A 56205-nucleotide genomic window follows, 5' to 3' on the forward strand; every position below is an offset into this window, starting at 1 on the left:
ACCGCAGCTACGTCTACGAACCCGGCACCTTCCGCCCACTGGCCCTGCTCGACGGCAAAGGCCCGAAAAAAGCCTGCCCGTTCTACTACCAACTCGACCACCTCGGCACCCCGCAGGAACTCACCGATTACAGCGGCGAAATCGTCTGGTCCGCGCAATACGACGCCTACGGCAAAGTCGCAGCGATCACCCTCGCCGGCGAGGACTACCTGGACCAGCCGCTGCGGTTTCAGGGGCAGTATTTCGATGCGGAGAGCGGGCTGCATTACAACCGGCATCGGTATTACGACCCGCGGTTGGGACGGTATCTGACGCCTGATCCGGTGAAGCTGGCTGGAGGACTAAACCAATACCAGTACACGCCGAATCCGACGGGGTGGGTGGATCCGTTGGGGTTGAGCTGCAGTTGTCCGCCGCCGAATCCGCGTCGCCCGATGCGGTACGAGGCTGGCCGCGTAGTTGTCGAAGACGGATCTCCTCCGCTGCCAAAGATGACGGCTCAGGAGCGGCGGGCGAGGCTTGATGAGGTGGCAGAAGAAAATGCTCATCGGCGTTTGGATGAAATGGAGAGAGCCACACAAGACGCACACTTCTTAGAGAAACATGGCAAACAGACCACACTAGCTTCTCAGCAGGAACGCTCACTGACGGGAAGAAATCCAACAACTGGAATTATCGAGGTTTATACCAATGGGAGGCGAGCAGGGCAGCCAAAAATACCCAGTGCGGCTACTCACTTTTTTAGTTATCGAGATCAACTTAACGCAATACATCGTGCACAGCTTATTTTCAGACGGAACGGTCAAATCGCGTCTAAAGAACCTATGAATATGGGTAAGGTTGTTGGCGAGGGGTACAAAAGGGGAGGAGTCGTTTATGGACAGCAAACACATGCTGTAGTAGTTCTCAATAGAGCAGCTGAGCCGATAACCTCTTATACGGAGTTTGTGAATTGAAACGTAAGCCTGAATATTTTGTTTTGCGTGGTCTGCTTTTTCTATTTGATATAGAAAATACTCATGATGACGCTCGTGAAAAAATCATCGTCTCGAAGAATGTCAATGACAAGAAAGAGCTTGCTGAGCTATTTGATATTCTTATGAAGCCTGAGTTTATTTTTTATAGCGTTGAGGAACGAGAGTGGTGTATCGACACACTGAAGTACTATTTGGAAGCCGGTGATAGCTTTGATGAGGTATTTACAAGAATAACTACTTATTTTGATGACGACGTAGAGGACCAGCGTCAGTTTATGCAGGTTTTGTTGAGTTGTTTATTGAGGTATCACGCCGATGATTCAGATATGGGGTAAGGCCGAAACAGTTGGGCTAATTCAAATGCCCCCTTCACGAGCAAGCCCGCTCCCACAACAACTTGTACCGTCAGGGGCCTCACCGTTGGCCAATCAGTTGCGGTTGATGAAGATCGGCAGCACTGAGACTATCAATCACATGCACGCTATACCCCGGAACATTCTTCGCATGATGCTTCGCCTGCGAAGCCATTTCCGCCAGTTGGCTTGCATCCAGTTCTGCACAGGCCTGCGGGTGCAGGTGGACGACGCCGATGGACAGTGACAGGAGCGGAAACTCCTGCCGCACACCTTGCCGATTCGGTGCGATGAAGCAGCCAGCTTCAAGATGCTCAGGCCGGTAGAAGCGCCGGCATTGGCTCTGGAAGTCGTCGAGCAGCTGGTTGAGGCGTTTGCGCCAGTCTTCCGGGCCGAGGACGAGGAGGAAGTCGTCGCCGCCGATGTGGCCGACGAAGTCGCGGGACGGGTCGACGCGTTCGTTCAGGCATTGCGCCAGGCACAGTAGGACTTCGTCGCCACGGCCGTAGCCGTAGATGTCGTTGAAGGGTTTGAAGCTGTCGATGTCGACGTAGCAGATAATCGATTCGCGGCCCTGTTGCAGCAGGCGGGTCAGGCATTGTTGGATCGGCACGTTGCCGGGCAGCAGGGTCAACGGGTTGGCGTAGCGGGCCTGCTGGATTTTCAGTTCGGTGATCAGTTTGAGCACATCGATCACCCGGCCCAGGCCGAGATAGCCGCCGTTGAGGGTGATGATGAAGTCTTCTTCGATGCGTTGGCGCGCGCGGCTGGTGATCAGGCGGCTGACCTGTTGCAGCGACTGACTCATCTCCACGGCGAGGAAGTCGTCGTTCATCAGGCGGCTGATCGGTTTGCGCGCGAACAGGTCGGTGGCGAAGGGTTTGAGCAGCGCGTCGGACAGCGAATGGCGGTGGACGATGCCGCACGGTTGGCCTAGTTCGTCGAGTACCGCCAGCGAGTTGAGATTGGCCTGACGGCGGAAGGCTTCCAGTACCGTGGCGGTCGGTGTGTCGCGATGCACCGCCGGTTGATCGTTGAGCAGGGCGCTGAGGTCGCTGCCTTCGTCGTTCAGCGCCACGGCGCTGCTGTCGTGCTTGGGCATCAAGGCCCGGGCATCGCGCGGCGGCTGTTCCTGCGGGCGACCGAGCAAGTAACCCTGCACCAGGTCCACGCCCATCTCGGTCAACACCGCCAGCTCTTCCGGCAGCTCGATACCCTCGGCGATCACCTGTGCCCGCGAAGCCTTGGCAATTTGCAGGATCGAGCCGACGAACTCGCGTTTCAATGCATCCTGATGAATGCCGTCGATGAAATGGCGATCGATTTTCACGTAATCCGGACGCAGTTCGGACCACAGGCGCAGGCTCGAATAGCCGGCCCCCAGGTCATCCAGCGCAATCGAAAAACCCATGGCCCGATAGTGATGCAGGGCGGTTTGCAGCAACTGGAAATCGTCGATCGGCGTCTGTTCGGTGAGTTCGATCACCACCTGGCTCGGCGGAATGCCGAAGTCTTGCAGCAATTGCAGGGTACGCCCCGGCTGATGCGCCGCTTCGAGCAGGGATTCCGGAGAGACGTTGAGGAACAGCTTGCCCGGCAGTTGCTGCTCGTTGAAACGGCGGCAGGCAGATTGGCGGCAGGCGATCTCCAGTTCGCTCAGACGGCCGGCCTGACGCGCCACGGCGAACAAGGCGATAGGCGAATGCAGGGGGCTGTTGGACGGGCCACGGGTGAGGGCTTCGTAGCCGAGGATACGGCGCTCGGAAAGACAGATGATCGGCTGGAACAGGCTGTGCAAACCGCTATGAGTCAGGATCGAGCTCAAGGCACTCAGCTGTTCGGTCGTGGTCATGGCAATCTCTGGCGAAAAAAAAGGACTGGGAGCGCTCTCGATGAAGAGAGTCGCTCCCAGTCCTTTATTTCACGACAGAATGATGACTGTTTGATGACGCTCCGGGGAGCGTCAGCACTAAATTGCCATCATCTTACTTCTTGGCCACCTGATTGCTCAGCTTCAGGTAATCGAGCAGTACGCGCCCGGTTTCGGCCAGGTAGGCGTCGTCTTCTGGCTTGACCTTGTCCGGCTCGGCTGCAGCCATTGCGTCTTCGTCTTCTTTCTTCAGCTCTTTGAGCGGCTCTTCGCCTTTGGCTTTGCGACGGATGTTTTCCATCGTCAGTTGCTTGGCGTCGATGTCAGCGTGCTGGGCACGGCGGTCGGCTTCGTTGAGGCTGACGGTTTTTTCTTCCATCAGCTTCTGCGCCAAGGCCAGCTTGTCGCGGATGAACACGAACTCGGCGTCTTTGGCGCTGCGTGCGTCATGCTCGGACTTGAGCTGTGCCAGGTACGGTTTGAACGGATCGACCGCAGGCTTGATCGCTGCCTTGATGGTGTCCCATGGCATGGCTTCCGGCAGGGCGCTTTCGCCGATTTCCTTGGTGTCGATGATCGACGGGTAATCGATGTCCGGCAGTACGCCCTGATGCTGGGTGCTCTGACCGGAAACCCGGTAGAACTTGGCCAGGGTCAGTTTCAGTTCGCCATGGTTCAGCGGCTGAATGGTCTGCACGGTGCCTTTGCCGAAGGTCTGGCCACCGATGATCAGCGCACGATGGTAGTCCTGCATGGCGCCGGCGAAAATCTCCGAAGCCGAGGCGGACAGGCGGTTGACCAGCAGAGCCATCGGGCCTTTGTAGAACGCACCCGGGTTTTCATCTTCCAGGACATCGACGCGGCCATCGGCGTTACGCACGAGGACGGTCGGGCCCTTGTCGATGAACAGGCTGGTCAGCTCGGTGGCTTCCTGCAGGGAACCGCCGCCGTTGTTGCGCAGGTCGATGACCACGCCGTCGACTTTCTCTTTCTGCAGTTCGGTCAGCAGTTTCTTGACGTCACGGGTGGTGCTCTTGTAATCCGGATCACCGGCACGGAATGCCTTGAAGTCGAGGTAGAAGGCCGGGATCTCGATGATGCCGAGCTTGTAGTCCTTGCCGTCCTGCTTCAGGTTCAGCACGGATTTTTTCACCGCCTGGTCTTCAAGCTTCACCGCTTCACGGGTGATCGGCACGATCTTGCTGGTCTGGTCGTTCGGCGCATTGCTGGCCGGAATGACTTCCAGGCGCACCACGGTGCCTTTCGGGCCGCGGATCAGCTTGACCACTTCGTCCAGGCGCCAGCCCACCACGTCGACCATCTCTTTGTTGCCCTGGGCAACGCCGATGATCTTGTCGGCCGGTGCAACCTGCTTGGTCTTGTCGGCAGGGCCTGCCGGAACCAGACGCACGACTTTCACTTGATCGTTGTCGCTCTGCAACACGGCGCCGATGCCCTCAAGGGACAGGCTCATGTTGATGTCGAAGTTCTCCGCGTTATCCGGCGACAGATAGTTGGTGTGCGGGTCGTAGGACATGGCGAAGGTGTTGATGTACGCTTGGAAGATGTCTTCCGCGCGGGTCTGGTCCAGGCGCGCCAACTGGTTCTTGTAGCGCTTGGTCAGGGTTTCCTGGATCTGCTTGGAATCCTTGCCGGCGATCTTCTGCCGCAGCACTTCGTCCTTGACGCGTTTGCGCCACAGGTCGTCGAGTTCTGCGGTGGATTTGAGCCAAGGGGCATCCTTGCGATCGATCAGCAAGGTCTCCTTGGTGGTGAAGTCCATCTTGTCGACGCCCTTGTTCAGCTCCGCAATGGCGAAGTCCAGACGCGCCTTGACGCGGTCCAGATAGCGCTTGTAGATGGTGAACCCGGCGTTGAGGTCGCCGCTCTTGAGGAAGTCGTCGAACTGGGTCTTCCACTTGTCGAATTCGGCGATGTCGCTGGCCATGAAATAGCTGCGCGACGGATCCAGCAGCTTGATGTAGCTGTCGTAGATGATCACCGAGCGCGCATCGTCGAGCGGCGGCTTGCTGTAGTGGTGACGCTTGAGCAACTCGACGACGTTGAGACTGGCGATTACTTCGTCGCGATCAGGCTGCAAGTTGTCCCAGCTGTTGGCTGCGAATGTTTTGCCCGACATCGGCAACAAACCGATACCGATGAAAAGAGCGAGGGCGGTGCTGGGGAGCAAATGCTTCATGCTGATTCGACGCGGGGACAATTGATAACGCATATTAGGCCGTCTTTGAAGTCGCCGGTTCTACGAGAGCCGGTCGCATAATGCAAAAAGCCCGGCGCTACAGCTTCGGGCTCAGTCCAGACTCACTATGGAGGCACTGTGAAGGCATTGCAAGGCGTTGAAGGTCAAGTGGCATGGGTTGAAGAGCCGAGTCCGGCGTGTGATGTAGGACAAGTGCGCATTCGCGTGGCGGCAGCCGGCCTCAATCGTGCCGATTTATTACAGAAAGCCGGGCTTTATCCGCCACCGCCCGGCGCCAGTCAGGTGCTCGGTCTGGAGTGCTCGGGGGTGATCAGCGAAGTCGGCGCCGGATCTTCCTGGCAGGTGGGTGACCGGGTTTGCGCCCTGCTGGCCGGGGGCGGGATGGCTGAAGAGGTGGTCGTCGACGGACGGCACGTGCTGCCGGTGCCCGAGGGTGTCTCGCTGATCGAGGCCGCGGCATTACCCGAGGTTTATGCAACGGTCTGGCTGAATGTGTTTCAACTGGCGGCGCTGAAACCGGGTGAAAAAGTTCTGCTGCACGCTGGGGCCAGTGGAATTGGTTCAGCGGCCATTCAGCTGTGCAAGGCGTTCGGCAACCCGTGCTGGGTCAGCGTCGGTTCATCCGAGCGCTTGGCTTACTGTGAAGCGCTCGGCGCGCAGGGCGGGGTGGTACGCAGCGATGATCTGGAGAGCCTGCGCGACTTCGGTCCGTTTGACGTGATCCTTGATCCGGTCGGTGGCAACTATGCAGCGCTGAACCTCAAGTTGACGGCGCTCGACGGGCGTTGGGTGTTGATCGGTTTGATGGGCGGGCGCGAGGCCAAACTCGATCTGGCGCAGGTGCTGGCCAAGCGTGTGCAGTTACTCGGTTCGACGTTGCGCAGTCGTGACGATCAGTTCAAGGCTGACCTGTTCAGTGACCTGAGCCAGCATGTGTGGCCGCTGTTTGCCGAAGGACGCTTGAGCCCGCAACTGGCGAAGGCCTTCCCGGTGAAAGATGCCGAGGCGGCGTTTGCCGAGCTGGCGAGCAACAAGGTGGCGGGCAAACTGGTCTTGGTGATTGACGACAGCCTGAGCTGACACCCCAAAACCTGTGGCGAGGGAGCTTGTCGGATCGCTGCACCGTCCCGCTGGGGCGCGAAGCGGCCCCAAATCATTCAACGCGGTGAGTCAGAGCAAACCGGTTGACTGGTTTTTCGACTGCTTCGCAGCCGAGCGGGACGGTGCGGCGATCCGACAAGCTCTCTTGCCACAGTTAAGCATCCACATTTGGGACGTCGATCATTTCCAGAGGTGGATTGGCCAGCCGGCTTTTTCGGCGTGCTCCAGTAGCACCGGATCCGGATTCACCACATGCGGGAAATCTACCTTCAGCAGTAGCGGCAGATCATTGCGTGAGTCGGAGTAAAAGCTCGCGCCCTCAAGGTTCTCTTCCTCGGCATCCAGCCATTCCAGCAAGCGGGTGATCTTACCTTCGCGGTAGGTCAGCGTGCCGACGGTATTGCCGCTGTAAACGCCGTGCGCGACTTCCAGTTCGATCCCGAGAACTTCGTCGATGCCGAGGCGATCGGCGATCGGCTTGACCAGGTGCGTGCCCGAGGCCGAGATCACCAGAATCCGGTCGCCGGCCTTGCGGTGGGCGGCGATGGTTTTGGTTGCGTCGCTGAAGATGATCGGTTCGATGAAGTCTTCGACCCACGGGCCGACCAGGTGCTCGACTTCTTCCGGGGTGCGGCCGATCAGCGGTTCGAGGCTGAATGCCATGTAGTCTTCCATGCGCAATTTGCCATGGCTGTAAGCATCCATCAGCTCGTTGTTCTTGCGCATGAACGATTCGGGATCGACCCAGCCCAGGCGCCCCATCTGTTCGCTCCAGAGGGTGGCGCAGTCGCCGTGGATCAGGGTTTCGTCCAGATCAAAAATTGCCAGGGCCATCAGTTCTCTCCGAGAACAGCTGCGAGCTACAAGCTTCGAGCTGCAAGAATTGGAATCAGCTGCGCCGCAGTCTACAACTTGCAGCTTGTAGCTCGAAGCTTGCAGCTGCTTTTAAGCGACTTCACACAGGGCCGTCGGATCGATGGAAAGTGCCAGGCGCTGACCGTCGGGGTGCAGATCCGCCGCCGAGCGGTTGAGCACGTCCACCACCAGTTCCACGCCGCGCGCCTCGACCCGGTAGCGGATCACGTTGCCGAGCAGGCTGTGGCTGCGGATCTGTGCATCGAGTTCGCCATTGAGGCTCAGTTCGATGGCTTCCGGACGAATCGCGATGCGGTGGTTGATCGGCCGTTGCAACAGCTTCGAGGCACTGTCGGCATCGAGCAGGTTGTAGTTGCCGATGAAGCCGGCGGCGAACAGATCCACCGGTGCGGTGTACAAGGTTTCGGCGTCACCGCTCTGGACGATTTTCCCCTGGTTCATCAGGAAAATCCGGTCAGACATGGTCAGCGCTTCTTCCTGATCGTGGGTGACGAAGATCGTGGTCAGGCCGAGTTCGCGCTGGATCTGGCGGATCTGTTCGCGCAGGTGTTTGCGAATCCGCGCGTCCAGTGCCGACAGCGGTTCGTCCAGCAGCAACAGGCGTGGGCGAGTGACCAGCGAGCGGGCGAGGGCCACGCGCTGGCACTGACCGCCGGAGAGCTGGTGCGGATAGCGGCTGGCGAAGTCGTTGAGCTCGACCAGTTTCAGCACCTCGGCGACACGCTTGTGGCTGTCGTCGGCATTGACCTTCTGCATGCGCAGGCCGAAGGCGACGTTCTGTTCGACGGTCATGTTGGGGAACAGCGCATAGCTCTGGAACACCATGCCGATCCCGCGTTTTTGCGGACTCAGCGGCACGATGTCGACGCTATCAAGCAGGATCTTGCCGCCGTCCACCGGCGTCAGTCCGGCAATGCAGCGCAGCAGCGTGGACTTGCCGCAACCGGACGGGCCGAGCAGGGTGACGAATTCGCCCTTGTTGATTTCGCAGTTGATGTCGCTGAACACCGTGGTGCCCGCGTAGTTTTTCTTCAGGTTCTGGACGCTGACATAGCTCATTCGCTTTTGTCCTTGTTCAAGATGTTGGCGATCCAGGTCAGGACCAGCACGAAAAAGAAGTACGAGATCACCAGCGCACTGGTGAAGTGCCCGCTGCTGTTGCGCATGTTGTTCAGATACACCTGCAGGGTTTCGTAGCGGGTGCCGACGAGGATGTTGGCGAACACGAATTCACCGAACAGGAACGAGAACGACAGCAGCAACGCGACCATCAGGCCTTTGCGCAGATTCGGCAGCACCACCAGGAACGCGGCCTGAAAGGTGCTGGCGCCGAGCAGTTGCGCGGCGTCCATCAGGTCGCGCAGGTTGATCGCCTGCAGGTTGTTGGTGATTGCCCGGTACATGAACGGCAGCGCCACGGTGAAGTAGCAACCGATCAGGATCCACGGTGTGCCGACCATCGCCAGCGGGCCGGAACCGTAGAGCTGCAACAGCCCCACCGAGGACACCACCGGCGGCACTGCGAAGGGCAGCAGGATCAGGATGTTCATCAGCGCATCGAGTTTCGGGAAGTGGTAATGCACCACGAACAGCAGCGGCAGAATCAGCACCACTGACAGCACCAGCGCGCCGACGCACACCAGCAGCGATTGGCCGAAGGCGTGCAGGAAGCGCGGATCGCTCCACAGCTGCACGTACCATTTGAAGGTGAAGCCACTGGGCAGAATGGTTGCCGACCAACTGCTGGCGATCGAGTAGATCAGCGTGCCTACCAGCGGCAGCAGCAGGATCGCGAACAGCAGATAAACCACGACGCGGTGGTAGACGCCGGCCGGGCCGGATTCAGCGCGAGACATGGTAGCTCCTCTTCAACAGCAGTTGATGCACGACGGTGACGATGGTCATCAACGCCACCAGCACCACGGCCAGGGCGCTGGCCAGGTTCGGGTCCAGCGAAATGTCGCCGGAGACCATCGCCGCGATGCGGATCGGCAGCACGTTGAAGTTGCCGGTGGTCAGGGCATACACGGTGGCGTAGGCGCCGAGGGCGTTGGCCAGCAGGATCACGAATGTGCCGAGCAGCGCCGGGGTCAGCACCGGCAGGCCGATGTGGCGCCAGAACTGCCAGCCGTTGGCGCCGAGCAGCGCAGCGGATTCACGCCAGTCTTCACGCAGGGCGTCGAAGGCCGGGTAAAGCAGCAGCACGCCGAGGGGAATCTGGAAGTAGGTGTAGAGGATGATCAGACCCGTCTTCGAGTACAGGTTGAAATCCTCAATGATCCCCGCCTGCTTGAGCATGATGGTGATGCTGCCGTTGAAACCGAGCAGGATGATGAACGCGAACGCCAGGGGCACGCCGGCGAAGTTGCTGGTCATGTTGGCGAAGGCATTCACGAAATTGCGCAGTTTCGAGTCGACCCGGCGCAGGGAATACGCACCGAGTACGGCGATGATGATGCCGAACACGCTCGACCAGAAGCTGATTTCCAGGCTGTACTGGATCGCCTGCAAATAGAACTTCGAACTGAAGATCTTGCTGAAGTTGGCGAAGCCCCAGCCGAACTCTTCCGACTGCAGGCTGTTGATCATCACCCAGACCAGCGGGGCGATTTCGAACACGATAAAAAACAGGGCGAAGGGCACCAGGCACAAGGCTGCCAGCCATTTGCCGCGAGTCATGGCATTCACTTGAGCAGCTCCCGGCATACAGGTTTGTCGTGGGGCACGCCGAGCAGTTCGCAGACGGTGCCGCAGATGTCAGTCTGTTTCGGCGCCGCGTCGGCATTGAAGCTGAAGGCGTCACCAAGGACGAACAGCGGCACCTGGCGTTCTTCCGGCAGCAGGCCGTTGTGCGAGCGGTCGTTGTTCATGCCGTGGTCGGCGGTCACCAGCACCTGATAACCGGCGTCGAGCCAGGTTTGCAGGTAGTCGGCGAGAATGATGTCCGCCGAGCGCGCGCTGTTGCGATATTGCGAGGAATCGAGACCGTGCTTGTGCCCGGCGTCGTCGATGTTCATCGGGTGGACCAGCAGGAAGTTCGGCGCATGGCGCAGGCGCAGGTTTTCCGCGTCGGCGAACAGGTGCGAATCCGGATAGTGGTCATTCCAGTAGAAGTGGCCGTGCTGGATCGGCAGCGACAGATTGTCGGTATGTCGGTCGCGGGCGGCAACGAACGGCGAACGGTTATACAGCTCGCTGACCCAGTGGTAGGCCGCTGCGGCGGTTTTCAGGCCGGCGTCGCGGGCGTAGTGATAGATGCTGCGCTGATTGGACAGGCGCGCAACGTTGTTGTGGACGATGCCGCTGTCGATCGGCGGCACGCCGGTGAGGATGCATTCATAAAGCGGTCGGGACAGGGCCGGCAACTCGCACTCCAACTGATAGAGCACGGCGCGTCCTGCGCCAACGTAAGCCTGCAGATGCCCCATGGCGTGACGCGCGACCTCAAAGTTGAGGCCGTCGAGCACGACAAGGATGACGTTGTGCTTCATAGGGGCAAAAACTCCGAAAACAAAACTGGAACCAACCCATGTAGGAGCTGCCGCAGGCTGCGATCTTTTGATTTTGATTTTAAAAACCAGATCAAAAGATCGTCCGAACGCGGCCCGAGCCTGCGGCAGCTCCTACAGATGAAGGATTACTTCATCTCGACGATGACTTCTTCGTTCCACTTCTGCGGCAGGGCCTTGGAGGTTTTTTCCCACGCGTCGGCGTCCTTGATCGGCGTGACCTTTTTGTACTGCTCGTTTGGCAGCAGTTTGGCTTTCACGTCTTCCGGCAGTTGCAGGTGTTCGGCACGAATCGGACGGGCGTTGCCGCGCGCCAGGTTGGTCTGGCCGGCGTCGCTGAAGATGTATTCGCGGGTCAGCTTGGCGGCGTTCGGGTTTTTCGCGTACTTGTTGATGATGGTGGTGTAGCCGGAAATCACCGAGCCGTCGGACGGGATCAGCACCACGTAGTCATCCGGGTTGGCCATCTTGGCCTTGTAGCTCAGGCCGTTGAAGTCCCAGACCACGCCGACTTCGATCTCGCCTTTTTCCATGGTGGCGATGGTCGGGTTGGCCATCGACAGGCGACCCTGCTTGGCAATGTCTGCAAACAGCAGAAGGGCCGGCTGGATGTTCTTCTCGTCGCCACCGTTGGCCAGGGCCGCGGCCAGTACGCCGTTGGCGGCTTGCGCGGCGGTGCTCACGTCACCGATGGAGACCTTGTATTTGCCGCCCTTGAGGTCAGCCCATTTGGTTGGCACTTCGGAGCCGTGCAGCAGTTTCTTGTTGACGATGAAGGCGATGGTGCCGGTGTAGGCCAGTGCCCAGTTGCCGTCCTTGTCCTTGGCCCAGTCCGGAACCTGATCCCAGGTGCTTGGCTTGTACGGTTGGACCACGCCCTGCTTGACCGCGATCGGGCCGAAGGCGGCACCCACGTCGCCGATGTCGGCGGTGGCGTTGTCTTTTTCGGCGGCGAACTTGGCGATTTCCTGGGCCGAGCTCATGTCGGTGTCGATGTGTTTCAGGCCGTAGGTCTTGGCCAGGTCTTCCCAGGTGCCTTTCCAGTTGGCCCAGTCATCGGGCATGCCGACGCTGTTGACGGCGCCTTCCGCTTTCGCAGCGGCTTCGAGGGTTTTCAGATCGGTGCCGGCCGCCATGGCGGCGGTGCACATTGCAATGGTCGAGCCTAACAGTGTTGCCAGGAAAAGCTGTTTCATTCCGAAGCTCCTTGGTCGTGTTCAACGCTGCGATTGCGGTTTGTGTTGGTCTAGGTCAGCAATACCTGAGCCAATTTAAGGGGAATGGATGACACTTTGATGTCGGCGCTCGCCCGGCAGGGCTTTTATTGGCCCGGTTCTGGTGGTTGCCCGGTAAGCGTAGACCAAGGTCAAAGCCCCGGCTGGCAAGGGACTTGGCCGATGTATTGCAAGTCATGAAGGCGACCGTCGGGCGGGTTTGTCATCTCTCGGTCATCTGCACTGCCTAGGCTTGCCCTACATGGAAACGGCTGGCAGGCCGTCCGGTTTTTGCCCTGAAACAGTGCTGGTCTAGTCCAGATAGGTAACGTTGATGCGTGATGAGGCAACAAAAGCGGTGACAGCCATCGGCCAGGTGCTGCAGGAGCAGCTCGATCACGGCTTGTTGGCGCCGGGCAGCAAACTGCCGGCCGAGCGCAAGCTCAGTGAGTTGTTCGGTACCACACGCATCACGGTGCGCGAGGCGCTGTTGCAGTTGGAAGCGCAGGGGCAGATTTACCGCGAGGAGCGGCGCGGCTGGTTCGTCTCGCCGCCGCGTCTGGCGTACAACCTGATGCAGCGCAGTCACTTTCACGCGATGGTCAGTGCGCAGGGGCGGGTGCCGTCGACCGAGGTGATTTCGGCGCGCCTGCAGCCCGCTTCGGCGGCGGTGTGTGCGTGGTTGCAGTTGCCGGCGTTGTCGAGCGTGATTCAGATTTGCCGGTCGCGGCGGATTGATGGGCGGCTGGTGCTGTATGTGGAGCACTATCTGAATCCGCAGTATTTTCCGGGGATTCTGGGGTTTGATTTGAATCAGTCGATTACTGAGTTGTATGCGCGGCATTACGATTTGCACTATGGGCGGGTGCGGTTCGAGATTGTGCCGACTTCGTTGTCGGTGGATGCGGCGGCGGCGTTGCGTGTTTCTGTCGGGAGTCCGGGGTTAAGGATTGCTCGGGTCAATTATGATCAGCATGAGCGGTTGATTGATTGTGATCTGGAGTTTTGGCGGCATGATGCGATTCACGTTGGGGTTGATGTGGTTTGAGTGTTTGGCCTTGGCGGCCTCTGGGCCGACCAGGCTGTTGGGCTCTGGGTGAATATCCGGTTCTTTGGGTGCTGCCGCTGGCGGTTTCGCTCTTACAGCGACTCACTTTTCCAGACGCCGAAAAGTAAGCAAAAGGCTTGGCCCCGGCGTTCGGCCCTCGCCGTGGCTCGGGTTCCTTCGTTGCGGGGTTCATCCGGGGGGCATCGCCTACGGTTTGCTTCGCTGCACCTCCTCTCGATGTGTTTGGCTTCGCCAAACGGTCGCTGCGCTCCCACCCCCGGATAAACCCCTCCACTCAGCCTGCCGAAGGGGCCTTTCAGATCAAGAGCTGCAGCCGAGCTAACGCTCATCCTGTTGAGTGGTGAAGAGCCTGCGGTCGGCTTTTGCTTTTCTGTAGGAGTGAGCCTGCTCGCGATGGCGGCCTGACAGCCGACCATCTCCAGCTGAATGCATTCAATCCAACTGTGGGAGCGAGCCTGCTCGCGAAGGCGCCCCCACTGTCACTTCATCTTTACTTGCCCGCCCCGGCATTGGCATACAGATAGTCCGTCGCCAACGACGCCATCGTCCTCACGCCTACCACCAGCGCCGACTCATCGACAAAGAACCCCGGATTATGATTTGGCGCAGCCTTGCTCATGTCCTGGTCCCTTGGCGTCACCCCGAGAAACACGAACAACCCTGGCACTTCCTTGGCCAAGAACGAGAAGTCTTCCGCTCCACCCACCAGGGGTGCATTCACCACATCGTCCTTGGCCGCCCACTTCAACGTCGGCAGCATTTTTTCCGTCAGTGCCGGGTTGTTGATCGTGGGGTCGTATTTTTCGATGATGGTCACATCGGCTTTCGCGCCGCCGCTTTCGGCGATTTTTTCGATGGTCTGGCGCACGTCGGCGTGGAGTTTCTGGCGGATGCCGTAGTCGTAGGAGCGGATGGTGCCGCTCATGTCCACGGACTCGGGAATGATGTTGTAGCGGGTGCCGCCGTTGATGGTGCCGATGCTGACCACCGACGGATACGACGAGATGTCGGTGCGCCGGCTGACAACGGTTTGCAGGCCGACGATGGTTTGTGCGCCGACGGTGATCGGGTCGATGCCGTCCCAGGGGCGGCCGGCGTGGGTTTGTTTGCCGAGGATTTTGATGCGCAGGTCGTCGGAGCTGGCCAGGGTGGCGCCTGGGCGGTAGGCGATCTGGCCGGCGGGGACGCCGGCCCAGACGTGCAGGCCGAAGACGGCATCGGGTTTGGGGGATTTCATCACGCCTTCCTCGACCATCATTTTCGCGCCCCAGGTATTTTTGCCGTCGGGGATGAAGTTGCTCGGGCCTTCTTCGGCGGGCTGGAAATAGAACACCACGGTGCCGGGCAGGGTGTCGCGCAGGCCTGTGAGGATTTTCGCCGTGCTCAGCAGGATCGCGGTGTGGGCGTCGTGGCCGCAGGCGTGCATCACGTCGACTTCTTTGTCCAGATAAGTGCCTTTGGCTTTCGAGGCGAACGGCAGGTCGGCGACTTCCTTGACCGGCAATGCGTCCATGTCGGCGCGCAGGGCCACAGTCGGGCCGGGCAGGGCGCCTTTCAGGATGGCGACCACGCCGGTGCGGGCGACGTTGGTTTTGACTTCCAGGCCCAGCGCCTTGAGCTGTTTGGCGACGAGTTCCGCGGTGCGTTTTTCGCTGTTGCCCAGTTCCGGGTGGGCGTGGATGTCGCGGCGGGTTTCCAGCAGTTCCGGTTCAAGGGCCTGGGCCTGCGCGGCGATTTGTTCGCGGGTGCTGTCCAGGGTGGCAGCACCGGCGTGGCCGGCGACAAGGCTGAGCAGAAGGGCTTGGGCAATGCGGGTCAGCTGCATCGGGTTTCTCCATGGTTATTGTTTTTCTGGCTTCCCTGCCTGTGACCCGCACGTCGCGCCCAAGTGCTATTCCTTGGGCTGGCCACCGCCGGCGGTGATCACTTGCACGCTCATGCGCGGCGTTGCCAGGTCGAGGCCAGCCTCGTCGAGGTGGCGTTTGAGCGACAGGTTGAACGCTCGGGAAACTTCCCATTGTTTGATCGGCGCAGTCTTGAAGCGGGCGCGCAGGATCGCGCTGCCGGACTCGAAACTTTCCACCCCCTGAATCTCCAGCGGCGACCAGATGTTGCGCCGTTGCAGGGGATCGGTGCGCATTTTCTGGCCGACTTCGCGCATCAGTTTGATCGCGTCGTCGATTTCCATGTTGTACGGCACTGCCACGCGGAAAATCGCGTAGCCGAATTCCCGCGAGTAGTTCTTGATGCTTTTGATTTCGCTGAACGGGATGGTGTGGACGATGCCGTCGATGTCGCGCAGGCGTACGGTGCGGATGGTCAGGCCTTCGACGGTGCCGAGGTGGCCGCCGACGTCGACGTAGTCGTCAATCGCCAGCGAGTCTTCGATGATGATGAACAGACCGGTGATCAGGTCCGCCACCAGCGACTGCGCACCGAAACCGATGGCCAGACCGATCACACCGGCACCGGCCAGCAGTGGCGTGACGTTCATGCCCATGTTCGCCAGGGCGACGATCAGCGCAATGATGAAGATCGCCACGAACAGCACGTTGCGGATCAGCGGCATCATCGTCTGCGCACGGGCATTCGCCAGGCCTTTGCGCGAGCGGGTGAGGGCGTGGTGCACGGCGGTGTCGGCGAGGATCCAGATCAGCCAGGAGAAAATCAGCGTGCCGATCAGGCTGAACAGTTTGACGCTGACGTCGTGCCCTTCGCCCTCGGCGAAACCGATCAGCGACTTGCCCCACACGCGCAGGCCGAGTTCGATGAAGGTCAGCCACACCAGCAGGTGGGCTAGGGTGTAGAAGAAGCTTTTCAGGCGTTCCGAATACAGCGCATGGCGCTTCGGCCCGCGCTGCGGTTTGAGCGAGTGACGGCGCACGAGGCCGTTGATCACCATGCACATCACCAGCAGCACCGTGCAGATCAGCGATTGGCGCAGGGCGGTGCTGGTGTCGCCGGCGGAGACGAAGGTGGCGAACAGCGAGATGCCGACCAGCACTAGCGCCGGCACGTACCAGAAGGTGCCGAGGATATCGATGGTGTCGCTGAGGGCGCGACGGGTCAGACGGCGTGACAACGGCTGGTTGCGGATCAGGTGCGCGATCGGCCGGCGGAAGCGCAGGATGAACAGGCCGGTGAACAGCGCCGCGAGCACGTTGGTGATCGTCGCGGTGGTGTGCGCCAGGTGCACGCCGAGGCTTTCCACCAGGCGCGGGTCGTTCAGCGCCTCACCAAACGCGGCGAAGCTGCCGATCAGCCACAGTGGGCGAAAGGCCTGATGGCGCAGGATGTACAGCGCCCGGTGCCGATGCGGGCCGTCGAGCAGCGAGAACGCAATCACGCAGATCGCCGAGAAACAGGTGCCGACCACCAGCGCATAGGCCAGCACCATCGCCAGGCTCTTGCCCAATGACGACGGCAGCGCGTAGCTCATGTAGACGGTGATCACCAGGGCAATCAGCCACGGCCCGAGCTTGCGCAGGGCGAAGCGCAGCATGTCGAGGGCCTTGGGGTGCTGCGGCAGTTCTTCGGTCAGACCGAAGCGCATGCGCACCCGGTGACCGAGCCAGATCAGCGCGGCGGCGAGCAGGCTCCAGACCATCAGGATCACGGCGAAGGCGAAGATGATCGGCAGCCATTCACTGGCCGGCAACATCAGGTTATCGAGTTCGTCCTTGGCCAGATCGAATTCGTCAGACCAGCGGGTGAGCGGGCTATCGTCACCGGAGAACTGTTTCTCGAAACTCGCCAGCGTGCCGCCGATCAGGCCGAGAACGCCTTCTTCCGGTGAGGCCTGGGCCTTTTTCGTGGCGTCGCGCAGCTTTTTCAGATCGGTCAGCAACTGCGCGCGTTGCTTGTCGTTTTCCAGCGACTTGATGACTTCATCCAGCGACTGGCCCAGTGGCTCCTGCGCCTCGGGCTGTGTCTTGGTGGTGTTGAGCAGGCCCGGCAAACCGACCGCGTGGGCAGGGGCCAGCGGCAGCAGCGTCATCAGGCAGACAAGGAACAGGCAGGGCAGAGCAAACAGACGAGCGAACACTAGGCGGTCAACCTCGCAAAGGGGCGAATTGAGCGAGTGTACGAGGCAGCCAGAATCAATGCGAGCCGAGCGCCGATTTATTCGTTGAGTTTGGCGAGGATCTTGTAGACCACGGTCGCCAGGATCATCAGCATGCCGACCCACATGGCAAAGACCCCGACGTTCTTGTCGCGGAAGTTGAAGCCAATGGCCAGCAGGATCATTCCGCACAGGATGGGAATGAGCATGGTGTGGAAGGAGGACATCGAAATCATGGTGACTGCCTTGTCGAAATGAATGATGTAAGTCTAGGTCGGTTTTGGCTGACAGGTATTGATCTGTGTAGGAGCTGCCGCAGGCTGCGATCTTTAGATCTTTGTTTTTGTAAATCAAAAGCCAGATCAAAAGATCGCTGCCTGCGGCAGCTCCTACAGGGATTTGCGATCAGCCTGAAGAGATGAGCTTACGGTAACTCGCGGCTGGCGTAGAACGCGCTCAGCACTTTCACCAGATGTGCCAGGTCGTGGCTGCCGCACAATTCGCGAATCGAGTGCATGGCGAAGGTCGGCAGGCCGATGTCGACGGTGCGCACGCCCAGGTGGCTGGCGGTGATCGGGCCGATGGTCGAGCCGCAACCCATGTCGCTGCGCACCACGAAGCTTTGCACCGGCACTTCTTCGGCCATGCACAGGTGGCGGAAGAACCCGGCGGTTTCGCTGTTGGTGGCGTAACGCTGGTTGCTGTTGACCTTGATCACCGGACCGGCGTTGAGTTTCGGGCCGTGGTTGGCGTCGTGCTTCTCGGCGTAGTTGGGGTGTACGCCGTGGGCGTTGTCGGCCGAGACCAGCAGCGATTTCTGAATGGTACGGACGAACTCGTCACCTTCAGGCAGCAGACGGCGCAGGGTCTGCTCGAGCATCGGACCGTCGGCACCGCAGGCCGAGCAGGAACCGACTTCTTCGTGGTCGTTGCACACCAGCACGCAGGTTTCTTCGGTGTCGGCATTGAGCAGGGCCTGCAGGCCGGCGTAGCAGGACAACAGGTTGTCCAGGCGTGCCCCGGCAATGAAGTCACCGTGCAGGCCGATGATCGCCGCGCTTTGCGTGTCGTAGAAGCTCAACTCGTAATCCAGCACCACGTCGGCGTTCAGGCCATGTTCGCGGGCCAGTTGATCGGTAAGTACGGCGCGGAAATCGACGCGTTCGTCACCGGCGAATTGCGCGAGGATCGGCGGCAGCTCGGTCTGCGCGTTGATCGCCCAGCCCTGGTTGGCTTCACGGTTGAGGTGAATCGCCAGGTTGGGAATGATCGCGATCGGTGCCTTGAAGTCGATCAACTGGCTTTCGACCTTGCCATCGCGGCGGAAGGTCACGCGGCCGGCCAGCGACAGGTCGCGGTCGAACCACGGCGCCAGCAGCGCGCCACCGTAGACCTCAACGCCCAGTTGCCAGAAGCCCTGGCGTTGCAGTTCCGGTTGCGGCTTGACCCGCAGGCACGGGCTGTCGGTGTGGGCGCCGACCAGACGGATTCCGTCGTGCAGCGGCGAGTTGCGGCCCATTTTGATCGCGACAATCGAGGAGTCGTTGCGGGTGACGTAATAGCGGCCGTTGGCCTCGGTGTTCCATGGCTCGCGCTCGTCGAGGCGCACATAACCGGCGGCCTCCAGACGCTGAACGAGGCTGGCGGTGGCGTGGAACGGGGTAGGGGAGGCCTTGAGGAAGTCGATCAGGCCTTGGTTCAACTCTTCGCGCATAAGAAGCTCCAGACAGCAATGGGCGGGAGTTTAACGCATCGGCCGGGGAATTGAATCCGAAGCCGATTCCTGTAGGCGCTGCGGCACGCTGCGATCCATTGATCTGGATTTCAACCAACACAATCAAAAGATCGCCGCGTGCCACAGCGCCTGCAGAGAAAAGTGCTGTTCAGCGGGCCGCGGTCACGCGCTTTTTCAGATAGCTCATGATCAGTTTTTCGTCTTCCGGCTTGTCCGGGCGCGGCAACTGTTGCGGCCATGGGCTCTGGCTCAGCAGTTTTTTCTGACGGCTTTCGTCCCAGCGGAGTATTTCCCGCGAGGCACATTCCCACCATTCGTGTCGGCACACGCTGTAGTACGGATCCTCGGGCGCAGCGCTGCCGTACAGCAGATCGCGCCCGACCTTGCGCAGGGCACCTTTCTGATGGCGCAGCTTCCATTTGATTTTCAGGCGGCGCCAGGCGGACGGGAATGGTTTGACCCGCGGCACATCGGTGCACAGGTCCACCAGACGCTGGCTGAACTGCTCGCCGTGCTGGGAGAAGAAATACGTCTGCATCGCGTGGAAGAAACGTTTTTCTGCGAAGTAGTGGTAGACGTGTTTGCGCGCCTCCACCACCTGACGCTCGCGCATGGCGTACGACAGGGCGATCTGCTCGATGGTGTGGATTTCAAAGCCGCCGAGGGTCCATTCATCGATCAGACGGATCGATGCTTCGAACAGCGCCGAATCACCCTCGGTCACGCCACACAGGCCGCTGTTGTAGAGCTTGAAGCCATTATCCGGGGTCACCCCGTGGCTGCGCAGGTCACGACCGAGTTTTTGATAGTCGGCGCGCCGGTGCACGTCTTTCCAGTCGTACTCGAAGCGATCCATGACCGAGCGGTTCGGCTCGATGAATTTGAACAACTGGCTCGGGTGGCGGATGAACAGGGTGTCGGTGTCGACGAACAAGGTCTTTTCCGCCCACTGCATGCCCGCCGCGATGGCGCAGGCCTTGCGGCGGTGGTGATAACCGTGAGTGCCTTGCCAGCGAGTCAGGGTCGCGGCGTCCAGCAACACCGTGTCGACCGGCCAGCCGGCATAGTCGTCGGGACGATCGGTGAGGATGCGGATCGCCGGACGCTCGCCATTTTTGGCTTGGGACAGCGCGGTCAGGATGCTGAACTTGGCTTCGCGCCGGTACACATCCTGATTGCCGTAAATCAGGTAAAGCAGCTGGTGACGAACCTTCTTGGGAGGTGTCGCCAGGGTGTCGATACAACTCATCCGAAACTGAATCCTTGTCTTAACTGCAGCGCTGCCGCTCAGGCAACACTTAAAACGGCGCCGGGCATTCGAAGCGCAGGCGCTCGCCGGTTTGCGGGTGGGTGAAGCTCAGCATGCTCGCGTGCAGGCACAAACGCGGCCAGGCGGCCAAGGCCTGCTCATGGGCGTAGAGCCCGTCGCCCAGCAGCGGATGGCCGATGGACAACATGTGCACGCGCAACTGGTGCGAACGACCGGTGATCGGTGTCAGTTCGACGCGGCACCAATCGCCGCAACGTTCCAGGACGCGCCAGAAGGTCAGTGCATGTTTGCCGAATTCGTGGTCGACCACGTGCCGCGGTTTGGTCGGCGGATCGTAGCGCAGGGGCAGGTCGATGCTGCCGCTGTCCAGGTCCGGCTGACCCCATGCCAGGGCAGTGTAGGCTTTCTCTGTTTCACGATCGTGAAACTGCCGCGACAGTTCGCGGTGGGTATCAGCGTCGCGAGCCAGCAGAATGATGCCGGAGGTTTCCCAGTCCAGGCGATGGACGATGCGTGCTTCCGGGTAGCCGTTTTCCTGCAGGCGGGTAATCAGGCAGTCCTTGTTGTCGTCGGCGCGACCGGGCACCGATAGCAGCAACGTCGGTTTGTCGACCACCAGTACGGCGGCGTCCTGATGAATGATGCGGATGTTGGACAACGGCATTAAAACAGCCTCGTAACAAATGCCAACGGCGGTTCAGGACCATTCCCGTATAGGGATGGCCCTGAACCGCCGTCGTTCCTGCCGGATCGACTCAGCGATCTGGCAGGGTGATGTTGAGTTCCAGAATCGAGCAACTGCCCTGGCTTTCCAGTGCAACATGTACGTCGTCGTTGCCGATGTTGACGTACTTGCGGATCACGTCGACCAGTTCCTTCTGCAAGGCTGGCAGGTAATCCGGTGTGCTGCGCTGGCCGCGCTCATGCGCCACGATGATCTGTAGACGCTCTTTCGCTACCGAGGCGGTACTTGGCTTTTTGTTGGCACGAAAGAAGTCAAAAAGGTTCATTACCTACCTCCAAACAGGCGCTCGAAGAATCCCTTCTTCGTAACATCGAGGAAACGATGTTCTTTTTCTTTGCCCAGCAGACGATCAACGGCATCGCTGTAGGCCTGACCGGCGTCGCTCTGGTCGTCGAGAATTACCGGGACACCCGAGTTGGAAGCTTTCAGGACTGCCTGCGACTCAGGGATGACGCCCAGCAGGGCCACCGCCAGGATTTCCTTCACGTCTTCGACGCCGAGCATCTCGCCATCACTGACGCGCTGCGGGTTGTAACGGGTCAGCAGGAGGTGTTCCTTGATCGGATCTTCGCCTTTTTCGGCGCGACGCGATTTGCTGGCCAAAAGGCCCAGCATGCGGTCGGAGTCACGTACCGAAGACACTTCCGGGTTGGTCACGATGATCGCTTCGTCGGCGAAATACATGGCCAGGTGCGCACCTTTCTCGATGCCCGCCGGGGAGTCGCAGACCACGAAGTCGAAGTCTTCCTTGAGCGCCATCAGGACTTTTTCCACGCCTTCCTGAGTCAGCGCGTCTTTGTCGCGGGTCTGGCTGGCGGCCAGCACGTAAAGGTTTTCCAGGCGCTTGTCTTTGATCAGTGCCTGTTGCAGGTTGGCTTCGCCGTTGACCACGTTGACGAAGTCATACACCACGCGACGCTCGCAACCCATGATCAGGTCGAGGTTACGCAGGCCCACGTCGAAGTCGACGATCACTGTTTTGTGGCCGCGCAGAGCGAGGCCGGTACCGATAGCGGCGCTGGTGGTGGTCTTACCCACACCACCCTTGCCGGATGTAACCACGAGAATCTTGGCCAAGGTGTTTCACCCCTAAGGAAGAAGGACTGTTCAGCCCCTGAAAAACATCTCTTGAAAACTACTGCAGTCGGACAGCCTTGGCTGGAATTCGGCGCAAGTCGCACTTGCCGGGGGCAAACACTCCTTGATCCTTTTTCCTACTTCGTTTGAGCCGTTTTCGCTACGTTTTAGAGATGCTTGGAAAATGCGGCAGTATCCGTTAAAGCCGAATGATGTTCAACACGTCGGCCGACAGGCTGACCTGTACGCCGGAGCCCCACAGCGGATCTCGACGCAAATCTTCGGAAACCTTGTAATGCCCGGCGATGGAGATGAGTTCAGCGCTCAATTGCTGACAGAAAATCCGGGCCTTGGTATCGCCTTTGACGCCGGCCAGTGCGCGACCACGCATCGGGCCGTATACATGGATGTTGCCATCGGCGAGAAGTTCCGCCCCCGGGCTGACCGAAGACACCACGACCAGATCGCCACCCTGGGCGTATATCTGTTGGCCACCACGTACTGGCGTAGTGATAACTCGGGTCGGTTTGACGGTCGGCTCCGGCGGCTTTTCCGGTTTCTTTTTGACTTCCGGTTCCGGGGCTTCCAGCGGTCGCTCACGGGCGCCGGACGGCGGCAGCACCGGGATGTCGATGGCGATGGCGGCGGCGATGTCTTCGATACGGCTGGCACGGATGGCCAGGGTGCGCAGGCCATGCTGGCGGCACACGCGCATCAGCCCGGGCAGGTCGACTGCGCCTTCACCCGGCGGCAGTTTGTCCAGCGCCAGGACCAACGGTGCATTGCTGAAGAAGTTCGGCGCCTGGGCGACTTTGGCCGCCAGTTGCCGATCAAGGCTGTCGAGGTCGTTGCGGGACAACTCCAGCACCGTAATGGCCAGCATGCTGCCCTTCAACTGGAACACGGGATCTTGGTCTGGCGATTCGTTTTGGCTCATATCGGCATACAACGGCTTGTCACTAAAAGTGCCGAGACTTATAACGAGAACGCCCGCGAGCCGCAAGCCGGGTCGAACGATGTAGAATGCGCGGCCACTGTATTTACGGAAGCTTTAATGGATCGCCCGCGTTTTCGAAAAGCCTATCTTTCTCCCCGCTTCTGGCCGCTCTGGTGCGGTCTGGGGCTGTTGTGGCTGGTCGTGCAGTTGCCGTATCCGGTTTTACTGACGATCGGTCGCGTCCTTGGTGCCTTGATGTATCGCGTGGCCGGCGACCGGCGGCGCATTGCCAAGCGCAATCTTGAGCTGTGCTTCCCGGAAAAGTCCGCCGCCGAGCGCAAACGCCTGCTCAAGGAGAACTTCGCCTCCACCGGCATCGCGTTTTTTGAAATGGCGATGAGCTGGTGGTGGTCCCGCGAGCGTCTGGCGAAACTGGCGCACGTCGAAGGGCTGGAGCATTTGCAAAAGGCCCAGCGCGAAGGCAAGGGCGTGATCCTCATGGCGGCGCACTTCACCACGCTGGAAATCGGCGCCGCGCTGCTCGGCCAGCAACACACCATCGACGGCATGTACCGCGAGCACAAGAACGCGTTGTTCGACTTCGTCCAGCGTCGCGGCCGCGAGCGACACAACCTCGACTCGCTGGCGGTGGAACGCGACGACGTGCGCGGCATGCTCAAGTTGCTGCGCTCGGGCCGGGCAATCTGGTACGCACCGGATCAGGACTACGGCGCCAAGCAAAGCATCTTTGTGCCGCTGTTCGGCATTCAGGCGGCGACCGTGACCGCGACCACCAAATTCGCCCGTCTGGGCAAGGCGCTGGTGGTGCCGTTCACTCAGCAGCGTCTGGCCGACGGCAGCGGGTACCGGTTGGTGATCCATCCGCCGCTGGAAGACTTCCCGGGCGATACCGAGGAATCCGACTGCATCCGTATCAATCAGTGGGTGGAAAGTGCGTTGCGCGCCTGCCCTGAGCAATACTTGTGGGCACACCGTCGCTTCAAGAGCCGTCCACCGGGCGAGCCGAAGTTGTACGCCAAGCGTCGCCGTTGATCGACCCATTCCTTTAGGCACCATGGAGCGTTGCGATGAGCCCAGCTGAACCGGTCACAGGTTTGATTCTTTCCGGCGGCGGGGCTCGGGCGGCGTATCAGGTGGGGGTGCTGGCGGCGATTGCCGAATTGCTGCCGTTGGGGGCGGACAATCCGTTTCCGGTGATCGTCGGCACCTCGGCCGGGGCGATCAACGCGGTCAGCCTGGCCAGTGGCGCCAGTGATTTTCGCGCCGCCATCGAACGCCTCACACTGTTCTGGCAGGGCTTTCGCAGCCATCGGGTGTTGCGCAGCGACTGGCCCGGGGTGATCCGTCAGGCCAGCCGCTTTGTCAGTCACAGCTTGCTCGGCATCGGTCGTCAATTGCCGGTGGCGCTGCTCAACAGTTCGCCGCTGCGCGACCTGCTCAATGAAAAACTGCACATGCCGGGCATCGCCGAATCCATCGCGCGCAAGCAATTGCATGCGGTGGCGGTGACCGCGTTCGGCTACGAGTCGGGGCAAGCGGTGACGTTCTATCAGGGCGGCGGCAAGATCGATGCGTGGCTGCGCCATCGGCGAATCGGCGTGCCGGCGCAGTTGTCGGTGGACCACCTGCTCGCCAGTTCGGCGATCCCGTTGCTGTTTGCGCCGGTGAAAATCGGTGAGGAATATTTCGGTGACGGCGCTGTGCGGCAATCGGCACCGATCAGCCCAGCCTTGCATCTGGGCGCGAGCCGGGTGCTGGTGGTGGGCGTGAGTGGCAACCCGCGCGGTTTCGATCCACAGCAGCCGCTGGAGCGCGCTTACACCGGGCAGCAGCCGACGCTGGCGCAGATCGGCGGGCACATGCTCAACAGCACATTCATCGACAGCCTGGAGAGCGACATCGAGTTGCTGCAGCGCCTGAACCAGTTCAGTCACCTGATGCCCGAGGGCGTACCGACGCGCGAACTGGGCGTGGCGCCGGTGGAGGTGCTGGTGATTGCGCCGAGTCAGCCGATCGATGAAATCGCGGCGCGGCATCGCCAGGAATTGCCGGCGGCGCTGCGCTTGTTCTTGCGCGGACCGGGGGCGACCAAGACCAGTGGGGCAGGGGTGTTGAGTTATCTGCTGTTCGAGGCGGGGTATTGCAGCGAGCTGATTGACCTGGGACGACGCGATGCGTTGGCCAAGCGCGAGGAACTGTGCCGGTTTTTGGGGTTAACTTCTTAAAGGCAAAAGATCGCAGCCTGCGGCAGCTCCTACATTGGAATGCGCTATCCCTGCAGGAGCTGGCGAAGCCTGCGATCTTTTGATCTTTATCAGAAGTGGAACTTCACCAGGAAGCTGGTCACGTTCTGATTGGTGGTGAAGCCACGGGTGTCGTCGATCCCGTACTTGTCTTTCCAGTAGTCGTATTCAACACCGACGTACAGTTGCTTCTCGCCGAAATGCAGGGCCTTGCCCAGGTCGTATTTGACCTGTGGGTTGAAGTGCAGGTTGGCGTGGTATTCGCCTTTGCTGTTGACGTCGTTGTCGACGACCCAGTCCATGTAGCCGTCGATCAGCACGTTCGAGCTGCCAACCGGGATGGTGTAGGACCAGACCGGGGTGATCTGCCAGACGTTGTCACCCGGGCGCGAGCCTTCGGTGTGACGTTGGTAGAAGTTCAGCTGGAAGTAGTCGAAACCCGGGATCGCCAGGTCGAAGCCAGGACCGATCAGGTAGGACTCGACGTCGCCTTCACCGAACTCGTAAGTCATCGCCAGCAGCACGTCTTTGATCGGGCCGAATTCGAGCTTCTGGTCCAGCATCTTGCCCAGCGAAATGCGCGGCTGGAACTCACCGTAATAGGTGTTGTTGCCGACGCCGCCATCTGGCTTGCCGTTGTAAAAGATCTTGTCGACGAACAGGAAGTTATCCCCGTACTTCCAGGCGTCGGCGTGCTCGAAGGTGACGGTCTGCTGGATTGCCGGGTTGACCTTGAAGTCTTTGCCGTAAAGGTAGGTCAGGCTGTTGTTCTGCCATTGCAGCAGGCCATCGGCCATGGCCTCGCCGCCGGCCAACATCGATCCCGCGAGCATCAGGCTGGTGCACATACGTTTCATTCGGTTGCTCCCAAAGTAGGTGTTCCACGTTTATTTTTTTAAGATCGGCGCTCTGGTGTGGCGCCTTTTTTCGTCGCTGCAAAAGTCATCCGACCGGTCAGCTTTGATGCTGTTAGCAAGAGCTGAGCCAAGGCTTTCGAAAAGCAAAAAAACGCCCGTTCGGCTGCTGAAAAACAGTCGATTGCGCGTGTTTTCGGGATGCCTCGGTACTGACCGGGGCCGGGATAAGTTGGCCCGTTGGTCAGGAATTAAATTCGGGCTTTTTTTTAGACCGAATTCAAGAGGCCGCGGAGAATACTGACTCCTCGGCCAGGTCTCAAGTGCCCCGCAACAGAGCACCGACGACAGGTATGGGGCACGGTTGCGGGCCATCTTAGAAGTGCACCTTCACCAGCAGGCTGGCGGTGTTCTGGTTGGTGTCGAGGTTGTGGCTGCTTTCGACTCCGTACTTGTTCTTCCAGTAGCTGTACTCGGTGCCGACGTACAGTTGCTTGTGGCTCCAGCCCAAGGCTTTGCCCAGGTCGTATTTGATCTGCGGATTGATGTGCAGATTGGCGTGGTAGGTGCCGCGCGAGTTCTGGTCGTTGTCGACAACCCAGTCCAGATAGCCATCGATCAGCAGGTCGGAATTGCCCAGCGGCACGCTGTACGACCAGCCCGGGGTGATCTGCCATACGCCGTCACCAGGGCGCGGGCCTTCGGTCTGGCGACGGAAGATGTTCAGGGTCACGTAGTTGAAGCCGGGCACCTTGAGGTCGAAGCCGGGGCCGATCAGGTAGGCCTCGCTGTCGCCCTCGCCGTACTCGTAGGTCATCGCCAGCAGCACGTCCTTGATCGGGCCGAACTCGATTTTCTGGTCGAAGATCTTGCCGAACGACAAGCGCGGGGTGAATTCGCCGTAGAAGGTGTGCGGGCCTTTATTGCGGTCTTCCTGACCGTTGTAGAAGATCTTGTCGACGAACAGAAAGTTGTCGCCGTACTTCCACTTGTCGGCGTGCTCGAACGTCACCGTCTGCTGGATCGACGGATTGATCGCGAAGTTCTTGCCGTACAGATAGCTGAGGCTGTTGGTCTGCCACAGCAGTAAATCGCCGGCCATGGCCTGACTCGCGGCCAGCAGGCCGCCACTCAACAGAACGTTGGTTTGCGTGCGAATCATCTGTTGCTCCCTCTTGTTTTTATTGTTGAGGCAGGGTGTTGCACGTCCCCTGTGGGAGCGAGCCTGCTCGCGAAGAGGGCGTGTCAGTCGCCATCACTGTTTAATGACACAGCGCTTTCGCGAGCAGGCTCGCTCCCACAAGGTTTTGGGGTGACTTCCTTAATGCTGATGCGCGTGACAGTCGTTGATCGCTGCGCGCTCGGCGCCGCCGAGGATGTTGAACAGCAGGTTCAGCGTCAGTGCGCTGAGCGTGGCCATGGCGATGCCGCTGTGGGTGATCGGGCTCATCCACATCGGCAGATGCGCGAAGAACTCCGGACGCACCACCGGGATCAGGCCCATGCCGATGCTCACTGCCACCAGCAACTGGTTGCGCCGGTCACCGATGTCGGCTTCCTGGAGGATCTTGATTCCGGTCGCGGCAACCATGCCGAACATCGCAATCGCCGCACCGCCCAACACCGCTGGCGGAATCGACGCCACGAGGAACGCGGCTTTCGGCAGCAGGCTCAGCACGATCAGCAGGCCACCGGCGACGATGGTTACCGAGCGGCAGCGCACGCCGGTCATCTGCACCAGGCCGATGTTCTGCGCGAACGAGGAGTGGGTGAAGGTGTTGAAGAAACCGGCCACGAAGGAGGCGCCGGCATCGCACAGCAGGCCGCGTCGCAGCATCCGTGGGCAGACTTCCTGGCCGGTGATCTTGCCCAGCGCCAGGAACATCCCGGTGGACTCGACGAAAATGATCACCACCACCAGGCACATCGACAGGATCGGTGCGAGTTCGAATTTCGGCATGCCGAAGTGCAGCGGGGTGACGAACTGAATCCATGGCGCGTTGGCCATGCCGCTCAGGTCGACCATGCCGATCACGCCGCAGAGCACGTAGCCGATGCACATGCCGATCAGTACGGAAATGTTGACCCAGAAACCGCGCATGAAGCGATGGATCAGCAGAATGGTCGCCAGCACCAGGGCGGCGATGGCCAGATAAACCGGTGAACCGAATTGCGCTGCGGCGGCACCGCCACCGGCCCAGTTCACGGCCACGGGGAACAGCGACAGACCGATCGAGGTGATGACCGTGCCAGTGACCAGCGGCGGGAAGAAGCGCACGACCTTGGACATGAACGGCGCGATGAGCATGCCGAAGAATCCGGCAGCGATTGTTGCGCCGAAGATGCCTTGCAGACCGATACCGGGCATGCCGGCCATGGCGACCATGCTGCCGACCGCGGCAAAACTGGCGCCCATCATCACCGGCATGCGGATGCCCATCGGGCCGATACCCAGCGACTGGACAATGGTGGCGACGCCAGCGACCAGCAGGTCAGCGTTGATCAGGAAGGCAATTTCTTCACGACTCAGGCCAGCGGCCTGTCCGATGATCAGCGGCACCGCGATGGCACCGCCGTACATCAGCAGAACATGTTGCAAACCGACCAGGATCAGTTGCAAAAGGGGCAAACGCTGAATGGCGGGTGCGTCGGGGATGCGCGCTTTGGACAGCTCGGACATGCAACACCTCGGATCTTTTTATTCTTGTGATTGAACAGCTGCCGGGTGGCTCACAGCTGTTGCTTTGCATCAGGTAAAACCGCGTTAAGGCGATTCGCGAGCAGGCTCGCTCCCACAGGAAATGCGCGATCTCTGTGGGAGCGAGCCTGCTCGCGAAGCTTTGTTGCTTAGTTGGTCTGTGCTCCCTGGGCGATCCAGGCACCGATCAGGTCACGTTCCTGCTGGGTCATCTGCGTGATGTTGCCCAGTGGCATGATCTGTGTGGTGATGGCTTGCGCCTGGATCCGCGCCGCGTTCTGGCGGATCTGCTCGGGGGTGTCGAACATCACACCGGCGGGCGCCGCACTGAACAGCGGGCTGGTTGGTTTGGCCGAGTGGCAAACCGCGCAGCGTTCCTGGATCACGTTGTGCACCTTGTCGAACGCAGGACCGGCGTTGGACGCTTGCGCCGGTGCAGCAGCAGGGGCCGCCGGAGCGGCTGGCGCTGCAGGTGCCGCCGCTTCAGCCGGTTTCGCGCCACCGCCCAGTGCCGTTTCCGGCAGCGGCTGGTACTCGATTTTCGCGGGTGCCTTGGCCACGTCCGGCGCGGTCGGCATCGGCGCAGGGCCGGTGACGTACGCCAGGGTGATCATGCCCACCGCTGCCACTGGCAGGGTCCAGGCAAACTTGTGGCTGTCATGACGGGTGTTGAAGTAGTGACGCACCAACACCGCCAACACCGCGATCCCGGCCAGGATCAGCCAGTTGTACTGGCTGCCATAAGTGCTCGGGAAGTGGTTGCTGATCATGATGAACAGCACCGGCAGGGTGAAGTAGTTGTTGTGACGCGAACGCAGCAGGCCCTTGGCTGGCAGCGCCGGGTCCGGCGTACGGTTCTCGGCGATGGCCGCGACCAGTGCACGCTGCGCCGGCATGATGATGCGGAACACGTTGCCGACCATGATGGTGCCGATGATCGCGCCGACGTGCAGGTACGCACCACGACCGCTGAACACTTTGCTGAAGCCATACGCCGCGCCGATGATCAGCACGAACAGGATGAAGCCGAGCAGGGCGGGTTTCTTGCCCAGTGCCGAATCGCAGAGGAAGTCGTAGATGAACCAGCCGGCGATCAGCGAACCGATGCCGATGGCCACGCCTTCAGGACCGGTCAGGCCGCTGCCGGGTGCCACGAGGTAGAGCACGGGGTTGGAGTAGAACACCACGCACAGAAGCGCGATCCCCGACATCCAGGTGAAGTAGGCTTCCCATTTGAACCAGTGCAGGTTCTCCGGCATCGACGGTGGGGCCAGTTTGTATTTTTCCAGGTGATAGATACCGCCGCCGTGGATCGCCCACAGATCACCGGCCAGGCCGGTTTTCGGGTTGACGCGGTTGAGGTTGTTCTCCAGCCAGACGAAGTAGAACGACGCGCCGATCCAGGCCACGCCAGTGATCATGTGAACCCAGCGCACGCTCAGGTTCAGCCATTCCAACAGATGTGCTTCCACAGTCTTTACCTCTCGCCTGCCACTCTTGTTGTCGAGTGATCAGACCTTCTCTTATTGGTGGGGGGCGAGGATCAAACGCTCATCCTCTTTGAAAAAATGCTCATCGCAGTTATTGCCTGTGCCACTGCGATCAACCACCAGGAAGTCATCCCGCTTTTCGATCGTCAGCACCGGGTGGTGCCAGACGCCGCGATGGTAATTGATGCCCTGCCTGCCGTTGGTGACGAAGGCGCGGACCAAGCCTGATACAGGTACATCGCCAAGTGGCGCGACCACGATCAGAAAGGGGTTGCCGAGCAGCGGAATGAAAGCCTGGCTGCCCAGCGGATGGCGTTCCAGCATGCTCACGGTCAGCGGCATGTCCTGCGCGTCGGCGCGGAAGATGCTGATGATCGCGTTGTCCTCAGGCGTAGCGGTTTCGACCGTCGCCAGTTTATGGAAGCGCATGGTCGAACCGTTGTTGATCATGAAGTGATCGCTGCCGTCGGTTTCGATCACGTCACCGAAGGGGGCGAAGGCTTCTTTGGTCAGCGGTTCAATCTGTAGTGTGCGCATGCTGTTCTTCTTATCCGGATTCTGTGTTGACTGTTCTGACGCTTTCGCGAGCAGGCTCGCTCCCACCCTTGGAATGCAATCCCCTGTGGGAGCGAGCCTGCTCGCGAATGGCTTCACTGCTTATTTAGCGACCTTGCCGAGAACGCGCAGGCGACTCACACCACCGTCCGGGAACACATTCAGGCGGATGTGGGTGATCGGGCCCAGTGCCTTGATCTGCTCGACGAAGGTGTGTTCGGCGTGCATTTCCAGCTTCTGGCTCGGCAGCAGTTCACGCCAGAACAGCGACTGGGTTTCGATCTGGCTGTCGGTGCCGCCCTTGACGAACGCGCCCTGGATCGAGCAGGTGTCCGGGTAGTTGCCCTTGAAGTGCAGGGTGTCGACGATGATTTTTTCGATCTCGCCCGGGTGGCCCAGTGCGACGATCACCCAGTCATTGCCTGGCGTGCGACGACGTGCGGTTTCCCAGCCGTCGCCCATGTTGATGCCACGGCCCGGATTGAGGATGTTGCTCATGCGACCGAAGTGTTCGTCGGAGCAGGCGAGGGCGCGGCCACCGTTGAGGGCAGCAGCCAGGTCGACCTGTTCGTTGTCGCCAACAGCGGACCAGTCGCGGAACGGAATGCCGTACACGCGCAGACGGGCCACACCGCCATCCGGGTAGATGTTGAAGCGCAGGTGGCTGAAGGCTTTGTCGTTGCTGATTTCGTGGTAGTGGTGGCTGTTGCCCTGCAGCTCGACGGCCGACAGCACTTCAGTCCACTGGGTGTTTTCGTCCGGCTCGCCCGAGGCCAGGAAGCACGCTTCCAGCGAGGCCGATGGCGGGAAGTTGCCGGTGAAGAATGAAGTGTCGATGTCCACGCCTTTGATCGAACCCGGTACGCCCAGGCGGATCACCGCGCTGTCGTAGCCTTCAAAGCGCTTGCGACGCGATTCCCAGCCGTCCATCCACTTGCCGTTGTCGTCGAACACACCCTCCTTCCACACGGCCGGGGTCGGCTGAAACAGACGATTGGCGTCTGCGAACCAGTCATCGGTGACCGAGATGATTTTGGTGCCCAGACGGGCATCGGCCAGGTTGACGAACTTCTCGAAAGGTACGGCGTAAGCTTTCATTCTTCTTGTCTGCCTTTAATAAGTTGGCTGGGGATGCTTGCAAGACCCTGGGTGCTCTCCGCGTCTGATGCACTCGGGTCAGGCTTCGCTAAAGAGTCAGTAAACGGAACAGGGCGATCTTGTTGATCTCCGCCAGCGCGCATTTGAATTCGGTGTCGACCGAGTTGTGAATGCGCGTTTCGAACGCCGCGAGGATCTGATGCCGGTTGCTGCCTTTTACCGCCATGATGAAGGGAAACTTGAACTTGGCCTTGTAGGCGTCGTTCAGCTCGGTGAAGCGCTGGAACTCTTCGGCCGTGCATTGGTGAATACCGGCGCCCGCCTGTTCATTGGTGCTGGCTTCGGTCAGTTGGCCCTGGACGGCAGCTTTGCCGGCCAGGTCCGGGTGAGCATTGATCAACGCCAGCTGACTGGCGTGATCGGCGCTCAACAGGATGTCGCTCATGCGCTGGTGCAGGGTTTCGATCTCGTCGATCGACGCGTCCACGCCCAGGTCATAGGCCTTCTCGGCCACCCATGGCGAATGTTCGTAGATGTCGGCGAAGGCTTTGACGAAGGCGTCGCGGCTCAGGCTCGACGGTTGCAGGGTTTGAAAGCGGCTCATTTGGCGGCCCCTTGGTACGGGTGGGTTTCGTGCCAGTGGCGCGCGATGTCGACGCGACGGCTGAACCACACCTGTTCATGACTTTTGGCGTATTCGATAAAGCGCTTGAGCGAAGCGAGGCGAGCCGGACGGCCAATCAGGCGGCAGTGCAGGCCGATCGAGAGCATCTTCGGCGCTTCGGCACCTTCGGCGTAGAGCACGTCGAACGCGTCTTTGAGGTAGTCGAAGAAGTCGTCACCCTTGTTGAAACCCTGAACTTGCGTGAAGCGCATGTCGTTGGTGTCGAGGGTGTACGGGATCACCAGGTGCGGCTTGCCGGTCGGGTTGTTCGGCTCCCAGTAGGGCAGGTCGTCGTCGTAGGTGTCGCAGTCGTAGAGGAAACCGCCTTCTTCCATCACCAGGCGCCGGGTGTTCGGGCCGGTGCGGCCGGTGTACCAGCCCAGTGGGCGTTCGCCGGTGAGTTCGGTGAGGATGCGGATCGCTTCGAGCATGTGCTCGCGCTCCTGCGCCTCGTCCATGTACTGGTAGTCGATCCAGCGGTAGCCGTGGCTGCAGATCTCGTGGCCGGCCTCGACCATCGCACGGATCACATCCGGATGGCGCTGAGCGGCCATGGCCACGGCGAAGATGGTCAGCGGGATGTCGAATTCCTTGAACAGCTTGAGGATCCGCCAGACGCCGGCACGGCTGCCATACTCGTAAAGCGATTCCATGCTCATGTTGCGCGCGCCTTGCAGCGGCTGGGCGGCAACCATCTCGGAGAGGAAGGCTTCGGACTCTTTGTCACCGTGCAGAATATTGCGCTCGCCACCTTCTTCGTAGTTGAGCACGAAGGACAGGGCGATGCGGGCATTGCCCGGCCAGTGTGGGTGAGGAGGGTTACTGCCGTAACCGATCAGGTCGCGTGGGTAGTCAGCGCTCACTGCAGTCTTCCTTCTTATTCGTTGACAGAGGGTGTGGCGGCCTGGCGGTGAGTAAGCAGGCTGGCGTCACAGCGATGGGCTGATTGTATACAACTTTATTCGCAATTTGTAAGCCTGAATTTTCGCATTTTTCACCGACTGTCATCTTTTGCTGTTAATGGCGTGAGCCTGCAAGAAACCTGCCTGATCAGTCAGCTAATGGATCGCAGGTTCAATAGCCAGGCACTTGGGGGGCAGATCAAGGGTAAACACCCGAATGGCGGGGGTGATGCGAAAAATGTCGTTTTTATTGTGTACAATTTTTTTGAAAAGTGTCTTAATCAGTCGCTCGCCGCAGCTTTTCGTGCTCCGAATCGGTGCGGTCTCCTTTTTACCTGACTTCGGGAGGCGCGAAGTCTGACTGCTCTTTGCGGCCAGGCGCGCAGAATCAATGGGACGTTTGACAACACACGTTTTGGACGCTGCACACGGTTGCCCGGGCAGCTCGATCAAGGTCGAGCTGTACCGCGTTGAAGGTTCGCACCTGGAATTGGTCGCCAGTGCGATTACCAACAGCGATGGCCGGGTCGATGCGCCGCTGCTGCAAGGCGATGACTACCGCACCGGGGTCTATCAAGTGCAGTTCCACGCCGGCGATTACTACCGCGCCCGTGGCGTTCAGCTACCGGAACCGGCGTTCCTCGATGTGGTGGTGCTGCGGTTCGGCATCAGCGCTGAACAGGATCACTACCACGTGCCGTTGCTGATCTCGCCTTACAGCTATTCCACCTATCGGGGCAGCTGACCCCCAAGCAGCTGCCCCCACCGGGAAGCGACTGCGCATATAGCTTCTTTGGTCTTTCGCCCGCTCACACTGCGGGCTTTTTTTCGACCCTGAAAAAGTGGTGTCTGGTCTGACGCCATCGCTGGCAAGCCAGCTCCCACAGTGTCCGGGCCGTACACAAAAAATGTGAGCACCCCTAAACCTGTGGGAGCTGGCTTGCCAGCGATGCTTTTAACGGCTCAACAGCGACGCAGCGCCGGCACCACTGAACAACCCGGCACTCACCCGGTTGAACCAGCTCTGCCCCTTGCCGCTACGCAGATACCGCGCCGCGCCATGCGCGCCCAGCCCGTAAGCCAGTTTGCAGCACAGGTCGAGCACCACCCAGGTCGCAATCATGATCAGCAACTGCGGCAGGAACGGCTGTTGCGCGCTGAGGAACTGCGGCAGAAACGCGGCGAAGAACAGGATGTCTTTCGGATTGCTCGCACCCAATACGAAGGCGCGCCCAAACAGGGTGCGGAATCGCGGGACCGGCGCGGCTTGCGGCACTTCGGCGCCTACCGACGGCTGACGCGATTGCTGCCAGCTCTGCCATGCGAGGTAGAACAGGTACAGCGCGCCGACGATCTTCAAGGCGCTGAACAGCTGCTCCGACGCCAGCAGCAGGGCGCCGAGGCCCAGCGCCGAGGCGCTGAGCAGGCAGATCGAGGCGATCACGCCGCCAAGAAACGCCGGGTACGAACGGCGCAAACCGTAGTTCAGGCTGTTGCTGATCATCAGCAATGACAGCGGCCCGGGAATCAGGATCACCACCAATGCAGCGCCGCTGAACAGCAGCCAGGTCTCCAGACTCATCACTTTCCTCCTCTTTTTGTTGTACTCAAGAATGTGCAAAAGCCCCACCCGCGAGGGTGAGGCTGTTTTGACGCTTGAACCGCGTGGCGCTTACAAGAAGATGAACTTGGCGATGAAGATCGCGCAGAGCACCCACAGGCTGACCGAAATTTCCTTGTACTTGCCGGTACCGGCCTTCAACGCCACGTAGGTGATGAAGCCCAGCGCGATGCCGTCGGCGACCGAGAAGGTCAACGGCATCATGATCGCGGTGACGATCGCCGGAATGGCATCAGTGGCTTCGTCCCACTCGATATGGGCCATGCCGCCCATCATCAGCATCGCTACATAAATCAGCGCACCGGCGGTGGCGTAAGCGGGAATCATGCCGGCCAGCGGTGCGAAAAACATCGCGGCTATAAATAGCACACCTACGGTGACTGCGGTAAGACCAGTCCGACCACCAGCGGCCACACCGGCGGCACTTTCCACGTAGCTTGTCACGGGAGGCACACCGACCACGGCGCCGAAGACGCTGGAGGCACTGTCGGCTTTCATGGCGCGGGAGAGGTTTTCGATGCGGCCGTCAGCGTTGACCAGATTGGCGCGCTGGGCGACGCCCATCAGGGTGCCGGCGGTGTCGAACATGTGCACGAAGAGGAAGGCCAGGACCACGCTGATCATGCTGACGTTGAACACGCCTGCGACGTTCATCGCCATGAAGGTCGGCGCCAGGCTTGGCGGGGTCGACATGATCCCTTCGTAGTGCACGATGCCCAGGCCCCAGCCGGCCAGGGTCACGGTGATGATGCTGATGAGGATCGCGCCGAACACCTTGTGGTAGCTGAGGATCGCGATCATCAGGAAGCAGATCGCGGCGAGCAGCGGGCCGGGTTCACGCAGGGAGCCGAGCTTGATCAGGGTGGCCGGGCTGTCGACGACGATGCCCGCGGTTTTCAGGCCGATCAGGCCGAGGAACAGACCGACACCGGCGCCCATCGCAAAGCGCAGGCTGACCGGAATGCTGTTGAGCAGCCATTCGCGAATGCGCGAGAAGGTCAGGATCATGAACAGCACACCGGAGACGAACACCGCACCGAGCGCGGTTTCCCAGTTGTAGCCCATGGTGCCGACCACGGTGTAGGTGAAGAAGGCGTTGAGCCCCATGCCCGGTGCCAGACCCACCGGCCAGTTGGCGTACAGGCCCATCAGCAGGCAGCCGAGTGCGGCGGCGATGCAGGTGGCGACGAAGGCTGCACCGTGATCGATCCCGGCATCGGCCATGATGTTCGGGTTGACGAAGATGATGTAAGCCATGGTGATGAAGGTTGTCAGACCGGCAATCAGCTCGGTCTTCACCGTGGTGCCATGCAAGCTGAGTTTAAAGATGCGCTCCAGCACGCCCGTGCGTAAGGGCGGCGAGAGTTCCAGCGTCGATGCTTCGGATTTGCGGCTTTCCACAGCGAGTACTCCTCAAGAGTTTTATTGTTATTTCCAGGGCCGGACCCATGAGGGGTGGCAGCAGCCCTTTGAGGCATACGCGAATTTGTTGACCATGCGGTCAGGAACTCGCACGCAGTGGATTATGCTTTTGTGTACAAATAAAGCAAATATTGTTTTTGGTTTTGTTTACGAAAGCTCCATCGATAGGGATATATCGTCTTTGCGGACACCTTCGCGAGCATGCCCACTCCCACCAGGGAATGCGATCTAATGTGGGAGCGAGCCTGCTCGCGAAGAGGCCAGAGGATTCAATCCAGATGGGCCTGACTCTCACCCAAGGCCATATTCACCGCCAACCACCCATTCACCGCCGCTTCCCCAGCCTCGGCAAACACCCGCTCGAGCAATTTCACCTGCTCACGGCGTAACGCCTGCTCGAACTTCGCACCCTCGGCGGTCAGTTCAAGCAGGCGCTTACGCTTGTCCGCTTCCGACGCCACGCTCTCCACCAGGTGCATTTCCTGCAACTGGCGCAGCGGCATGTTCAGCGCCTGTTTGCTCACGCCGAGCAATCCCAGTAATTCCTTCACACTCAAATTCGGATAGCGCGCGATGAAAAACACGATCCGCTGATGCACCCGAGACAGGCCGCGACGCTCGAGCATTTCATCGGCCTTGGCGGTGAACGCCTGATAGCCGAAGAAAAACGCTTCCATCGCCTGTTGCTGGCTAGTGGGGTTTTTAAGGTCAAGCATATTGACGTACTCGCTCAAGCTGTCGTAGTTTCAGTCAACCAGTTTGACTCATTTTTCCCAGGCCTCGCTACCGGTGACTACCATGGCTTTTTCCGAACGTGTCTCGCGCCTTAAAAGTTCTCTGATCCGTGAAATCCTCGCCGCCGCCCAGCGCCCGGAAGTGATGTCGTTCGCCGGCGGCTTGCCCGCCGAAGCCATGTTGCCCAACGTCGAATGGGCCGACATGCCGCTGTCCCTCGGCCAATACGGCATGAGCGAAGGCGAGCCGGCATTGCGTGAAGCGCTGGCGGCGGAGGCGCGGGCGTTGGGGCTGGAATGCGCGGCGAGTCAGGTGCTGGTGGTCAGCGGCTCCCAGCAGACCCTGGATCTGGCGGCCAAGTTGTACATCGACCAAGGCACCGAAATCCTCCTGGAAGCACCGACCTACCTGGCCGCGTTGCAGATCTTCCAGCTGTTTGGCGCCGATTGCCTGACCGTGCCGCAAGAGGCCGATGGCCCGAATCTGGCCCAGCTGCGCAGCCGTCTTGAACAGCATCGTCCGGCGTTCATCTACCTGATTCCGACGTTCCAGAACCCGTCCGCCGTGCGCTACAGCGAAGCCAAGCGCGCTGCCGTTGCCGCGCTGCTGGACGAGTTCGGCGTAACCCTGATCGAAGACGAGCCCTACCGCGAACTGACCTTCGACGGCGGCAGCGCCAAACCGATTGCCGGGCGCCTGAAAAAAGCCAGCTGGATCTACACCGGCACCGTGTCGAAAACTCTGCTGCCGGGGTTGCGTGTCGGCTACCTGATCGCCAGTCCGGACCTGTTCCCGCACCTGCTCAAACTCAAGCAATCGGCGGATCTGCACACCAACCGCATCGGTCAGTGGCAGGCGCTGCAATGGATTGGTACGGCAAAATACCAGCAGCACTTGAGCGAGCTGCGCGGTTTCTACCGGCAGCGTCGCGATGCCTTTCAATCGGCGCTGGAAACCCATTTTTCTGATCTGGCGGACTGGAACATGCCGCAGGGCGGGCTGTTTTTCTGGCTGACGCTCAAGCAACCGATGGATACGCGCACCTTGCTCAACGAGGCGTTGGCCAAGGATGTGGCGTTCATGCCGGGCGAGCCGTTTTTTCCCGATCCCGATCGAAACCTCGGGCATCTGCGTTTGAATTTCAGCCACATCGACCCGGCGCGGCTGGATGAAGGACTGAAGCGGTTGGCGGCGGTGGTGCGGCAGGCGCAAATAGACAAAGCAGCCTGAAAACAAAAAAACCGGCTCGAGGGCCGGTTTATTTTTGTCTGAATAATGTGTTGCTCTTGCGGGCCCCATCGCTGGCAAGCCAGCTCCCACAGGTTTTGTGAACGCCACAGATCACTGTGGGAGCTGGCTTGCCAGCGATGGGGGCATCAACAACACAACATCAATATCAGACCGCCGCAAACCGCTTATCCAGATAATCAATGATCACCTTGGACTCATACATCCACGTCGTCTGCCCATTCTCTTCAATGCGCAGGCACGGCACTTTGATCTTGCCGCCCTGGTCCAGCAGCGTCTGGCGATCCTGTTCGTTGTTCTTCGCGTCCTTCAGCGCTACCGGCACATTCAGGCGACGCAGGGTGCGGCGGGTCTTCACGCAGAACGGGCAGGCGTGGAACTGATACAGGGTCAGGCTTTTGGCGGCGGCGTTGACCTGGGCCTGGGTTTCGGCCGGACGTTGTTTCTTGCCCGGGCGGGTGATGAAGTCGATGAAGATGATCAGTTGGCCAAGGCCGACACGAAGCGCTTTTACGAACACGTTGAAAGCCTCACGGTACAAATGGAGAAAGGCGCGCAGCTTACCCGATTTTTCGCGGACGAAAAAAAACCGGCGATCAACGCCGGTTTTTTTCTGCAGCCGATTACTTGATCAGGCTGAGGAACTCGCTGCGAGTCGCCGCGTTCTCGCGGAACTCGCCGAGCATCACCGAAGTGATCATCGACGAATTCTGCTTCTCCACACCGCGCATCATCATGCACATGTGCTTGGCCTCGATCACCACGGCAACGCCCAGCGCGCCGGTGACTTGCTGCACAGCATCAGCGATCTGGCGGCTGAGGTTTTCCTGGATCTGCAGGCGACGGGCGTACATGTCGACGATCCGCGCGACCTTCGACAGGCCCAGCACTTTGCCGCTCGGGATGTACGCGACGTGCGCCTTGCCGATGAACGGCAGCAGGTGGTGTTCGCACAACGAGTAGAGCTCGATGTCCTTGACCAGCACCATTTCGCTGTTGTCGGAGCTGAACAGGGCACCGTTGGTGACCTCTTCGAGCGTCTGTTCATAACCGCGGCAGAGGTACTGCATGGCTTTGGCGGCACGCTTTGGCGTGTCGAGCAGGCCCTCGCGGGACACGTCCTCGCCCAGTTGGCCGAGAATCGCGGTGTAATTCTGTTCCAGGGACATGAAACTACCTGTGGGGATTTTCGCAAAGGGCAAGGGTACGGTGGCGGACACAACCCTGCAAGTTCGGTGTTACGCGATTATTCGTCGCGGCCTTCCATCATGGTGCGTTTGAGCATCACGTAAACCGCGCCGGCACCGCCATGTCTGGCCTGGCAGGAGCAGAAACCGAGCACTTGCGGGTGCTGGCGCAGCCAAGTGTTTACGTGGCTTTTGATCATCGGCCGCTTGCCGTCCAGGCGCACGGCCTTGCCGTGGGTGACGCGCACGCAGCGGATTTCGAATCGGGTCGCCTCGGCGAGGAAGGCCCAGAGGGTCTCGCGGGCTTTTTCGACGTTCATGCCGTGCAGGTCGAGGCTGCCTTCGAACGGGATCTGGCCGATCTTGAGCTTGCGCATCTGGCTTTCCTGCACCCCGTCGCGGGCCCACATCAACTCGTCTTCAGGGCCGACGTCGATCACGAACTGATCGGACAGGCCATCCACGGTAGTGTTGTCGGTGCGCACGGTGGCGGACTGGCGCAGCTTGGCGATCTGGGCGCGGTCAGCCTTGGGTTTGCCGGTGTCGGCGCGGTCGTGCTTGATCGGCTTGACGCCTTGGATCGCACTTTTGAACAGGGAAAAATCGTCGTCTTGCATGTCAGCCTCCGCGAAGGGCGGCCAGTTTACCCAAGTCGAAACAAAACGGCCCGGCAAAAAGCCAGGCCGTATGTCAGTCGTGTTTTTTCATCAGGTGCGGGGACATGTTCAGTTCCCGCGATTGCCGGGCGCGACGCCGGCAACGACGCCACAGCGCCACGCCGAAATACAGGAACAGCAAACCGACCGCCAGAATGATCGCCGAACCCATCGGCGTGGCGTTCAGGTCGCCGAGCGCCGGTGGGCGTCCCAGCAGGCTGGCGGCCCCGGCCATCGCCAGCAGCACACCGAACGTCGCCAGAATGGCGGCGATCGCTGCGCCAAATCGAAAACGCCAGTTGCTTTGGCCTTTGGGCCGCAAGCGGCGTGCGTCAAATCCATCGGATAACTTCATTCCGACCTTCCTCAATGGGTATCGGCCCTTCGACCGGGAGTTGACCGGGTTGTTCCTGAGGCTAAGGCAATTGAAGCAAATGCGAGGCTTTTGCGGATGAGCGGCGCCGTGAACCGCTCATCAGAGCAGATCAGATCAGGTCTTGAGTCAGGGCGAGGGTGGCGAAGTTGTCGGCCATGATCGCCATTTCCGCTTCCTGCACCACGGCGGCGCTGAGTACGCGGCCCTTGAACGGCAGGTCACGGGTGGCGCAGGCGTCTTCGACCAGGGTGCAACGGAAGCCCAGGTTCTTCGCCGCGCGCACGGTGGTGCTGACGCTGGAATGGCTCATGAAACCGCAGACGATCAGGTCCAGCGAACCCAGATTCTGCAGACGGTCCAGCAGTTCGGTGCCGTGGAAGGCGCTCGGCAGCAGTTTGCCGATGATGGTTTCATCGCCTTGTGGCTCCAGGCCCGGGATGAATTCGCCACGTTCGCCCTGCGGGTCGAACAGGCCGCCGACGGTGCCGAGATGACGCACGTGCACGATCGGCCGACCGGCTGCACGGGCTGCGGCAACCACTTGTTTGATGTTCGCGACGGCCGCGTCCATGCCGCTCAGGGCCAGCGGGCCACTGAGATACTCTTTCTGGGCATCGATGATGACCACGGTGGCATGGCTCAGTGTGGCCGCTGCGTAACCGCGACCGCTGAGTTGAAACATCGTTTTTGGAACGGACATTCGGGGCTCCTTGGGGTGGGGCTTTTGCGGCATTGTCCTCTGGCTGAGCGGTTCTGTGAACCGCTACCATCGTAGGCAGCGTCGTTATTGGCCTGCAGCCTTGTCAAGTTACACGTTCTGTTCAATGGCCGATGCTAAAATCAGAAACTTCCTACTGTCGCCGCCGAATGTTTCCCGCGTCGTCGTGACGCGTTTTGGCTGGTAGAATCGCCAGTCGTTTTTTCTGGAGTTCTGCCCCGTGATCACTTCCCGACTTCGTACCCTGCGCGACCACATCCGTTGGGCCGTCAGCCGCTTCCATGGGGAGGATCTGTTTTTCGGCCATGGCACCGACAATGCCTGGGATGAAGCCCGGCAACTGGTGCTCGGTGCGTTGCACCTGCCATGGGAAATCGCCGACAGCTACCTCGACTGCGCGCTGGAAGACGACGAACTGGTCAACCTGCAGCGTCTGCTCAAGCGCCGTATCGAGGAACGCATCCCGACGGCTTACCTGCTCGGTGAAGCATGGTTCTGCGGCATGTCGTTCATCGTCGACGAGCGCGTGCTGATCCCGCGCTCGCCGATTGGCGAACTTATCGAAAACCGCTTCGCACCGTGGATCGGTGACGAGCCGGCACGCATTCTCGACCTGTGCACCGGTTCCGGCTGCATCGGTATCGCCTGCGCCTTCGAGTTCCAGAACGCCGAAGTGGTGCTGGCGGATCTGTCGTTCGAGGCGCTGGAAGTCGCCAACCAGAACATCGAGCGCCATGGTGTCGATGAGCGCGTGTATACCGTGCAGGGCGATGGTTTTGATGGGTTGCCGGGGCAGCGTTTCGACCTGATCGTGTCGAACCCGCCGTACGTCGATGCGGAAGATTTCGCTGACATGCCGGATGAATACCAGCACGAACCGGAGCTGGGTCTGGCCTGCGGTGACGACGGTCTGAACCTGGTGCGGCGGATGCTCGCCGAAGCGGCGGATCACCTGACCGAGAAGGGTTTGCTGATTGTTGAAGTGGGCAACAGCCAAGTGCACGTTGAAGCGCTGTACCCGGAAGTCGACTTCGCCTGGCTCGATTTCGAGCGTGGCGGGCATGGCGTGTTCATGCTGACGGCGGAACAGTGCCGCAACCATCAGGCGCTGTTCGCCTCCCGCGTTTAAGGGCGAGAAGCAAAAGATCGCAGCCTGCGGCAGCTCCTACATTGATCCCATGTAGGAGCTGCCGCAGGCTGCGATCTTTTGATCTAGCGGTGCGTAGCAATCCAGATCAACAACCCCGCCTGAAACACCGCAAACGCCACCAGGCAAGTAATGGTGAAACGCAGCCCGGCGTCTTCACGCTTGAACTTGCTGACTTTCTCTTCCTGCTTCTTCAGCTTCACTTCCTGCTCGGCCAGGTTCTGCTCGGCCTGTTGCAGCATCTGCGCCGCCTCGAGAATCTCGACGATCTGCAGCTTCTCGCTGTTCCAGTCGCCCAGCAGATCACCGACCTGCACCTCTTTGACGCTGCCCTTCAAATGCTGGGCATCGGCGTACACCACATCAAAACCATGCACGCGCAAGAAGTGATCGCGACGCAGGCGGGTGTCTTCGTTCAGCGCGTCCTTGTTGTTCAAGTCCATGCCGTCGACGGTGTAGGCGGGCCAGCGTTTTTTCGCCCAGTTGATGCCTTGTGCGGCCATGAACCGACCGATGCCGCGGTTCAGCGGTTCGATCTGCAACCCGCTGTCGGGGCCGAAATGCACGCGTTTGGTGGTGTGATTGACCCACACGTCGAGCTGATTCTGTTCTTTGCGTACGCGCTGGGAGGGGAGTTTGATCGCCATGCGCATCAGGCTGTGTTCTTTGCTGTTGCGCTCGGCATAACCGAATTCGACAAAGCGCAATGGCCGGCCACCGGTGTGACGGTCAGTCTGCAGCGGGGCCAGGCGGAGCATCTTGTGGTGCTCGACGCTGACGTCCGCCCATGGCAGCTCGACCGCTGGCGGTGCGTCTTTTTCAGCGGTGGTGTCGGGTGAATTCTGGGTATCAGTCATAACGGCGAGATCCTGTCCAAGCGCTGCTTGTCGCCAGCCAGTGCGCTGGCGACAAAGGCTTATCGGCCGTTTCTGACAAGACTAGAGGGCAAACTACGGTTAACGGGTGCGAAGTCCGTCAATAAACGCGATGAGTTTGCTGCCCAGTTCGGCCGCCAGCGGCAATTGCGGGTCCTTGTAAGAGGCCAATTGCCGCTTCACATCAGCCGGAACGATGCGCATGACGTGGTTCATGCCGTCGATCACCGCCAGTTCGGCGTCGGGTTTGGCGGCTTTCAGCGCCTGTGCGTCGCCGACGCCGACCTGCATATCGTTGCTGCCCTGAACGATCAGCGCCGGTATCTTCAATTGGGCAAAGGCCTTGGCCGGGTCCTGGCGGAACAGCGAAATCAGGTACGGCTGCACGCTCGGGCGGAAGATCGGCTGCAGCGGCGCCGGCACGTTGGCATCGGTGTGGCCGGCCTTGAGGCTGTCGAGCAACTCGTTGCTGCGCAGCATCAATGGCGGTGGCAGGCTGCGCGCCAGTTGTTCGCGAATGACCTGATCCACCGGCCGGGCGCTGCCGGACAGGGAAATCAGCGCAGCCGCGTCGGTGCGCGGGGCGGCGAGGGTGGCAATCAGCGCGCCTTCGCTGTGACCGAGCAGAATCAGCGGGCCGAAACGCGGATCGCTTTTCAGCTTCTGACCCCAGGCCACGGCATCATTGACGTAGGCCTCCACCGACAGGTTGCGCTCGTCAGGCGTGGCGGCCAGGCTCGCGGCCACCCCGCGCTTGTCGTAACGCACACTGGCGATGTTGTGTTTGGCCAGCACCCAGGCCAGCCGCTTGAGGCTGTCATTGCGCCCGCCATCGGGGTTGTTGCCGTCACGATCCGTAGGACCGGAGCCTGCAAGGATCAGGACAACCGGCACCGGGTTGTCGGATTTTGGCAGCAGCAGCGAGCCGAAGAGTTCACCGTTGCCGGTGTCCAGAGAGATCGGGCGCTGCAGGACAGTCGCGTGGGCAAAGCCGGTAAACAGGGTAAGACTCAAGATCAGAACTCGCAGCATCATCACGCCATCATTTGCCAAGGTGCCGGTTGGACTCACCAACACCACTAAGGTTCGAGGATGAACTAGTCGGTTAGCCTGCGTATACTGGCGCGCATCACGAATTTGGGTTTGATTTCACGGAGCGTCCTGCATGTCCGGCAATACCTACGGCAAGTTGTTCACTGTCACCACCGCTGGCGAAAGCCATGGTCCGGCGTTGGTCGCCATTGTCGACGGCTGCCCGCCGGGCCTGGAGATCTCTCTCGAAGACCTGCAGCGCGACCTCGATCGCCGCAAGCCGGGCACCAGCCGCCACACCACCCAGCGTCAGGAAGCCGACGAAGTCGAAATCCTTTCCGGCGTGTTCGAAGGCCGCACCACGGGCTGCTCCATCGGCCTGCTGATCCGCAACACCGACCAGAAGTCCAAGGACTACTCGGCGATCAAGGACCTGTTCCGCCCGGCCCACGCCGACTACACCTACCACCACAAATACGGCGAGCGCGATTACCGTGGCGGCGGCCGCAGCTCGGCGCGGGAAACCGCCATGCGCGTGGCGGCCGGTGCAATCGCCAAGAAATTCCTCGCCACCCAAGGCATCGTCATTCGCGGCTACATGAGCCAGCTCGGCCCGATCGAAATCCCGTTCAAGACCTGGGATTCGGTGGAAGAGAATGCGTTCTTCTGCCCGGATCCGGACAAGGTGCCGGAGCTGGAAGCCTACATGGACCAGCTGCGCCGTGATCAGGACTCGGTCGGTGCGAAGATCACCGTGGTCGCCGAAGGCGTGATGCCGGGCCTCGGCGAGCCGATTTTCGACCGTCTCGACGCCGAACTGGCCCACGCGCTGATGAGCATCAACGCGGTCAAAGGCGTGGAAATCGGCGCCGGTTTCGCCTGCGTTGCACAGCGTGGCACCGAGCACCGCGATGAGCTGACCCCGGAAGGTTTCCTCAGCAACAACGCCGGCGGCATCCTCGGCGGCATCTCGTCCGGACAGCCGATCGTCGCGCATCTGGCGCTCAAGCCAACGTCGAGCATCACCACCCCGGGTCGCTCGATCGACATCCACGGCAACCCGGTGGACGTGATCACCAAGGGCCGTCACGACCCGTGTGTCGGCATCCGCGCCACGCCGATTGCCGAAGCGATGATGGCCATCGTGCTGATGGACCACCTGCTGCGTCACCGTGGGCAGAACGCCGACGTGCGCGTCAGCACCCCGGTGCTGGGTCAGCTTTGATGGTTGCTCGCCAAGCCGTCGCGGTCTGACCGTGGCGGCGCTCCCGTACTGGCGGCTGTCCAGTTTCTATCTGTTCTATTTCGCCTTGCTCGGTTCGACAGCGCCGTTTCTGGCGCTGTACTTCGATCACCTCGGGTTCAGCGCCGCGCGCATCGGCGAACTGGTGGCGATCCCGATGCTGATGCGCTGCGTGGCGCCGAATATCTGGGGCTGGCTCGGCGACTACACCGGCAAACGCCTGGCCATCGTGCGCTTCGGCGCGGTGTGCACGCTGCTGACGTTCTCGCTGATTTTCGTCAGCAAGACCTACGCCTGGCTGGCGCTGGTCATGGCGCTGCATGCGTTCTTCTGGCACGCGGTGTTGCCGCAGTTCGAAGTCATCACCCTCGCGCACTTGCAGGGGCAGACCTCGCGCTACAGCCAGATTCGCCTGTGGGGCTCGATCGGTTTCATCATCACCGTGGTCGCGCTGGGCCGACTGTTCGAATGGCTGAGCCTCGACATCTACCCGGCAGCGCTGGTGCTGATCATGGCCGGCATCGTCCTCAGCAGCCTGTGGGTGCCGAATGCGCAACCACCGCAAGGTAATCGGCCAAGCGGCGAGGGCTTCCTCAAGCAGTTGCGCAATCCCGGTGTGCTGGCGTTTTACGCGTGCGTCGCCCTCATGCAGATGAGCCACGGCCCGTACTACACCTTTTTGACCTTGCACCTTGAACGACTCGGTTACAGTCGCGGCACGATTGGCATGCTCTGGGCCGTGGGCGTGGTCGCCGAAGTGCTGATGTTCATGTTGATGAGCCGGATTCTCGCGCGGTTTTCCCTGCGTCGGGTGCTGATGGCGAGTTTTCTGCTGGCGGCGCTGCGCTGGTTGCTGCTAGGTTCGTTCGCCGAATTCCTCTGGGTACTGTTGTTTGCCCAGGTGCTGCACGCGGCGACCTTCGGCAGCTTTCATGCGGCGGCCATCGCGTTCGTGCAACGCAGCTTCGGTGCGCGCCAGCAAGGTCAGGGCCAGGCGCTGTACGCCGCGCTGGCCGGCACCGGCGGCGCGATGGGCGCGTTGTATTCCGGTTACAGCTGGAATGCCCTTGGCGCAACATTGACCTTTAGTATTGCCAGTCTCGCGGCGCTCGCTGCTGCCGTTATCATTGCCACACGTATGCAAGAGGACAGGCCATGAGCCTTACGCGTGAACAGCTCGCCCAGCAAATCGTCGACGCCGGGCGTTTTCTTTATGGTCGCGGCTGGTCGCCGGCCACCAGCAGCAATTACTCGACGCGCCTGTCGCCCAGCGAAGCGCTGCTGACCGTGTCCGGCAAGCACAAGGGCCAGCTGGGTCTGGACGATGTGCTTGCCACCGACTTGTCCGGCAACAGCCTGGAACCAGGCAAAAAGCCCTCCGCCGAAACCCTGCTGCACACCCAGCTCTACAGCTGGCGTGCGGAGATCGGCGCGGTGCTGCACACGCACTCGGTGAATGCCACGGTGCTGTCGCGCCTGACCCCGGAAGACTTCATCGAGTTCGAAGATTACGAACTGCAAAAAGCCTTCAACGGCATCTCGACCCACGAATCGCGGGTGCGCGTGCCGATTTTCGACAACGATCAGGACATTGCGCGCCTCGCCGCCAAGGTGCAGCCTTGGCTCGACGCCTATCCCGATTGCGTCGGTTATCTGATTCGCGGTCACGGCCTCTACACCTGGGGCGCGCAGATGAGCGACGCCCTGCGGCAGATCGAGGCCTTCGAATTCCTGTTTGAATGCGAGTTGAAAACCCGCAGCGTCATGAACCGCCAAGGCTGACTTCACCAGAAGCAGCCCATTCGCCTGATGAAATGCACTGCCCGACCGGTCTGCAAGAACCGGACGGCAAGGCCGATACCGAGGAATTGCCAATGAGCAGCCTGTCCGTCTATCACGTTTCCAGCCCTGACATTCCGAACAAGGTGCTGACCCATTTCGAAGATATCGCCTCGACGCTCGCCGAGCAGGGCGTGCGCTTCGACCGCTGGCAAGCCGCGGCGAAGATCCAGCCGGGCGCGACCCAGGAAGAAGTGATCAGCGCCTATCAGGAGCAGATCGACAAACTGATGACCGAGCGCGGCTACATCACCGTCGATGTGATCAGCCTCAACAGCGATCATCCGCAAAAAGCCGAGCTGCGCGCCAAGTTCCTCGAAGAGCATCGTCATGGTGAAGACGAAGTGCGCTTCTTCGTCGCCGGGCGTGGCCTGTTCACCTTGCACATCGACGATTACGTGTACGCGGTGCTTTGCGAGAAGAACGATCTGATCTCGGTGCCGGCCGGCACCAAGCACTGGTTCGACATGGGCGAAAACCCGCACTTCGTGGCGATTCGCCTGTTCAACAACCCGGAAGGCTGGGTCGCCAACTTCACCGGCGAAGACATCGCCGGGCGCTTCCCGCGTCTGGAGGACTGAGCCGATGTCGATCAAAGTCATCCTCACCGACATTGAAGGCACCACCAGCGCGGTGAGTTTCGTCTTCGACGTGCTGTTCCCGTACGCGGCCAAGCACCTGCCGGACTTCGTGCGGCAGAACGCCGAGCGCGCCGATGTCGCCGAGCAGATCGCTGCCGTGCGCCGCGACAGCAACGAGCCGCAGGCCGATGTTGAACGGGTGGTTGAAATTCTCCTGAGCTGGATCGCCGAAGACCGCAAGGCCACGCCGCTGAAAGCACTGCAAGGCATGGTCTGGGCGCAGGGCTATCAGGCCGGGCAGTTGAAGGGCCATGTTTACCCGGACGCCGTTGAAGCGCTCAAGCAATGGCATCAGGCCGGTTATCAACTTTTTGTGTATTCGTCGGGTTCGATCCAGGCGCAGAAGCTGATCTTCGGCTGTTCCGAGGCGGGGGATCTGACGCCGCTGTTCAGCGGTTACTTCGATACCACGTCGGGGCCCAAGCGCGAAGAACAGTCCTATCGCAACATTCAACAGGCGATTGGGGTTGAGTCCGGGGAGATTCTGTTCCTGTCCGACATCGTGCAGGAACTCGACGCCGCTGAATCGGCAGGCCTGAAAACCTGCGGCCTGGCGCGCGAGGGTGGGGAACTGGAAGGGCATGTGACGGTGGACAGCTTTACCGCGATCGAGCCGGAAGCCTTCTAACCACACAAAACTCACTGTAGGAGCTGCCGAAGGCTGCGATCTTTTGACTTTGATTCAAAGGATCAAGATCAAAAGATCGCAGCGTTGCGCAGCTCCTACATTAGTTTTGCGTGCAAAAAAACAGGCCGGGCAGTGAAAGCTGCCCGGCCTGTTGTGTTTAAAGCGTCTGAATGTTTACAGCGAGTGATACGTCGGCAGTGCAAAGCGCTGCTGGCTCTGCAGCATTGCAATTTGCGGCAGCTCGCTGGCCTGTTCCGCCAGGTCACGACGAATCGCGCTGATCGCCCACGACAGTTGGTCGGCGTTGTGCATTTGCTGATACGTCAGGGCGCGCTTGAACACTTTGCCTTCGCTGCCACGCAGGGTCAGCAGAATCCCGCCATCGGGACGTGGCGCAGTGGTGACGTCGAAGTTGGAGAACAGGGAGGTAAATTTTTCTTGAATCAGGCTCATGTCTTTCAGCTCCGTATGCACTTGAATGGCAAGCATGCAGAGGAGGTTGCAGCGATTGTGCCAGCATTTTGAAAATAAAAAATCCTTATAAATCAATAAGATGAAAATCGTGGAATCTGCAACGGTCGTGCAATCTGCATGAATGGCCATCGTGCATCCTGCATTTTGCGGGATTATCGCCGAGTGCGATGGAACCTATTCACCGCCCCATGATCCGCGCCGTCGTCCCTGCGGCTGCGGATACAAAACATTGCAAAAACCGCGTGTACAGCGCGAGAAGCGCTGACGTATTTTCAGGGTCGACCTATGCCCCAAACGCAGGTCTGCCCACAGCCCGAACAATAAAAAAACGGCCAGCAAGGTCGAACGGGGAGCTTCCATGAGCCACGCGTCAAGCGACACGATCACCTGGAGCATGATGCTCCGCAAACTGCCGACGATCGCCAAAGCCATCCCGCGGGTGGTCAAGGGCATGAAAGTCGCCAATGTCACGGATCCGACCCAAACGTGTGGCCTCGGCTGGACCTTCGAACAAGCGACCCTGCGTAATCCCGAAGGCCTGGCGTTATTGCACGGCGATGTCCTGCTGACCTATGCGCAGGCCAACCAGTGGGCCAATCGCATCGCCCACTATTTGAGCGCGCAAGGGATCGGCAAGGGTGACGTGGTCGCGGTGTTCATCGAAAACCGCCCGGAATTGTTGGTGACCATTCTGGCGCTGGCCAAACTTGGCGCGGTCAGCGCATTGCTCAACACCTCGCAGACGCGCGAAACACTGATCCACAGCGTGAACCTGGTGGCGCCGGTGGCGATTGTGCTTGGTGAGGAATTGCAGCCGGCGTTCGCCGCGATCCGCGAGCAGGTGTCGATCACCGCGCAGCGCACCTGGTTCATCGCCGACCGCGACACTTATTGCCACCCGGGCATTGCGCCCGACGGCTACGTCAACCTGATCAGCGCCAGTGCCGATGCCAGTTCCGACAACCCGCCCAGCAGTGGCGAAGTGTTCTTTGACGACCCGTGCTTTTACATTTACACCTCGGGCACCACCGGTCTGCCCAAGGCCGGCGTGTTCAAGCACGGCCGCTGGATGCGCAGCTCCGCCAGCTTCGGCACGATCGCCCTGAACATGGGCCCCGACGATGTCGTCTATTGCACGTTGCCGCTGTACCACGCCACCGGCCTCTGTGTGTGCTGGGGCTCGGCGATCAACGGTGCCTCCGGGTTTGCGATCCGCCGCAAGTTCAGCGCCAGTCAGTTCTGGAAGGATGTGCGCCGCTATCGTGCGACCACCATCGGCTATGTCGGCGAACTGTGCCGCTATCTGGTCGATCAACCACCCAGCGCCGACGACAGCCGTCACGAGGTGCGCAAGATGATCGGCAACGGCTTGCGCCCCGGCGCCTGGGCCGAGTTCAAGACCCGCTTTGCCGTCGAGCACATCTGTGAGCTGTACGCAGCGAGCGACGGTAACATCGGCTTCAGCAACATCCTCAACTTCGACAACACCATCGGTTTCTCGCTGATGGCCTGGGAGCTGGTGGCGTACGACCACGACAGCGGTGAGCCGCTGCGCAGCGCCGACGGTTTCATGCGCAAGGTCGGCAAGGGCGAGCAGGGCTTGCTGCTGGCACGGATCGACGAGAAAGCCCCGCTGGACGGCTACACCGACCCGCAGAAAACCGCCAAAGTGGTGCTGCACGACGTGTTCAGCAAGGGCGACCGCTACTTCAACACCGGCGATCTGTTGCGCAATATCGGCTTCGGCCATGCGCAGTTCGTCGATCGCCTCGGCGACACCTATCGCTGGAAAGGCGAAAACGTCTCGACCACTGAAGTGGAAAACCTGCTGTTGCAGCATCCGCACATCTCCGAGGCCGTGGCCTACGGTGTGGAAGTGCGCAACACCAACGGCCGCGCCGGGATGGCCGCGATCACCCCGGCCGAATCCCTGGCGACCCTGGATTTCGCCGAACTGCTCGCGTTTGCCCGTCAGCGCATGCCGGCCTATGCGGTGCCGCTGTTCCTGCGAGTAAAGGTGAAGATGGAAACCACCGGCACCTTCAAATACCAGAAGACCCGCTTGAAAAACGAAGGCTTCGACCCCGGCCAGACGGGCGATGACCCGATTTACGCCTGGCTCCCAGGCACCCAGACTTACGTGCAGGTGACGGACGAAGTGCTGGCCGATATTCATCAGGGCAAATACCGCTATTGATATTGGCTATGGCACAACTTGAGAAAAAGGGGGTGACAGCTATCGTCGCGCTCGGGAAACTGTCGGCTTTGCGAATAACCGAAAGTGGAGTTGCCCATGTCTGACTCAAGCCGCCAGATGACCCCTGAAGAAGCTGGCGAATTCACCGAGCAGGTTTTTAACAAGGCGCGTGACGGTGATGCCGAGATGCTTGATCGCTTGGTCACGGCCGGTTTGCCGGTGAACCTGAAAAACAGCAAGGGCGACACCCTGCTGATGCTCGCCAGTTACTACGGCCATGTCGACGCGGTGCAGGTGCTGCTCAAGCACAAGGCTGACCCGGAACTGCGCAACGGCAACGGCCAGAGCCCGATTGCCGGTGCGGCGTTCAAAGGTGATCTGGCCGTGGTCAAGGCATTGGTGGAAGCGGGCGCCGAGATCGAAGGTTCGTCCTTCGACGGTCGCACCGCGCTGATGATGGCCGCAATGTTCAACCGCGTTGAAATCGTCGATTACCTGATCGGCAAAGGCGCCGACCCGCAAGCCAAGGACGCCAACGGCATCACCGCGCTGGACGCGGCGCGGACCATGGGCGCGGTCGATACCACGGCGCAGCTGGAAAAGCTGCTGGCCTGATAAAGTCAAAAGATCGCAGCCTGCGGCAGCTCCTACATGAATGCGTTCGCCATCCATTTGGTGAACGAACGCTAAACCTGTAGGAGCTGCCGCAGGCTGCGATCTTTTGCTTTGTGCGCTATCCTCCGCGCCCTCATATTTACCTTCCACAGGATCCGCCCACATGAAAGCCGCACTCGTCGAACTCATCAGCAAAATCAGCTCCGGCTGCATGGGCGAGGACGAGATCCTGAAAGTGGCCGATGAGGCCGCACAGGCCTACGCCGATGCCGCTGCTTTTCTGACAGCCAACCCCGATATCAACTACGACGACACCTTCCCGATTCCGCTGGGCGAGTGGGTCGTGGTCGGCAGCCTGCCGGAAACCGTGCTGTTCCAGGCCGACACCTACGTTGACCTGTTCGCGCAGATCGTCGCGTCGTTCGGCCCGGGCGTCGATTTCAACCTCAAGCCCAAGCAACTGGCCAAGACCGAAGCCCTGACTGCACTCAACCGCATCCAGGTGCAGATGAGCAGCCTGAACAAGGAAAACGGCGGTTACACGCTGATGAACTTCAGCCAGTTGCTCGACGATGAGCTGCAAGTGGTGCTGGTCTACGGCAACGACGTGCCTCGGGTGCTGGAGTTGTGCGCCGAGATCGGCATCGCCGCTGCGCCGTCGCTGGAAGCGCTGAAGGTCGCCGTTCACGTCTGAACGCAATAAAAGGGAACCCTGCGCGCGACCGTCTATCCTAAAAGTGCATGCCACTATTCTGGAGCGACACTATGGGTTCCACGTTCAACGGTCTGATCGGCCTGATCATCCTTGCCCTCGACATCTGGGCCATCATCAACGTGCTGAAAAGCGGCGCCGAGACCGGGATGAAAATCCTCTGGGTCCTGCTGATCATCCTCCTGCCGGTGCTGGGCCTGATCATCTGGGCGATTGCCGGGCCACGGGGCAACGTCCGGATCTGATCCTGAGAGCCACGCGATACCCTTTGTGGGAGCGAGCCTGCTCGCGATAGCGGTTGTTCAGTCGCTGATTCATTGGCTGGAGAATGGCTATCGCGAGCAGGCTCACTCCTACAGGGTTCGACCTGTCATCTTCGGCAACGTAGAATGCGCGCCTTTCCCGGGCAATCGTCCCCACGATCGACGCCCGCGCATTCATCGGAGCACTTGACCATGACCGTTACCAAGACCAGCGAGTACCTGGAAACCCTCTACGAAGGCTACGGCCAGCGTTTTCGCATGGAAAAACTGCTGCACGAAGTGCGCACCGAACACCAGCACCTGGTGATCTTCCAGAACCCGCGCATGGGCCGGGTGATGGCGCTGGACGGCGTGATTCAGACCACAGAAGCCGACGAATTCATCTACCACGAAATGCTCACCCATGTTCCGATCCTCGCCCACGGCACTGCCAAGCGCGTGCTGATCATCGGCGGCGGCGACGGTGGCATGCTGCGCGAAGTGGCCAAGCACGACAGCGTCGAGCACATCACCATGGTCGAGATCGACGGCACCGTGGTCGACATGTGCAAGGAATTCCTGCCGAACCACTCCAAGGGCGCTTACGACGACCCACGCCTGAACCTGGTGATCGACGACGGCATGCGTTTCGTCGCCACCACCACTGAAAAATTCGACGTGATCATCTCCGACTCCACCGACCCGATCGGCCCGGGCGAAGTGCTGTTCTCGGAAAACTTCTACCAGGCCTGCCATCGCTGCCTGAACGAGGGCGGTATCCTCGTGACCCAGAACGGCACGCCGTTCATGCAGATTGACGAAGTCAAAACCACGGCCGGTCGCCTGCGCAGCCTGTTCCCGGACTGGCACTTCTATCAGGCGGCCGTGCCGACCTACATCGGCGGTTCGATGACCTTCGCCTGGGGTTCGACCAACCCGGCTTACCGCAAGCTGAGCCGCGAAGTCTTGCAACAGCGCTTCATCGGCAGCGGCATCGTCACGCGCTACTACAATCCGGAAATCCACATCGGCGCGTTCGCGTTGCCACAGTACGTGCTGCAGGCGATCAACAAGCCAAGCAACGACTGATCGCAATATTGTCTGATGGGTGATGGATCCCCTGTGGTGAGGGGATTTATCCCCGACCGGCTGCGCAGCAGTCGTAAAATCGGCAGGCGCGGTGAAACTGACGCATCGCGTTCGCTGATTTTGGGGACGCTTCGCGCCCCATTGGGGATGAATCCCCTCGCCACACAAGCCTGTTTCCCCATCAATTAATTTTTTTTCATGTTCGCCCGCTACAATCCTTTTGAACGATCAATCTCGCCAAAAGTCGAGATAGAGGTAAGCCCATTTGCGGGTTTGATCGAGGAGGCACCGATGCAAAAGTGGAAAGTCACTTTCGTGGACGATCATGGTGAAATTGTCGATGAGGTGTTCGAGCGCGCCGAATGCCCCAGCGACGACGAGGCCGCACGCCTGATCAAGGAACGGCTCCTGCCCGTGGCCGCGGAACTGGATATGAACGATCTGGAAGGGCGAACTCCAGACGCAGGTGCAAAAAACCTGAAAGCCCAGAACAGCATCGAAATCCGCAGCATCACGCCAATCTGAAATTCTTCTTGTCACCCGACCACACCAGGCCTTGGCAGCGCCTCTGTCTTGGGGCTACTCTGCAAGCGAGATCAGCGAACGACTCGCTAAGGTCTGGTCTTGTCAGCTACATGCTTGTTTCCCGCGTACAACCACGTTGTCGAAGTACTTTGGCCTGTAAGGCCCGGGGCGGGAATACGGAAAGTCTATCCATCTATCCGAGGGGGACGATTCATGAGCACAGCCTATCAAGAAGACATCAGCAGCAACGTACTGCGCCGCATGAAAGAAGGCGGCTTCGATTTTTCCCGGTTCCATCCCATCGAGTTCTACGCGATTTTCCCGGACGAGGAGCGGGCGCGCAGGGCGGCAGGCAAATTTCGCGGTGAATCCATCAATGCCCAGGTCAGTGCGCGCGACGATGGTGCCTGGTCGCTGGAATTGAGCAAGGTGATGTACGCAACTTATGACGACATTGGCGATTTCGAGCAGGGCTTCTCAGCCGTGGTCGAGCCGCTGGGCGGCATCATCGAGGGCTGGGGCGTCAAGCAGGAGGTGCGCAATCGCCATCGTCTGAACTGATCTCCGGTTTCAGGTAGTGAACAACGGCTGACCCTCGGGTTGGCCGTTGTTCATTCAAAGATCAAAAGATCGCAGCCTGCGGCAGCTCCTGCACGATCACCTGCAGGAGCTGCCGCAGGCTGCGATCTTTTGCTTTTGCTTTCAAAACATTTCCAGAAGGCAAAAAAAAGCCACCGGAGAAGGTGGCTAAAAGGGAAGACCGATAAGGAGAGAAAACCGCTCAGGGTTAAGCGGGGCGGGCTGCGACGGCAGTCCAGAGCAGTTGAGCCGAGTCCTTCGTGGCGCAGTGGCCGATGAAGTTTTGCAGCGGATGCGCGGATTATCCGCAGCCTGCGCCGGGCAGTGAAATCAACTCTGACTATGCTGGTGATAGGCGACAGCACTGCGTCGCAATGAGGCGGGGGCGATCAGGTTGGGGCAATTGCCGCACAGGAATGGTGCGGCGCTGCTGGCATGAATATCCAACCGATTGAAATCAAAGCGTTTATGCCGATGGCACGGGCCTTGCGAAGGCCTGTTGGTCCGGGTGACAAGGAGTACGGCATGATCCGCACCTATTTTGATGAAATGTACGATGCCGGCGGCCAGGTCCGCCCGCATTACCGGGAGTTCGCCCGCTGGCTGGCCGATACGCCTGACGAGTTGCTGGCACAACGGCGACGCGAGGCTGATCTGCTGTTCCACCGGGCCGGCATCACCTTCACGCTCTATGGGGATGAGCAGGGCACCGAGCGCCTGATTCCTTTCGACACCATTCCGCGCAGCATTCCCGCCAGCGAGTGGCGGATCGTCGAGCGCGGCTGCATCCAGCGGGTCAAGGCGCTGAACATGTTTCTCGCCGACCTCTATCACGAGCAGCGCATCATCAAGGCCGGGATCA

58 protein-coding genes (1 of these 58 only partly in view) are annotated in these 56205 nt (G+C 60.3%); 22 read left to right on the forward strand and 36 right to left on the reverse strand.

The window, feature by feature from the left end:
• Together HBN98_RS27040 and HBN98_RS27045 are read left to right on the forward strand one after the other, a co-directional pair.
• The coding region (locus HBN98_RS27040; RefSeq protein WP_186352935.1) for an RHS repeat domain-containing protein at positions 1-956 on the forward strand (956 nt) is incomplete at its 5' end.
• Positions 953-1312 carry a hypothetical protein gene (locus HBN98_RS27045; RefSeq protein WP_083366544.1) on the forward strand — a complete coding sequence of 120 codons (360 nt, stop codon included), beginning with the start codon at positions 953-955 and terminating at the stop codon, positions 1310-1312. The genes HBN98_RS27040 and HBN98_RS27045, both read left to right, overlap by 4 nt.
• Before the next feature lie 79 nt (positions 1313-1391).
• Here the strand turns inward: HBN98_RS27045 and HBN98_RS27050 are convergent, their stop codons facing one another.
• Positions 1392-3182: a bifunctional diguanylate cyclase/phosphodiesterase gene (locus HBN98_RS27050; protein WP_083366543.1), complete on the reverse strand. Its 1791-nt coding sequence runs from the start codon at positions 3180-3182 to the stop codon at positions 1392-1394.
• Between the two features lie 133 nt (positions 3183-3315).
• A complete protein-coding gene (locus tag HBN98_RS27055) occupies positions 3316-5400 on the reverse strand; it encodes a carboxy terminal-processing peptidase (protein ID WP_169840902.1) in 2085 nt (694 codons plus the stop codon).
• 138 nt (positions 5401-5538) lie between these two features.
• On the opposite strand from HBN98_RS27055, the gene HBN98_RS27060 reads away from it, so the two are divergent.
• Positions 5539-6501, forward strand: a complete 963-nt coding sequence (locus HBN98_RS27060; RefSeq protein ID WP_083366541.1) for a zinc-binding dehydrogenase — start codon at positions 5539-5541, stop codon at positions 6499-6501.
• Between the two features lie 201 nt (positions 6502-6702).
• Here HBN98_RS27060 and HBN98_RS27065 read toward each other — a convergent pair whose 3' ends face one another.
• The 6 genes from HBN98_RS27065 to HBN98_RS27090 all read right to left on the reverse strand — a co-directional run bounded on the left by HBN98_RS27065 (position 6703) and on the right by HBN98_RS27090 (position 12103).
• Positions 6703-7356 carry an HAD family hydrolase gene (locus tag HBN98_RS27065; RefSeq protein WP_064586687.1) on the reverse strand — a complete coding sequence of 218 codons (654 nt, stop codon included), beginning with the start codon at positions 7354-7356 and terminating at the stop codon, positions 6703-6705.
• Between the two features lie 111 nt (positions 7357-7467).
• Positions 7468-8457 carry an ABC transporter ATP-binding protein gene (locus HBN98_RS27070; RefSeq protein ID WP_064586688.1) on the reverse strand — a complete coding sequence of 330 codons (990 nt, stop codon included), beginning with the start codon at positions 8455-8457 and terminating at the stop codon, positions 7468-7470.
• On the reverse strand, positions 8454-9254 hold the full coding sequence (locus HBN98_RS27075; protein ID WP_064586689.1) for an ABC transporter permease: 801 nt from the start codon (positions 9252-9254) through the stop codon (positions 8454-8456). Before HBN98_RS27075 ends, HBN98_RS27070 begins: the two co-directional genes overlap by 4 nt.
• Positions 9241-10077, reverse strand: coding sequence for an ABC transporter permease (locus HBN98_RS27080; protein ID WP_162276302.1), 837 nt, complete (start codon positions 10075-10077; stop codon positions 9241-9243). Before HBN98_RS27080 ends, HBN98_RS27075 begins: the two co-directional genes overlap by 14 nt.
• A 5-nt stretch (positions 10078-10082) precedes the next feature.
• Positions 10083-10889: an alkaline phosphatase family protein gene (locus HBN98_RS27085; RefSeq protein ID WP_083366540.1), complete on the reverse strand. Its 807-nt coding sequence runs from the start codon at positions 10887-10889 to the stop codon at positions 10083-10085.
• A gap of 146 nt (positions 10890-11035) precedes the next feature.
• Positions 11036-12103 (reverse strand): ABC transporter substrate-binding protein, encoded by a 1068-nt coding sequence (locus HBN98_RS27090; protein ID WP_064586692.1) that lies wholly within the window; start codon positions 12101-12103, stop codon positions 11036-11038.
• A gap of 352 nt (positions 12104-12455) precedes the next feature.
• Between HBN98_RS27090 and HBN98_RS27095 the strand changes: the two genes are divergently transcribed.
• Positions 12456-13169, forward strand: a complete 714-nt coding sequence (locus HBN98_RS27095) for a UTRA domain-containing protein (RefSeq protein ID WP_064586693.1) — start codon at positions 12456-12458, stop codon at positions 13167-13169.
• Between the two features lie 511 nt (positions 13170-13680).
• Here HBN98_RS27095 and HBN98_RS27100 read toward each other — a convergent pair.
• The 9 genes from HBN98_RS27100 to minC all read right to left on the reverse strand — a co-directional run bounded on the left by HBN98_RS27100 (position 13681) and on the right by minC (position 23017).
• Complete coding sequence (locus HBN98_RS27100; protein ID WP_083366539.1) at positions 13681-15015, reverse strand: amidohydrolase; 1335 nt, start codon at positions 15013-15015, stop codon at positions 13681-13683.
• 66 nt (positions 15016-15081) lie between these two features.
• Positions 15082-17235, reverse strand: coding sequence for a mechanosensitive ion channel family protein (locus HBN98_RS27105; protein ID WP_083366538.1), 2154 nt, complete (start codon positions 17233-17235; stop codon positions 15082-15084).
• Positions 17236-17312: 77 nt separating this feature from the next.
• Positions 17313-17489: a hypothetical protein gene (locus HBN98_RS27110; RefSeq protein ID WP_169844084.1), complete on the reverse strand. Its 177-nt coding sequence runs from the start codon at positions 17487-17489 to the stop codon at positions 17313-17315.
• A 188-nt stretch (positions 17490-17677) separates the two neighbouring features.
• Positions 17678-18967, reverse strand: coding sequence for a M18 family aminopeptidase (locus tag HBN98_RS27115; RefSeq protein WP_083366537.1), 1290 nt, complete (start codon positions 18965-18967; stop codon positions 17678-17680).
• A gap of 169 nt (positions 18968-19136) precedes the next feature.
• Complete coding sequence (locus tag HBN98_RS27120; protein ID WP_083366536.1) at positions 19137-20237, reverse strand: hypothetical protein; 1101 nt, start codon at positions 20235-20237, stop codon at positions 19137-19139.
• Positions 20238-20286: 49 nt separating this feature from the next.
• The gene (locus tag HBN98_RS27125) at positions 20287-20922 is read right to left on the reverse strand and encodes an RluA family pseudouridine synthase (RefSeq protein WP_083366535.1); all 636 of its coding nucleotides are present in this window, start codon (positions 20920-20922) and stop codon (positions 20287-20289) included.
• A 91-nt stretch (positions 20923-21013) separates the two neighbouring features.
• A complete protein-coding gene (gene minE, locus HBN98_RS27130; protein ID WP_003223146.1) occupies positions 21014-21268 on the reverse strand; it encodes a cell division topological specificity factor MinE in 255 nt (84 codons plus the stop codon).
• Positions 21268-22080, reverse strand: a complete 813-nt coding sequence (gene minD / locus HBN98_RS27135) for a septum site-determining protein MinD (protein WP_064586698.1) — start codon at positions 22078-22080, stop codon at positions 21268-21270. The genes minE and minD overlap by 1 nt, the downstream gene beginning before the upstream one ends.
• Positions 22081-22279: 199 nt before the next feature.
• Positions 22280-23017, reverse strand: coding sequence for a septum site-determining protein MinC (minC, locus tag HBN98_RS27140; RefSeq protein WP_045122352.1), 738 nt, complete (start codon positions 23015-23017; stop codon positions 22280-22282).
• Between the two features lie 117 nt (positions 23018-23134).
• Between minC and HBN98_RS27145 the strand changes: the two genes are divergently transcribed.
• Entirely contained in the window at positions 23135-24070 is a 936-nt protein-coding gene (locus HBN98_RS27145; RefSeq protein WP_083366534.1) for a lipid A biosynthesis lauroyl acyltransferase, read from the forward strand.
• A 35-nt stretch (positions 24071-24105) separates the two neighbouring features.
• The gene (locus HBN98_RS27150; RefSeq protein ID WP_064586701.1) at positions 24106-25263 is read left to right on the forward strand and encodes a patatin-like phospholipase family protein; all 1158 of its coding nucleotides are present in this window, start codon (positions 24106-24108) and stop codon (positions 25261-25263) included.
• Between the two features lie 89 nt (positions 25264-25352).
• Here the strand turns inward: HBN98_RS27150 and HBN98_RS27155 are convergent, their stop codons facing one another.
• The 8 genes from HBN98_RS27155 to puuE form a co-directional block, all read right to left on the reverse strand.
• Entirely contained in the window at positions 25353-26138 is a 786-nt protein-coding gene (locus HBN98_RS27155; protein WP_083366533.1) for an outer membrane protein OmpK, read from the reverse strand.
• Positions 26139-26511: 373 nt separating this feature from the next.
• Positions 26512-27297 carry an outer membrane protein OmpK gene (locus tag HBN98_RS27160; RefSeq protein ID WP_064586703.1) on the reverse strand — a complete coding sequence of 262 codons (786 nt, stop codon included), beginning with the start codon at positions 27295-27297 and terminating at the stop codon, positions 26512-26514.
• Between the two features lie 159 nt (positions 27298-27456).
• Positions 27457-28815 (reverse strand): nucleobase:cation symporter-2 family protein, encoded by a 1359-nt coding sequence (locus tag HBN98_RS27165; RefSeq protein ID WP_083366532.1) that lies wholly within the window; start codon positions 28813-28815, stop codon positions 27457-27459.
• Positions 28816-28982: 167 nt separating this feature from the next.
• Positions 28983-30305, reverse strand: a complete 1323-nt coding sequence (locus HBN98_RS27170; RefSeq protein WP_027613343.1) for a urate hydroxylase PuuD — start codon at positions 30303-30305, stop codon at positions 28983-28985.
• A 51-nt stretch (positions 30306-30356) separates the two neighbouring features.
• The gene (locus HBN98_RS27175) at positions 30357-30860 is read right to left on the reverse strand and encodes an ureidoglycolate lyase (protein ID WP_041068829.1); all 504 of its coding nucleotides are present in this window, start codon (positions 30858-30860) and stop codon (positions 30357-30359) included.
• 120 nt (positions 30861-30980) lie between these two features.
• Complete coding sequence (alc, locus tag HBN98_RS27180; protein ID WP_007960036.1) at positions 30981-31976, reverse strand: allantoicase; 996 nt, start codon at positions 31974-31976, stop codon at positions 30981-30983.
• Between the two features lie 88 nt (positions 31977-32064).
• Entirely contained in the window at positions 32065-32580 is a 516-nt protein-coding gene (gene uraD, locus HBN98_RS27185; protein ID WP_064586706.1) for a 2-oxo-4-hydroxy-4-carboxy-5-ureidoimidazoline decarboxylase, read from the reverse strand.
• Entirely contained in the window at positions 32577-33503 is a 927-nt protein-coding gene (gene puuE / locus HBN98_RS27190) for an allantoinase PuuE (protein WP_083366531.1), read from the reverse strand. Before puuE ends, uraD begins: the two co-directional genes overlap by 4 nt.
• Positions 33504-33933: 430 nt before the next feature.
• Here puuE and uraH point away from each other — a divergent pair, with 430 nt between their 5' ends.
• Positions 33934-34287, forward strand: coding sequence for a hydroxyisourate hydrolase (uraH, locus tag HBN98_RS27195; protein WP_003223171.1), 354 nt, complete (start codon positions 33934-33936; stop codon positions 34285-34287).
• 210 nt (positions 34288-34497) lie between these two features.
• On the opposite strand, the gene HBN98_RS27200 is transcribed toward uraH, so the two are convergent.
• The 3 genes from HBN98_RS27200 to HBN98_RS27210 all read right to left on the reverse strand — a co-directional run bounded on the left by HBN98_RS27200 (position 34498) and on the right by HBN98_RS27210 (position 37301).
• Entirely contained in the window at positions 34498-35124 is a 627-nt protein-coding gene (locus HBN98_RS27200) for a LysE family translocator (RefSeq protein ID WP_064586707.1), read from the reverse strand.
• Between the two features lie 90 nt (positions 35125-35214).
• Positions 35215-36564: an NCS2 family permease gene (locus HBN98_RS27205; protein ID WP_027613339.1), complete on the reverse strand. Its 1350-nt coding sequence runs from the start codon at positions 36562-36564 to the stop codon at positions 35215-35217.
• 290 nt (positions 36565-36854) lie between these two features.
• Entirely contained in the window at positions 36855-37301 is a 447-nt protein-coding gene (locus HBN98_RS27210; protein WP_083366530.1) for a MarR family winged helix-turn-helix transcriptional regulator, read from the reverse strand.
• An 82-nt stretch (positions 37302-37383) separates the two neighbouring features.
• Between HBN98_RS27210 and HBN98_RS27215 the strand changes: the two genes are divergently transcribed.
• Positions 37384-38550, forward strand: a complete 1167-nt coding sequence (locus HBN98_RS27215; protein WP_083366529.1) for an aminotransferase-like domain-containing protein — start codon at positions 37384-37386, stop codon at positions 38548-38550.
• 166 nt (positions 38551-38716) lie between these two features.
• Here the strand turns inward: HBN98_RS27215 and HBN98_RS27220 are convergent, their stop codons facing one another.
• The 5 genes from HBN98_RS27220 to HBN98_RS27240 form a co-directional block, all read right to left on the reverse strand.
• The gene (locus HBN98_RS27220; RefSeq protein WP_064589969.1) at positions 38717-39088 is read right to left on the reverse strand and encodes a glutathione S-transferase N-terminal domain-containing protein; all 372 of its coding nucleotides are present in this window, start codon (positions 39086-39088) and stop codon (positions 38717-38719) included.
• Between the two features lie 103 nt (positions 39089-39191).
• On the reverse strand, positions 39192-39737 hold the full coding sequence (folE, locus tag HBN98_RS27225) for a GTP cyclohydrolase I FolE (protein WP_003204506.1): 546 nt from the start codon (positions 39735-39737) through the stop codon (positions 39192-39194).
• 77 nt (positions 39738-39814) lie between these two features.
• Complete coding sequence (locus HBN98_RS27230) at positions 39815-40372, reverse strand: Smr/MutS family protein (protein ID WP_083366528.1); 558 nt, start codon at positions 40370-40372, stop codon at positions 39815-39817.
• Positions 40373-40445: 73 nt separating this feature from the next.
• A complete protein-coding gene (locus HBN98_RS27235) occupies positions 40446-40766 on the reverse strand; it encodes a hypothetical protein (protein ID WP_007914024.1) in 321 nt (106 codons plus the stop codon).
• Positions 40767-40896: 130 nt separating this feature from the next.
• Positions 40897-41487: a cysteine hydrolase family protein gene (locus HBN98_RS27240; protein WP_007914026.1), complete on the reverse strand. Its 591-nt coding sequence runs from the start codon at positions 41485-41487 to the stop codon at positions 40897-40899.
• Between the two features lie 238 nt (positions 41488-41725).
• On the opposite strand from HBN98_RS27240, the gene prmB reads away from it, so the two are divergent.
• Entirely contained in the window at positions 41726-42634 is a 909-nt protein-coding gene (prmB, locus tag HBN98_RS27245) for a 50S ribosomal protein L3 N(5)-glutamine methyltransferase (protein WP_083366527.1), read from the forward strand.
• An 83-nt stretch (positions 42635-42717) separates the two neighbouring features.
• On the opposite strand, the gene HBN98_RS27250 is transcribed toward prmB, so the two are convergent.
• Both HBN98_RS27250 and HBN98_RS27255 read right to left on the reverse strand, forming a co-directional pair.
• Positions 42718-43509 (reverse strand): hypothetical protein, encoded by a 792-nt coding sequence (locus HBN98_RS27250; protein WP_064586712.1) that lies wholly within the window; start codon positions 43507-43509, stop codon positions 42718-42720.
• Positions 43510-43608: 99 nt separating this feature from the next.
• The gene (locus HBN98_RS27255; RefSeq protein WP_064586713.1) at positions 43609-44562 is read right to left on the reverse strand and encodes an alpha/beta hydrolase; all 954 of its coding nucleotides are present in this window, start codon (positions 44560-44562) and stop codon (positions 43609-43611) included.
• Between the two features lie 130 nt (positions 44563-44692).
• Here HBN98_RS27255 and aroC point away from each other — a divergent pair, with 130 nt between their 5' ends.
• The 5 genes from aroC (at position 44693) to mtnC (ending at position 48910) form a co-directional block, all read left to right on the forward strand.
• Positions 44693-45784, forward strand: a complete 1092-nt coding sequence (gene aroC / locus HBN98_RS27260; protein ID WP_064586714.1) for a chorismate synthase — start codon at positions 44693-44695, stop codon at positions 45782-45784.
• 31 nt (positions 45785-45815) lie between these two features.
• On the forward strand, positions 45816-46961 hold the full coding sequence (locus HBN98_RS27265) for an MFS transporter (RefSeq protein WP_083366526.1): 1146 nt from the start codon (positions 45816-45818) through the stop codon (positions 46959-46961).
• Positions 46958-47584, forward strand: a complete 627-nt coding sequence (locus HBN98_RS27270) for a methylthioribulose 1-phosphate dehydratase (protein ID WP_083366525.1) — start codon at positions 46958-46960, stop codon at positions 47582-47584. The genes HBN98_RS27265 and HBN98_RS27270 overlap by 4 nt, the downstream gene beginning before the upstream one ends.
• 92 nt (positions 47585-47676) lie before the next feature.
• On the forward strand, positions 47677-48222 hold the full coding sequence (locus tag HBN98_RS27275; protein WP_083369357.1) for a 1,2-dihydroxy-3-keto-5-methylthiopentene dioxygenase: 546 nt from the start codon (positions 47677-47679) through the stop codon (positions 48220-48222).
• 4 nt (positions 48223-48226) lie between these two features.
• Positions 48227-48910, forward strand: a complete 684-nt coding sequence (gene mtnC / locus HBN98_RS27280) for an acireductone synthase (RefSeq protein WP_083366524.1) — start codon at positions 48227-48229, stop codon at positions 48908-48910.
• Between the two features lie 174 nt (positions 48911-49084).
• Here mtnC and HBN98_RS27285 read toward each other — a convergent pair whose 3' ends face one another.
• The gene (locus tag HBN98_RS27285) at positions 49085-49363 is read right to left on the reverse strand and encodes a DUF3509 domain-containing protein (protein ID WP_064586718.1); all 279 of its coding nucleotides are present in this window, start codon (positions 49361-49363) and stop codon (positions 49085-49087) included.
• A gap of 379 nt (positions 49364-49742) precedes the next feature.
• On the opposite strand from HBN98_RS27285, the gene HBN98_RS27290 reads away from it, so the two are divergent.
• From HBN98_RS27290 to HBN98_RS27325, 8 genes are all read left to right on the forward strand, one after another.
• Positions 49743-51581, forward strand: a complete 1839-nt coding sequence (locus HBN98_RS27290) for a long-chain-acyl-CoA synthetase (RefSeq protein ID WP_083366523.1) — start codon at positions 49743-49745, stop codon at positions 51579-51581.
• A gap of 96 nt (positions 51582-51677) precedes the next feature.
• Positions 51678-52196, forward strand: a complete 519-nt coding sequence (locus HBN98_RS27295; RefSeq protein ID WP_083366522.1) for an ankyrin repeat domain-containing protein — start codon at positions 51678-51680, stop codon at positions 52194-52196.
• Positions 52197-52359: 163 nt separating this feature from the next.
• Entirely contained in the window at positions 52360-52890 is a 531-nt protein-coding gene (locus HBN98_RS27300) for a hypothetical protein (protein ID WP_083366521.1), read from the forward strand.
• 71 nt (positions 52891-52961) lie between these two features.
• A complete protein-coding gene (locus HBN98_RS27305; RefSeq protein WP_003223221.1) occupies positions 52962-53153 on the forward strand; it encodes a PLDc N-terminal domain-containing protein in 192 nt (63 codons plus the stop codon).
• Between the two features lie 210 nt (positions 53154-53363).
• Positions 53364-54239: a polyamine aminopropyltransferase gene (gene speE, locus HBN98_RS27310; RefSeq protein ID WP_064586723.1), complete on the forward strand. Its 876-nt coding sequence runs from the start codon at positions 53364-53366 to the stop codon at positions 54237-54239.
• A gap of 291 nt (positions 54240-54530) precedes the next feature.
• Positions 54531-54764 carry a hypothetical protein gene (locus tag HBN98_RS27315; protein WP_003223224.1) on the forward strand — a complete coding sequence of 78 codons (234 nt, stop codon included), beginning with the start codon at positions 54531-54533 and terminating at the stop codon, positions 54762-54764.
• 213 nt (positions 54765-54977) lie between these two features.
• Entirely contained in the window at positions 54978-55325 is a 348-nt protein-coding gene (locus HBN98_RS27320) for a ribonuclease E inhibitor RraB (RefSeq protein ID WP_007960698.1), read from the forward strand.
• Between the two features lie 543 nt (positions 55326-55868).
• Positions 55869-56205, forward strand: the 5' portion of a protein-coding gene (locus tag HBN98_RS27325) for a circularly permuted type 2 ATP-grasp protein (RefSeq protein ID WP_083366520.1). The gene runs 1073 nt beyond the window's last position; the window shows 337 of its 1410 coding nt (coding positions 1-337); its start codon is at positions 55869-55871; its stop codon lies beyond the right edge, outside the window.

The organism is Pseudomonas koreensis (genome assembly GCF_012986595.1).
GTDB classification, from domain to species: Bacteria; Pseudomonadota; Gammaproteobacteria; order Pseudomonadales; family Pseudomonadaceae; genus Aquipseudomonas; species Aquipseudomonas koreensis.

What these genes read in the sequence shown, in the direction of transcription:
- HBN98_RS27050 (WP_083366543.1), bottom strand. Translation starts at nt 3,182, where the DNA reads ATGACCACGACCGAACAGCTGAGTGCCTTGAGCTCGATCCTGACTCAT.
- HBN98_RS27055 (WP_169840902.1), bottom strand. Translation starts at nt 5,400, where the DNA reads ATGAAGCATTTGCTCCCCAGCACCGCCCTCGCTCTTTTCATCGGTATC.
- HBN98_RS27065 (WP_064586687.1), bottom strand. Translation starts at nt 7,356, where the DNA reads ATGGCCCTGGCAATTTTTGATCTGGACGAAACCCTGATCCACGGCGAC.
- HBN98_RS27070 (WP_064586688.1), bottom strand. Translation starts at nt 8,457, where the DNA reads ATGAGCTATGTCAGCGTCCAGAACCTGAAGAAAAACTACGCGGGCACC.
- HBN98_RS27075 (WP_064586689.1), bottom strand. Translation starts at nt 9,254, where the DNA reads ATGTCTCGCGCTGAATCCGGCCCGGCCGGCGTCTACCACCGCGTCGTG.
- HBN98_RS27080 (WP_162276302.1), bottom strand. Translation starts at nt 10,077, where the DNA reads ATGACTCGCGGCAAATGGCTGGCAGCCTTGTGCCTGGTGCCCTTCGCC.
- HBN98_RS27085 (WP_083366540.1), bottom strand. Translation starts at nt 10,889, where the DNA reads ATGAAGCACAACGTCATCCTTGTCGTGCTCGACGGCCTCAACTTTGAG.
- HBN98_RS27090 (WP_064586692.1), bottom strand. Translation starts at nt 12,103, where the DNA reads ATGAAACAGCTTTTCCTGGCAACACTGTTAGGCTCGACCATTGCAATG.
- HBN98_RS27095 (WP_064586693.1), top strand. Translation starts at nt 12,456, where the DNA reads ATGCGTGATGAGGCAACAAAAGCGGTGACAGCCATCGGCCAGGTGCTG.
- HBN98_RS27100 (WP_083366539.1), bottom strand. Translation starts at nt 15,015, where the DNA reads ATGCAGCTGACCCGCATTGCCCAAGCCCTTCTGCTCAGCCTTGTCGCC.
- HBN98_RS27110 (WP_169844084.1), bottom strand. Translation starts at nt 17,489, where the DNA reads ATGATTTCGATGTCCTCCTTCCACACCATGCTCATTCCCATCCTGTGC.
- HBN98_RS27115 (WP_083366537.1), bottom strand. Translation starts at nt 18,967, where the DNA reads ATGCGCGAAGAGTTGAACCAAGGCCTGATCGACTTCCTCAAGGCCTCC.
- HBN98_RS27120 (WP_083366536.1), bottom strand. Translation starts at nt 20,237, where the DNA reads ATGAGTTGTATCGACACCCTGGCGACACCTCCCAAGAAGGTTCGTCAC.
- HBN98_RS27125 (WP_083366535.1), bottom strand. Translation starts at nt 20,922, where the DNA reads ATGCCGTTGTCCAACATCCGCATCATTCATCAGGACGCCGCCGTACTG.
- minE (WP_003223146.1), bottom strand. Translation starts at nt 21,268, where the DNA reads ATGAACCTTTTTGACTTCTTTCGTGCCAACAAAAAGCCAAGTACCGCC.
- minC (WP_045122352.1), bottom strand. Translation starts at nt 23,017, where the DNA reads ATGAGCCAAAACGAATCGCCAGACCAAGATCCCGTGTTCCAGTTGAAG.
- HBN98_RS27145 (WP_083366534.1), top strand. Translation starts at nt 23,135, where the DNA reads ATGGATCGCCCGCGTTTTCGAAAAGCCTATCTTTCTCCCCGCTTCTGG.
- HBN98_RS27150 (WP_064586701.1), top strand. Translation starts at nt 24,106, where the DNA reads ATGAGCCCAGCTGAACCGGTCACAGGTTTGATTCTTTCCGGCGGCGGG.
- HBN98_RS27155 (WP_083366533.1), bottom strand. Translation starts at nt 26,138, where the DNA reads ATGAAACGTATGTGCACCAGCCTGATGCTCGCGGGATCGATGTTGGCC.
- HBN98_RS27160 (WP_064586703.1), bottom strand. Translation starts at nt 27,297, where the DNA reads ATGATTCGCACGCAAACCAACGTTCTGTTGAGTGGCGGCCTGCTGGCC.
- HBN98_RS27165 (WP_083366532.1), bottom strand. Translation starts at nt 28,815, where the DNA reads ATGTCCGAGCTGTCCAAAGCGCGCATCCCCGACGCACCCGCCATTCAG.
- HBN98_RS27175 (WP_041068829.1), bottom strand. Translation starts at nt 30,860, where the DNA reads ATGCGCACACTACAGATTGAACCGCTGACCAAAGAAGCCTTCGCCCCC.
- alc (WP_007960036.1), bottom strand. Translation starts at nt 31,976, where the DNA reads ATGAAAGCTTACGCCGTACCTTTCGAGAAGTTCGTCAACCTGGCCGAT.
- uraD (WP_064586706.1), bottom strand. Translation starts at nt 32,580, where the DNA reads ATGAGCCGCTTTCAAACCCTGCAACCGTCGAGCCTGAGCCGCGACGCC.
- uraH (WP_003223171.1), top strand. Translation starts at nt 33,934, where the DNA reads ATGGGACGTTTGACAACACACGTTTTGGACGCTGCACACGGTTGCCCG.
- HBN98_RS27200 (WP_064586707.1), bottom strand. Translation starts at nt 35,124, where the DNA reads ATGAGTCTGGAGACCTGGCTGCTGTTCAGCGGCGCTGCATTGGTGGTG.
- HBN98_RS27210 (WP_083366530.1), bottom strand. Translation starts at nt 37,301, where the DNA reads ATGCTTGACCTTAAAAACCCCACTAGCCAGCAACAGGCGATGGAAGCG.
- HBN98_RS27215 (WP_083366529.1), top strand. Translation starts at nt 37,384, where the DNA reads ATGGCTTTTTCCGAACGTGTCTCGCGCCTTAAAAGTTCTCTGATCCGT.
- folE (WP_003204506.1), bottom strand. Translation starts at nt 39,737, where the DNA reads ATGTCCCTGGAACAGAATTACACCGCGATTCTCGGCCAACTGGGCGAG.
- HBN98_RS27230 (WP_083366528.1), bottom strand. Translation starts at nt 40,372, where the DNA reads ATGCAAGACGACGATTTTTCCCTGTTCAAAAGTGCGATCCAAGGCGTC.
- HBN98_RS27235 (WP_007914024.1), bottom strand. Translation starts at nt 40,766, where the DNA reads ATGAAGTTATCCGATGGATTTGACGCACGCCGCTTGCGGCCCAAAGGC.
- HBN98_RS27240 (WP_007914026.1), bottom strand. Translation starts at nt 41,487, where the DNA reads ATGTCCGTTCCAAAAACGATGTTTCAACTCAGCGGTCGCGGTTACGCA.
- HBN98_RS27250 (WP_064586712.1), bottom strand. Translation starts at nt 43,509, where the DNA reads ATGACTGATACCCAGAATTCACCCGACACCACCGCTGAAAAAGACGCA.
- HBN98_RS27255 (WP_064586713.1), bottom strand. Translation starts at nt 44,562, where the DNA reads ATGATGCTGCGAGTTCTGATCTTGAGTCTTACCCTGTTTACCGGCTTT.
- aroC (WP_064586714.1), top strand. Translation starts at nt 44,693, where the DNA reads ATGTCCGGCAATACCTACGGCAAGTTGTTCACTGTCACCACCGCTGGC.
- HBN98_RS27270 (WP_083366525.1), top strand. Translation starts at nt 46,958, where the DNA reads ATGAGCCTTACGCGTGAACAGCTCGCCCAGCAAATCGTCGACGCCGGG.
- HBN98_RS27275 (WP_083369357.1), top strand. Translation starts at nt 47,677, where the DNA reads ATGAGCAGCCTGTCCGTCTATCACGTTTCCAGCCCTGACATTCCGAAC.
- mtnC (WP_083366524.1), top strand. Translation starts at nt 48,227, where the DNA reads ATGTCGATCAAAGTCATCCTCACCGACATTGAAGGCACCACCAGCGCG.
- HBN98_RS27285 (WP_064586718.1), bottom strand. Translation starts at nt 49,363, where the DNA reads ATGAGCCTGATTCAAGAAAAATTTACCTCCCTGTTCTCCAACTTCGAC.
- HBN98_RS27290 (WP_083366523.1), top strand. Translation starts at nt 49,743, where the DNA reads ATGAGCCACGCGTCAAGCGACACGATCACCTGGAGCATGATGCTCCGC.
- HBN98_RS27295 (WP_083366522.1), top strand. Translation starts at nt 51,678, where the DNA reads ATGTCTGACTCAAGCCGCCAGATGACCCCTGAAGAAGCTGGCGAATTC.
- HBN98_RS27300 (WP_083366521.1), top strand. Translation starts at nt 52,360, where the DNA reads ATGAAAGCCGCACTCGTCGAACTCATCAGCAAAATCAGCTCCGGCTGC.
- HBN98_RS27305 (WP_003223221.1), top strand. Translation starts at nt 52,962, where the DNA reads ATGGGTTCCACGTTCAACGGTCTGATCGGCCTGATCATCCTTGCCCTC.
- speE (WP_064586723.1), top strand. Translation starts at nt 53,364, where the DNA reads ATGACCGTTACCAAGACCAGCGAGTACCTGGAAACCCTCTACGAAGGC.
- HBN98_RS27315 (WP_003223224.1), top strand. Translation starts at nt 54,531, where the DNA reads ATGCAAAAGTGGAAAGTCACTTTCGTGGACGATCATGGTGAAATTGTC.
- HBN98_RS27320 (WP_007960698.1), top strand. Translation starts at nt 54,978, where the DNA reads ATGAGCACAGCCTATCAAGAAGACATCAGCAGCAACGTACTGCGCCGC.